At 55.1% G+C, this 57,067-nt stretch carries 54 protein-coding genes and 2 pseudogenes (2 of these 56 cut by a window edge); 32 read left to right on the forward strand and 24 right to left on the reverse strand.

All coding sequences use genetic code 11. The annotated features are described in order from the left end of the window. The 4 genes in view from AC2FID_RS00495 to AC2FID_RS00510 are tightly spaced (at most 57 nt apart) and all read right to left on the reverse strand, a layout consistent with a single transcriptional unit that may run on beyond the window. Positions 1-274, reverse strand: partial view of a carbohydrate ABC transporter permease gene (locus tag AC2FID_RS00495; RefSeq protein ID WP_496834913.1) — the beginning only. The gene continues 935 nt to the left of window position 1, outside the view; the window shows 274 of its 1,209 coding nt (coding positions 1-274); it begins with the start codon at positions 272-274; its stop codon lies off the left edge, out of view. Then, the gene (locus AC2FID_RS00500; protein WP_496834915.1) at positions 274-1,506 is read right to left on the reverse strand and encodes a carbohydrate ABC transporter permease; all 1,233 of its coding nucleotides are present in this window, start codon (positions 1,504-1,506) and stop codon (positions 274-276) included. Before AC2FID_RS00500 ends, AC2FID_RS00495 begins: the two co-directional genes overlap by 1 nt. Positions 1,507-1,563: 57 nt before the next feature. Beyond that, on the reverse strand, positions 1,564-2,919 hold the full coding sequence (locus AC2FID_RS00505; RefSeq protein ID WP_282168660.1) for an ABC transporter substrate-binding protein: 1,356 nt from the start codon (positions 2,917-2,919) through the stop codon (positions 1,564-1,566). Beyond that, positions 2,916-3,995: a LacI family DNA-binding transcriptional regulator gene (locus AC2FID_RS00510; protein WP_282168659.1), complete on the reverse strand. Its 1,080-nt coding sequence runs from the start codon at positions 3,993-3,995 to the stop codon at positions 2,916-2,918. The genes AC2FID_RS00505 and AC2FID_RS00510 overlap by 4 nt, the downstream gene beginning before the upstream one ends. 224 nt (positions 3,996-4,219) lie before the next feature. Between AC2FID_RS00510 and AC2FID_RS00515 the strand changes: the two genes are divergently transcribed. Further along, positions 4,220-4,480: a hypothetical protein gene (locus AC2FID_RS00515; RefSeq protein WP_282168658.1), complete on the forward strand. Its 261-nt coding sequence runs from the start codon at positions 4,220-4,222 to the stop codon at positions 4,478-4,480. A gap of 550 nt (positions 4,481-5,030) precedes the next feature. Here the strand turns inward: AC2FID_RS00515 and ureG are convergent. From ureG to AC2FID_RS00560, 9 genes are all read right to left on the reverse strand, one after another. Next, positions 5,031-5,660, reverse strand: coding sequence for an urease accessory protein UreG (ureG, locus tag AC2FID_RS00520; protein ID WP_496834917.1), 630 nt, complete (start codon positions 5,658-5,660; stop codon positions 5,031-5,033). After that, positions 5,657-6,322, reverse strand: a complete 666-nt coding sequence (locus tag AC2FID_RS00525; protein ID WP_496834919.1) for an urease accessory protein UreF — start codon at positions 6,320-6,322, stop codon at positions 5,657-5,659. The genes ureG and AC2FID_RS00525 overlap by 4 nt, the downstream gene beginning before the upstream one ends. Further along, the gene (gene ureE, locus AC2FID_RS00530; protein WP_496834921.1) at positions 6,294-6,746 is read right to left on the reverse strand and encodes an urease accessory protein UreE; all 453 of its coding nucleotides are present in this window, start codon (positions 6,744-6,746) and stop codon (positions 6,294-6,296) included. The genes AC2FID_RS00525 and ureE overlap by 29 nt, the downstream gene beginning before the upstream one ends. Positions 6,747-6,774: 28 nt before the next feature. Then, entirely contained in the window at positions 6,775-6,999 is a 225-nt protein-coding gene (locus AC2FID_RS00535; RefSeq protein ID WP_109312318.1) for a DUF1127 domain-containing protein, read from the reverse strand. A gap of 121 nt (positions 7,000-7,120) precedes the next feature. Continuing rightward, complete coding sequence (gene ureC, locus AC2FID_RS00540; RefSeq protein WP_282118844.1) at positions 7,121-8,881, reverse strand: urease subunit alpha; 1,761 nt, start codon at positions 8,879-8,881, stop codon at positions 7,121-7,123. Continuing rightward, on the reverse strand, positions 8,856-9,188 hold the full coding sequence (locus AC2FID_RS00545; protein WP_496758136.1) for an urease subunit beta: 333 nt from the start codon (positions 9,186-9,188) through the stop codon (positions 8,856-8,858). The genes ureC and AC2FID_RS00545 overlap by 26 nt, the downstream gene beginning before the upstream one ends. Beyond that, positions 9,185-9,346 carry a hypothetical protein gene (locus AC2FID_RS00550; RefSeq protein WP_496760643.1) on the reverse strand — a complete coding sequence of 54 codons (162 nt, stop codon included), beginning with the start codon at positions 9,344-9,346 and terminating at the stop codon, positions 9,185-9,187. Before AC2FID_RS00550 ends, AC2FID_RS00545 begins: the two co-directional genes overlap by 4 nt. An 18-nt stretch (positions 9,347-9,364) precedes the next feature. Beyond that, positions 9,365-9,667: an urease subunit gamma gene (locus tag AC2FID_RS00555; RefSeq protein WP_058276342.1), complete on the reverse strand. Its 303-nt coding sequence runs from the start codon at positions 9,665-9,667 to the stop codon at positions 9,365-9,367. 1 nt (position 9,668) lies between these two features. After that, positions 9,669-10,484 carry an urease accessory protein UreD gene (locus AC2FID_RS00560; RefSeq protein WP_496724933.1) on the reverse strand — a complete coding sequence of 272 codons (816 nt, stop codon included), beginning with the start codon at positions 10,482-10,484 and terminating at the stop codon, positions 9,669-9,671. Positions 10,485-10,879: 395 nt separating this feature from the next. Here AC2FID_RS00560 and urtA point away from each other — a divergent pair, with 395 nt between their 5' ends. Genes urtA through urtE form a run of 5 tightly spaced genes read left to right on the forward strand, consistent with a single transcriptional unit; the run spans position 10,880 to position 16,841 of the window. After that, positions 10,880-12,160: an urea ABC transporter substrate-binding protein gene (urtA, locus tag AC2FID_RS00565; RefSeq protein ID WP_496834925.1), complete on the forward strand. Its 1,281-nt coding sequence runs from the start codon at positions 10,880-10,882 to the stop codon at positions 12,158-12,160. 59 nt (positions 12,161-12,219) lie between these two features. Then, positions 12,220-14,172 (forward strand): urea ABC transporter permease subunit UrtB, encoded by a 1,953-nt coding sequence (gene urtB, locus AC2FID_RS00570; protein WP_282168652.1) that lies wholly within the window; start codon positions 12,220-12,222, stop codon positions 14,170-14,172. Between the two features lie 3 nt (positions 14,173-14,175). Continuing rightward, a complete protein-coding gene (urtC, locus tag AC2FID_RS00575) occupies positions 14,176-15,405 on the forward strand; it encodes an urea ABC transporter permease subunit UrtC (protein WP_496834927.1) in 1,230 nt (409 codons plus the stop codon). Beyond that, complete coding sequence (urtD, locus tag AC2FID_RS00580; RefSeq protein WP_496834929.1) at positions 15,402-16,142, forward strand: urea ABC transporter ATP-binding protein UrtD; 741 nt, start codon at positions 15,402-15,404, stop codon at positions 16,140-16,142. The genes urtC and urtD overlap by 4 nt, the downstream gene beginning before the upstream one ends. Before the next feature lie 3 nt (positions 16,143-16,145). Next, a complete protein-coding gene (gene urtE, locus AC2FID_RS00585) occupies positions 16,146-16,841 on the forward strand; it encodes an urea ABC transporter ATP-binding subunit UrtE (protein WP_496834931.1) in 696 nt (231 codons plus the stop codon). A gap of 426 nt (positions 16,842-17,267) precedes the next feature. On the opposite strand, the gene AC2FID_RS00590 is transcribed toward urtE, so the two are convergent. Next, positions 17,268-18,212: a hypothetical protein gene (locus tag AC2FID_RS00590; RefSeq protein WP_496834932.1), complete on the reverse strand. Its 945-nt coding sequence runs from the start codon at positions 18,210-18,212 to the stop codon at positions 17,268-17,270. Between the two features lie 530 nt (positions 18,213-18,742). Beyond that, complete coding sequence (locus AC2FID_RS00595) at positions 18,743-19,162, reverse strand: hypothetical protein (RefSeq protein ID WP_496834861.1); 420 nt, start codon at positions 19,160-19,162, stop codon at positions 18,743-18,745. A 276-nt stretch (positions 19,163-19,438) separates the two neighbouring features. Here AC2FID_RS00595 and htpX point away from each other — a divergent pair, with 276 nt between their 5' ends. Beyond that, positions 19,439-20,344, forward strand: coding sequence for a zinc metalloprotease HtpX (htpX, locus tag AC2FID_RS00600; RefSeq protein WP_496834933.1), 906 nt, complete (start codon positions 19,439-19,441; stop codon positions 20,342-20,344). Between the two features lie 561 nt (positions 20,345-20,905). Here htpX and AC2FID_RS00605 read toward each other — a convergent pair. After that, a complete protein-coding gene (locus tag AC2FID_RS00605; protein WP_496834935.1) occupies positions 20,906-21,508 on the reverse strand; it encodes a hypothetical protein in 603 nt (200 codons plus the stop codon). A 383-nt stretch (positions 21,509-21,891) separates the two neighbouring features. Between AC2FID_RS00605 and AC2FID_RS00610 the strand changes: the two genes are divergently transcribed. Beyond that, positions 21,892-23,583: an acetolactate synthase large subunit gene (locus tag AC2FID_RS00610; RefSeq protein ID WP_496834937.1), complete on the forward strand. Its 1,692-nt coding sequence runs from the start codon at positions 21,892-21,894 to the stop codon at positions 23,581-23,583. Positions 23,584-23,676: 93 nt separating this feature from the next. Here AC2FID_RS00610 and AC2FID_RS00615 read toward each other — a convergent pair whose 3' ends face one another. Next, the gene (locus AC2FID_RS00615; RefSeq protein WP_496834938.1) at positions 23,677-24,432 is read right to left on the reverse strand and encodes an N-acyl homoserine lactonase family protein; all 756 of its coding nucleotides are present in this window, start codon (positions 24,430-24,432) and stop codon (positions 23,677-23,679) included. 219 nt (positions 24,433-24,651) lie between these two features. Here AC2FID_RS00615 and AC2FID_RS00620 point away from each other — a divergent pair, with 219 nt between their 5' ends. From AC2FID_RS00620 to AC2FID_RS00645, 6 genes and pseudogenes are all read left to right on the forward strand, one after another. Next, positions 24,652-25,527 carry a 1-acyl-sn-glycerol-3-phosphate acyltransferase gene (locus AC2FID_RS00620; protein WP_496834940.1) on the forward strand — a complete coding sequence of 292 codons (876 nt, stop codon included), beginning with the start codon at positions 24,652-24,654 and terminating at the stop codon, positions 25,525-25,527. 125 nt (positions 25,528-25,652) lie between these two features. Beyond that, positions 25,653-25,793 (forward strand): annotated as a pseudogene (locus AC2FID_RS00625) (IS6 family transposase); the annotation flags it as partial. Positions 25,794-26,366: 573 nt separating this feature from the next. After that, positions 26,367-27,392: an ABC transporter substrate-binding protein gene (locus tag AC2FID_RS00630; RefSeq protein ID WP_282168645.1), complete on the forward strand. Its 1,026-nt coding sequence runs from the start codon at positions 26,367-26,369 to the stop codon at positions 27,390-27,392. Continuing rightward, positions 27,393-29,609: an ABC transporter permease gene (locus AC2FID_RS00635; protein WP_496694884.1), complete on the forward strand. Its 2,217-nt coding sequence runs from the start codon at positions 27,393-27,395 to the stop codon at positions 29,607-29,609. It abuts the gene before it with no gap. Further along, positions 29,606-30,679, forward strand: a complete 1,074-nt coding sequence (locus AC2FID_RS00640; protein WP_496694885.1) for an ABC transporter ATP-binding protein — start codon at positions 29,606-29,608, stop codon at positions 30,677-30,679. The genes AC2FID_RS00635 and AC2FID_RS00640 overlap by 4 nt, the downstream gene beginning before the upstream one ends. 1 nt (position 30,680) lies before the next feature. Then, positions 30,681-31,247 carry a histidine phosphatase family protein gene (locus AC2FID_RS00645; protein WP_496834941.1) on the forward strand — a complete coding sequence of 189 codons (567 nt, stop codon included), beginning with the start codon at positions 30,681-30,683 and terminating at the stop codon, positions 31,245-31,247. Positions 31,248-31,253: 6 nt separating this feature from the next. Here AC2FID_RS00645 and AC2FID_RS00650 read toward each other — a convergent pair whose 3' ends face one another. The 3 genes from AC2FID_RS00650 to AC2FID_RS00660 all read right to left on the reverse strand — a co-directional run bounded on the left by AC2FID_RS00650 (position 31,254) and on the right by AC2FID_RS00660 (position 34,212). Beyond that, positions 31,254-32,045 carry an inositol monophosphatase family protein gene (locus AC2FID_RS00650; RefSeq protein ID WP_282168641.1) on the reverse strand — a complete coding sequence of 264 codons (792 nt, stop codon included), beginning with the start codon at positions 32,043-32,045 and terminating at the stop codon, positions 31,254-31,256. Positions 32,046-32,942: 897 nt separating this feature from the next. Beyond that, positions 32,943-33,281, reverse strand: a complete 339-nt coding sequence (locus tag AC2FID_RS00655) for a DUF1330 domain-containing protein (protein ID WP_496753501.1) — start codon at positions 33,279-33,281, stop codon at positions 32,943-32,945. Positions 33,282-33,345: 64 nt separating this feature from the next. Continuing rightward, positions 33,346-34,212, reverse strand: coding sequence for an MBL fold metallo-hydrolase (locus AC2FID_RS00660; protein ID WP_496753503.1), 867 nt, complete (start codon positions 34,210-34,212; stop codon positions 33,346-33,348). A gap of 95 nt (positions 34,213-34,307) precedes the next feature. On the opposite strand from AC2FID_RS00660, the gene AC2FID_RS00665 reads away from it, so the two are divergent. From AC2FID_RS00665 to AC2FID_RS00745, 17 genes and pseudogenes are all read left to right on the forward strand, one after another. Then, the gene (locus AC2FID_RS00665; protein ID WP_496753505.1) at positions 34,308-34,931 is read left to right on the forward strand and encodes a TetR/AcrR family transcriptional regulator; all 624 of its coding nucleotides are present in this window, start codon (positions 34,308-34,310) and stop codon (positions 34,929-34,931) included. Positions 34,932-35,004: 73 nt separating this feature from the next. Next, positions 35,005-35,633, forward strand: a pseudogene (locus AC2FID_RS00670) (IS6 family transposase); the annotation flags it as partial. A 228-nt stretch (positions 35,634-35,861) separates the two neighbouring features. Then, a complete protein-coding gene (locus tag AC2FID_RS00675) occupies positions 35,862-37,208 on the forward strand; it encodes a substrate-binding protein (RefSeq protein ID WP_282168637.1) in 1,347 nt (448 codons plus the stop codon). Between the two features lie 113 nt (positions 37,209-37,321). Further along, positions 37,322-38,353: a branched-chain amino acid ABC transporter permease gene (locus tag AC2FID_RS00680; protein ID WP_496694897.1), complete on the forward strand. Its 1,032-nt coding sequence runs from the start codon at positions 37,322-37,324 to the stop codon at positions 38,351-38,353. Positions 38,354-38,356: 3 nt separating this feature from the next. Beyond that, entirely contained in the window at positions 38,357-39,562 is a 1,206-nt protein-coding gene (locus AC2FID_RS00685) for a branched-chain amino acid ABC transporter permease (protein WP_058274759.1), read from the forward strand. Positions 39,563-39,572: 10 nt separating this feature from the next. Next, entirely contained in the window at positions 39,573-40,328 is a 756-nt protein-coding gene (locus tag AC2FID_RS00690) for an ABC transporter ATP-binding protein (RefSeq protein ID WP_282118831.1), read from the forward strand. 9 nt (positions 40,329-40,337) lie between these two features. After that, positions 40,338-41,093: an ABC transporter ATP-binding protein gene (locus tag AC2FID_RS00695; RefSeq protein ID WP_058274761.1), complete on the forward strand. Its 756-nt coding sequence runs from the start codon at positions 40,338-40,340 to the stop codon at positions 41,091-41,093. A 109-nt stretch (positions 41,094-41,202) separates the two neighbouring features. Continuing rightward, positions 41,203-41,511 carry a Dabb family protein gene (locus AC2FID_RS00700; protein WP_472723428.1) on the forward strand — a complete coding sequence of 103 codons (309 nt, stop codon included), beginning with the start codon at positions 41,203-41,205 and terminating at the stop codon, positions 41,509-41,511. Between the two features lie 413 nt (positions 41,512-41,924). After that, the gene (locus tag AC2FID_RS00705; protein WP_496834944.1) at positions 41,925-44,123 is read left to right on the forward strand and encodes a hypothetical protein; all 2,199 of its coding nucleotides are present in this window, start codon (positions 41,925-41,927) and stop codon (positions 44,121-44,123) included. A gap of 75 nt (positions 44,124-44,198) precedes the next feature. Continuing rightward, on the forward strand, positions 44,199-44,519 hold the full coding sequence (locus AC2FID_RS00710) for a hypothetical protein (protein ID WP_496834946.1): 321 nt from the start codon (positions 44,199-44,201) through the stop codon (positions 44,517-44,519). Positions 44,520-44,533: 14 nt separating this feature from the next. Continuing rightward, positions 44,534-45,607 carry a hypothetical protein gene (locus AC2FID_RS00715; protein WP_496834947.1) on the forward strand — a complete coding sequence of 358 codons (1,074 nt, stop codon included), beginning with the start codon at positions 44,534-44,536 and terminating at the stop codon, positions 45,605-45,607. After that, positions 45,604-47,670, forward strand: coding sequence for a glycosyltransferase (locus tag AC2FID_RS00720; RefSeq protein ID WP_496753510.1), 2,067 nt, complete (start codon positions 45,604-45,606; stop codon positions 47,668-47,670). Before AC2FID_RS00715 ends, AC2FID_RS00720 begins: the two co-directional genes overlap by 4 nt. Beyond that, positions 47,667-48,101, forward strand: a complete 435-nt coding sequence (locus tag AC2FID_RS00725; RefSeq protein WP_496834950.1) for a hypothetical protein — start codon at positions 47,667-47,669, stop codon at positions 48,099-48,101. The genes AC2FID_RS00720 and AC2FID_RS00725 overlap by 4 nt, the downstream gene beginning before the upstream one ends. Before the next feature lie 31 nt (positions 48,102-48,132). Beyond that, entirely contained in the window at positions 48,133-48,603 is a 471-nt protein-coding gene (locus AC2FID_RS00730) for a putative molybdenum carrier protein (RefSeq protein WP_160116496.1), read from the forward strand. A gap of 96 nt (positions 48,604-48,699) precedes the next feature. After that, on the forward strand, positions 48,700-49,377 hold the full coding sequence (locus tag AC2FID_RS00735) for a response regulator (RefSeq protein ID WP_282150869.1): 678 nt from the start codon (positions 48,700-48,702) through the stop codon (positions 49,375-49,377). Between the two features lie 51 nt (positions 49,378-49,428). Further along, positions 49,429-50,598, forward strand: coding sequence for an FIST N-terminal domain-containing protein (locus tag AC2FID_RS00740; protein WP_496834952.1), 1,170 nt, complete (start codon positions 49,429-49,431; stop codon positions 50,596-50,598). Positions 50,599-50,601: 3 nt separating this feature from the next. Next, entirely contained in the window at positions 50,602-52,806 is a 2,205-nt protein-coding gene (locus AC2FID_RS00745; protein WP_496834954.1) for a PAS-domain containing protein, read from the forward strand. 4 nt (positions 52,807-52,810) lie between these two features. On the opposite strand, the gene AC2FID_RS00750 is transcribed toward AC2FID_RS00745, so the two are convergent. The 4 genes from AC2FID_RS00750 to AC2FID_RS00765 are packed head-to-tail and all read right to left on the reverse strand — an operon-like array spanning position 52,811 to position 56,776. After that, positions 52,811-53,590 carry an SDR family NAD(P)-dependent oxidoreductase gene (locus tag AC2FID_RS00750; protein WP_496694914.1) on the reverse strand — a complete coding sequence of 260 codons (780 nt, stop codon included), beginning with the start codon at positions 53,588-53,590 and terminating at the stop codon, positions 52,811-52,813. Continuing rightward, on the reverse strand, positions 53,587-54,525 hold the full coding sequence (locus AC2FID_RS00755; protein ID WP_496834956.1) for an SDR family oxidoreductase: 939 nt from the start codon (positions 54,523-54,525) through the stop codon (positions 53,587-53,589). The genes AC2FID_RS00750 and AC2FID_RS00755 overlap by 4 nt, the downstream gene beginning before the upstream one ends. Further along, the gene (locus AC2FID_RS00760) at positions 54,510-55,424 is read right to left on the reverse strand and encodes a bile acid:sodium symporter family protein (RefSeq protein ID WP_496694916.1); all 915 of its coding nucleotides are present in this window, start codon (positions 55,422-55,424) and stop codon (positions 54,510-54,512) included. Before AC2FID_RS00760 ends, AC2FID_RS00755 begins: the two co-directional genes overlap by 16 nt. Continuing rightward, positions 55,421-56,776: a flavin-containing monooxygenase gene (locus AC2FID_RS00765; protein WP_496694918.1), complete on the reverse strand. Its 1,356-nt coding sequence runs from the start codon at positions 56,774-56,776 to the stop codon at positions 55,421-55,423. The genes AC2FID_RS00760 and AC2FID_RS00765 overlap by 4 nt, the downstream gene beginning before the upstream one ends. A gap of 68 nt (positions 56,777-56,844) precedes the next feature. Between AC2FID_RS00765 and AC2FID_RS00770 the strand changes: the two genes are divergently transcribed. Next, a protein-coding gene (locus AC2FID_RS00770; protein WP_282150876.1) for a TetR/AcrR family transcriptional regulator crosses the window boundary here: on the forward strand, positions 56,845-57,067 show its start. 446 nt of this gene lie beyond the right edge of the window; 223 of the gene's 669 nt are visible here — the first part of the coding sequence; it begins with the start codon at positions 56,845-56,847; its stop codon lies off the right edge, out of view.

Raw genomic sequence — 57,067 nt, forward strand, 5'->3', positions numbered from 1 at the left:
CCTGCTGGGATGTGTCCGAGCCGATCAGAACCGGACCAAACCCGGTCAGCCCGGACAGGCCCAGAAACGCCGATATGCCGAGGCGGGCCGAAGCATGCTGCGCAGGAAAGCGGACATAGATCAAACCGGCGACTGCACCCCAGATCAGGCAGAGCAGAACTTGTGGGCGAAAAGCGGCCCCGGTTGAAAACGACATGGTGATTGCCACCGTGGTTGCGATCACCACTAGCCAGATTGCGCCCAGTACCGGGGCAGTAAGATACCCTTTGCGCATCACAGACCCTCCTCACGGCTGATGAAGCGGAAGAAGACAAAGCTGAAGGCGATCAAGCACACCAGGATCACAACGGCCACCGCCGCACCGGCACCGATGTTCGAGATCGCAAAGGCCTGCTCATAGACATTCACGGTAAGCGTGCGGGTGCCCGCATTGCCGCCGGTCAGCAGAAAGATGTCGTCGAACTTATTGAACGTCCAAATGAAGCGAAGCAGGAACAGCACTGATAGAATGCCCAACAGTTGCGGGATGCTCAGCAGCCAGAACTTCTGGAACGGCGAAGCTCCGTCCATATCCGCCGCCTCATACATGCTGGAGTCGATGGACTGCATCCGGGCCAGGATGAACAGGAACGACAGCGGGAAGTAGCGCCAGATTTCGAACACGGTGACCATGATCAGCGCCAACGGGCGTTCACCGAAGAAATTGATTGGCTCGCTGCTCAGCCCCATCTGCACTAGCAAAGCGTTAGCGGAACCTGAGAAAGGGTCAAACAGCGTCACCCAAGTGAATGCGACGGCGATGACGGGGGCGACATAGGGGAACAGGTAGAGGCCACGGATGAAGCCTTGTCCCCTAAAGCTTTTGTTCAGCAATAAAGCGGCGAACAAGCCCATGACCAAAGCGCCAATCGTGCCGAAGACTGTGTAGAACAGCGTGACCCAGAGAACGCCCCAGAATTCCGAACCATCAAAGACACGTGCAAAGTTTTCCAGGCTGAACTCAAGGTTGGTCAGAACGTTTGGCCCGCTTCCTGTGAGGCGAGGCTCGGATTCTTCGACGAATTCCTCGAATGCTTGGAGATCTCCGTCGACCGTGACCGGGATGCGGATACGCTCACGCTGACCGCCGTCCAAGGTGCCAAAATCGCAAAACAAATCCCGCCCCTCAAGGACGCAGGGCTCGACGATTTCTCCGGCGGCGATGCCATCTGGCAGCACATCACTCAGGGTCACGCCTTCAACGGCGATTTCCTGGCTGGAGTTGCGCAGGCGGTATTCGATCCGCAGATCGTCACCAGAGCCGCGCAGGCTTTCACGGACAACCGGAGCAGGCGGGCGCAGGTCGGACAGGGTAAACGGTTTGAAGCTGATCCAGATGATCGCCAGCAAGGGCAGGATCACCACAAGCGACACGCTGATCACGGTCGGAGCCAGCAGCGCCCAAGCCAGACGCGCCTCGCGTTTGGCAAGAGCCCCGGTTCCGGTCGGTGGGGTGGCCGAAGACATGGAATACCTCGAAGGGTTGCGAGCAGCGGCGCGAACGCCGCTGCAGGTGCTGGTTGATTACTGAACTTTGGCCAGCTCTTCGTTCATAGCTGCAACTGCGGCAGCCGCGTCAATCTCATCGTCGATATACTGCCGGACCACGCGGTTGATGGCCTGAGAGTTGATCATCTTCGACGCCAGCGCCAATTGACCTTCAGCCACGCCCCAGCGCTGTGCAACGTCCAGACCGCCCACGATTTCGTCGATCATGGCTTGGTCATAAAGCTCACCCAGAGGGGCCTTGCGGTCAACGCCTACAGGCAGCTCGGCCCATGCTTCAGAAAAGGCTGTCGGATTGTCGGCGTTGCCGCGACGAACAGGGAATTTGCCCTCAGGCGCAATTGCCAGAGTTTGGGTGTACCCGTCATCCATCGCGAATTTCACGAATTCCATCGCGGCGTCCGTATCCGCATCGTTGGTAATGCCGAAATACCGCACATCGCCCCATGCTGCGCCATCCGGGTTGGACGGGCCAGAGAAGTTGGTCACGATTCCAGTCTTACTCGCCAATTCGCTTGAGGTCGGATCGTCGCTAATTGTTGGCGGAGCGCTGTCCCGCAAGCCGGCCAGTTCATCCAGAATGAAGGGCGACCAAATGATCATCGCGGCCTTGCCGTCGAAATACAGCTCTCGCGATTGCTTCCAGTACAGCTCACCCGGAGGCGACGCTTTTGAGATTGCTTTGTAGAAGTCCAGAACCTCGGTTGTCTTGGCCTCATCCAGTGGCTGGAAACCATCAGCGCCAACCGGCGAAACGCCATTGGCGAGGAACACATGTTCCAGCACCTGGCTCATGAAGTTCTCATCAACTTTGGTCGCGGCGACAAAGCCGTACATTTCCGGCGGGTTGTGCAGTTTTTCCAGCGCAGCCAATACGCTGTCAAATGAGTTGGGCGCATCCAGCCCGGCATCGTCAAACAGGTCTTTGCGATAGACAACCATTTGCGTCCAACCATCGACAGGTACTGAAGCTGTTTCGTCATTAAAAGCCGCCATACCCAATGCGCCGGGTGCAAATGTGTCGGCGCCCAGCTCTTCGATCACTTCTGTCGCAGCTTCGGTGTCAAGGATACCTGCTTCGGCCCAAGGCAGCGCGTATTGCAATGGATGATAGACCACATCAGGCAGATCCCCCGCTGCGAAAGCTGCGGTAGCTCGTGTGCCCAGATCGGTTTCGGTGACCGGAATTACCTCAACTGTGGTGCCGGTTTCCGCTTTAAACTGGTCCGCCATTTCCTGCTGCTTTGCGAGCCGTTCTGGTTGCTCCTCAGTTGTCCAGAAACGAATTGTATCTGCCTGTGCTGATACGGCTGCCAGCGCCAGCGCCAGCGATGTGCCAAGCATCAGTCGAGATGCCTTTGATGTAAGTTTCATGATCGGTCTCCTCCCCGATTTCCATTTGTGTATTGTGTAATTTTTCGCGCCAACTCTTCAGGTGTCAGGCGCGGTGGTCCATCAGAATTCCGTTCCAAAAGAACGGCTTCGCCCAGCTCACGCAGGCTTTCCGGTGCTTCTCCACGGGTTTGCCGTATGAGCATTTCAGCAAGGCGTTCGCCAGCCCGCTGTGAATCGACGCTGAATGTCGTAAGACCCGGGCTGACGTATTGGCTTTCGGGTATGCCGTCATACCCAAGGATCGAGACGTCCTTACCGATTTGCAGGCCAAACTCGGCGCAAACAGTGTATGACCCTAATGCGGCCAGATCAGTCGCAAAGACGATCCCGGTCGGTGGATTCTCCAGTTCCAGCAAAGCTCGGGCTTGGACTGCCCCTTCATCACGGGTGCGCGCGCCCTCGCGGATCAGTTCAGGATCGATAGGTAAGCCAGAGGCCTTCAGACCTTCGAGATAGCCATCGCGTCGAAGGTGGCTGTAGTTGAATTTCGGATCGCTGCCGACGAAGCCGATGCGACGATGGCCAAAACCACTCAAACGACTGACCGCGCTACGAATTGCCGTTTCACCCGAGATATCAAACCAAGATGTATCGTCGTAAGGGTCCGCTTGCCCGTATCCCGTTCGACCGTAGAGTATGAATGGAACATTCAATGCGCTTAGATACTTGATACGAGCGTCGTCGACTTCCGTTCTGGGCAGAATAAACCCATCGGCTTTGCGCTCTTCCACAAGGCGCCCCAGAACGTTGAGCATATCCTTTTCGGACTTGGCCGTTGAGATAGTCATAGTCCAATCGAATGCGCTGGCACCTTCACAAGCGCCCGCCAGAAAGTCCTGCAGAAACGGATTGTGCCGGTCCGGTTCCCCGCTGTTAATGACCATCGCAATTGCACGTACTTTCCCTGTGCGGATCGCCTGCGCGTGGCTGAGCGGGCGATAGCCCATCTTTCTTGCAGTAGATTCGACCCGTTTTCTGGTGGTCTCCGAGATGTCGGAATACCCGTTCAAAGCACGCGACACGGTGCTCTTTGAAAGACCGAGGTGATCAGCCAACTCGTCCAGCTTCACCCTTCGGGAGGAGGGATCGCGGCGGAGCGAAGATTCGCGCTTCGGTAGACTGGGATTCGTTCTCATTCCATTATTTGTTCGCTCCGAAACCGGTTTCGGCAATCAAAAAATCGAAAAACTCCTCTGATTACTCGTTTGACCGCGCTAAACCTCCGGTGCTCTGATGTTCACCTGTTCTCTGACAGTTCGATAATTTATGACTTGTTTGATTGGCAGGGGACGTCCACATCAACGGCCTCTTCGCGGAAATGATGAAGGATCTGGACGCCGATCATAGCGAGGACGTACTCGTGGTGATTGATCAGACCTATCTGCAGATGGACGCACGTCGTCCAACCCTATGGACTAAAGGGACAAAGAGGGCTGTTCGGCCGAACCAAAGGCAGCGCAAGCTCGAAGCAAAAGGCCATCTGCGACAGCCAGGGACAGCCGCTGAACGTCTTCGTGACCACCGGTCAGGTCAGGAATAACACCGGTTCGATGAAGTTCGTGTGCGGAATGTCGGCTTTCCGCCCTGCCGGTGGATGGCTTTGCGCTTGCGGCAGACTATTCGCCTATGCATCGAACGACAGGTTGGTGGCTGCTATCCTTTGTTTAGTCCAGCAGATTGCAGACATGGCGAATGACGGAAAGGTCCGCAAAACAGACATTGAGTTGAATTCTAGAAACGACTGCTCCGAACCCGCAACAAACGTCGCAATTTCGCGACTTGCGTGCCCTAAACGGAGAAATTTCTGCAAAGGCACGAACGACCAAGACGCAGCGCTGCAGCGATGCCGAACTTTCGCGCATCAGGCAGAAATATCTGATGGCGGAACCAGCGTAGCGCGTAACAAATCGGCCCCGAAGAATGGTATGGTTTCGGATAGTTGTTTAGCTTGGCTAGAGCATTTCGTATACGGACAGCCGATGAGTGAAGACAAAAACTGCCACCCAGACAAACGTTGAAATGAAAGACTGTACTTTCGGCCTCTCCAATCGAGTTTAGGTGCTGACAATTTGGCATCTCTATTCTGGAAGCTAAGTCACTTCTGAAATCATTACCCCCCCTTGCTTCACCAGGAGGTCAACAATTGCGCTAATCCCCTTTTTGTAACGAAGGGACGTGAACAAGAAAGGCCGCCCTTTGCGCATTATGGCTGCATCTCTTTCCATGACCTCCAATGAAGCGCCAACATGTGGCGCCAGGTCGGTTTTGTTTATGACCAGGATGTCGGATTTTGTTATTGCTGGTCCGCCTTTTCGCGGGATTTCCTCTCCAGCGGCGACGTCGATCACATAGATTGTAAGGTCTGCGAGTTCCGGGCTGAAAGTAGCCGACAGATTGTCGCCACCGCTTTCGATCAGAACGATATCAAGATCTGGATGGCGTTCCTGCATTTCAGCGACAGCGGCAAGGTTTATCGATGCATCCTCGCGGATTGCTGTATGTGGGCAACCGCCCGTTTCGACGCCGATAATCCGATCTTGGGGAAGGACCTGCATGCGCACCAGCGCTTCGGCATCCTCCTGCGTATAAATGTCATTGGTGATGACGCCCACTGAACAAGCATCGCGCAGGGCTTCAGACAAGGCAGCGGTCAATGTGGTCTTTCCGGCTCCAACCGGACCACCGATGCCAACGCGAAGAGGGCCGTTCATACTGCTCATGTTCGGAATATCCTTGAATACTGTATTTCGTGTCTCATCGACGCGATGTCCGTCAGGAACGCAGTCGAACTTAGTTCTTCTAAACCTGCCAATTGCGCCTTTTCGGCGATATGAGCACATTGCGGTGTCAAATTACGGATCAGTTTCTGAGCGTCGGTTTGCCCCAGCGGCACAAGACGCGTTGCACAAGCGACCAAGTTGCTTGCGAATGCTTGTAGATACATCTTCGTCGTCAGCAGTAGGGGGAGGTTTTGCAGACGCGCGGCGTGGCCCACCGACACTGGGTAGGAAAGCTGTTGGATGTCTAAATCCCAGACATCTCCTGTGACAGTTCCGAACGCCTGTCCCAGCAGTTCGGTTTCCATTTTCCTTTCGGATGACGCGCAGATAGCCCGTGCCTTGGCATCGATGCTAAAAAGTTCATCTTTGTCCCGCGCGTTGTATGCGGACACCACGAACAGAGCATCATTCCATCCAGATCCGTGTTCCTGCGCATCTGAAATCCAGGCTTCGGCGTCTTGGGAACTGGCGACCGCTCCTTCGTCAATTGCAGCTTCCAACCCATGAGAATAGGCAAAGCCCCCCACAGGGTATGCCGGAGACAACCACTGGGTCAGCGTCAGGACATCGGCGTCAGTGGGCGTGGCCATGTGTCCTGCCATGGCCATAGGCTCCGCCTTCGGGGTTGAACGGTTCGTGCACCTCGCGCACTGTGGCTCCGATTTTCAAAAGCATGTCTCGGATCACATGATCGACCTGGATCAGCAGACGGTCTTTTTCGATCTGGCAGGGCGTGTGGCGATTGCCGATATGCCACGCGATGCGTGTCAGGTCCGGAGCGGAAACCTCTAGCAGTGCTTCGGGTGCAGCCTGTATTTCCACTTCGCGACCGTCGTCCAGAACCAACGTGCCACCGTGGTTCAACGAGGTCGTTTGCGACAGATCGACGAGAATTTGTTCGCCACTTTCACAGGTCAGAACCTTGCGACGCAAAAACCGATCGTCATAAGTCAGCGACAGGCAATCTGCGGAGTCGCCGTGCATATGATCCGAGTAACGGCGTGCGGTGCAGAGCAGGGCGGTCATACCGTCGCCTCCTCTGGAGCAGAAATGGTCAGAGCCAGATTGAATCCGCAAACACCCGGTGCACGATCCGTTCGCGTGATAGGCCGCGTTTTTTCAACTCTTCGTCGCTGAGCGATTGCAGGAATTCGACTTGCCGAACGCGTGATTGAGCTTCGGCCACACTGATCAGAGCCCCGTAGACTGATGCTGCGATGGACGCGATCAGACCGGGCAGCGAAAAGCGTGCGTGAGATTGTGTTGCTGAGTGTGCCATTTGGACCCTCGTAAACGTTGGTCCTCCCTTGGGCATTAATATCTGTCATATCGGCCTCACTTTGAAGTGGGTGTTTGGTCATTTCTGGGTTGCGCGCGGTGCAATGCAGCGTAATTTTTAGTCAGAACATAAAGTATCGCTGTGCCATTGGCAGCACTTCGGCGGGTTGGCAGGTCAGCAATTCGCCATTTGCCCGGACTTCGTAGGTTTCTGGATCAACTTCGACATGAGGTGTCGCGTTGTTGAGCAGAAGATCCTGTTTGCCAATCTCTCGCGTGTTTTGGACAGCGACGGTCTGCTTTGCCAATCCAAGTGTATCACCGATCCCGTCCGCCAGCGCGGCTTGCGAAACAAAGGTGATGGCCGAGTTTTCAACGGATCGACCATAGGCACCGAACATTGGCCGACTATAAACCGGCTGCGGGGTAGGAATCGAAGCATTCGGATCACCCATCTGTGCACAAACGATGGTGCCGCCCAGCAAAACCATCTCAGGCTTCACTCCAAAAAAGGCAGGGTCCCATAGGACGAGGTCGGCGCGTTTTCCTTCCTCGATACTGCCAATCTCGTGACTGAGGCCATGGGCTACGGCAGGGTTAATCGTGTACTTGGCGATGTAACGGCGAACGCGCAGGTTGTCGTTGTCACCGGATTCCTCTGGCAGGCGGCCTCGCTGTTTCTTCATCTTGTCAGCCGTTTGCCACGTACGGATCAACACCTCGCCCACGCGGCCCATAGCCTGACTGTCGGACGCGATGATGCTGAACGCGCCCATGTCGTGCAGGATATCTTCAGCCGCGATGGTTTCACGCCGGATGCGGCTTTCAGCAAAGGCCACGTCCTCGGGGATGGATTTGTCCAGATGATGGCAGACCATCAGCATGTCGAGATGTTCCTCGACCGTGTTCACCGTAAAGGGCCGCGTCGGGTTGGTAGAGGAGGGTAGGACATGGTCCTCACCGCAGATTTTGATGATGTCGGGGGCGTGGCCGCCGCCCGCGCCTTCGGTATGGAAGGCGTGGATAGTACGACCCTTTATCGCGGCAACTGTATTTTCAACAAACCCGGATTCGTTGAGCGTGTCGGTGTGGATCATAACCTGAACGTCCATCGCATCAGCGACCGAAAGGCAGCAGTCGATGGCCGCAGGAGTCGTGCCCCAGTCCTCGTGCAGTTTCAGAGCACAAGCTCCGGCTCTGACCTGTTCCTCCAGAGCCGCGGGAAGCGAAGCATTTCCCTTGCCCGCAAAAGCAAGATTCATGGGAAAAGCATCTGCCGCCTGCAACATCCGGCCGATATGCCATGGGCCCGGTGTGCATGTGGTCGCCAGAGTGCCATGTGCCGGGCCAGTGCCGCCACCGAGCATGGTCGTCAGGCCAGAATGCAGCGCGTCGTCTATCTGTTGAGGGCAGATGAAGTGAATATGGCTGTCGAACCCGCCAGCCGTCAGGATGCGACCCTCGCCAGCGATGGCCTCTGTGCCGGGGCCGATGATGATGTCTACACCGGGCTGCGTATCCGGATTTCCGGCTTTGCCGATCTTGGCGATGCGCCCGTCCTTTAGGCCGACATCCGCCTTGTAAATACCCGAGTGATCCACGATCAGAGCATTGGTGATCACCGTGTCCACGGCCCCCTCGGCTCGCGTGGCCTGTGACTGCCCCATCCCATCGCGAATGACTTTGCCACCACCGAATTTAACCTCTTCACCATAGACATCTTCGCGGTGGCCGGTCTCGCTGAAACGCGCAGTCGTTGCGCGCTCCACGATCAGGTCTTTTTCTACTTCGATGATCAGATCGGTATCTGCCAATCGTACTTTGTCGCCGACCGTGGGGCCGAACATGGAGGCATAGTCACTCCGACTGATCTTGCCCGGCATCTTTCAAAGCCCCCATGATATGCATATTGAAACCGTAGATGTGCCGGCGCCCCTCAAATGGCACCAGCATAACTTCGCGAGTTTGCCCTGGCTCAAATCGCACCGCAGTGCCCGCCGGGATGTCCAGCCGCATACCCAAAGCTGCATACCGATCAAAATCCAGAGCCGGGTTTGCTTCGGAAAAATGGTAGTGGCTGCCGACCTGTATTGGTCGGTCGCCGGTATTGGCGACAATAACAAGACGGCTGCTGCGTCCTGCGTTCAGCGTCAGTGAGCCTTCGGCCGGAAAAATCTCACCCGGGATCATTTCGGCAGCTTCAAAATCACGGTAATGGCGATGATCGCAATCAAAGCCAACCCAACTGCGAGCGCGGCGTAATCACTGCCATGAGCGTGAACTTGGGTATCCGAATGGGCCATGGCCGGACCAGCCAGAATGAGAGCGGGAAACAGCATACGGTTCATGGAGAACTCCTTTAGAAATTAGCGAATGGGGTTGTGGACAGTCACAAGTTTTGTGCCATCCGGGAAAGTGGCTTCGACCTGTACCTCGTGGATCATCTCGGGCACGCCTTCCATGCATTGGTCACGGGAGATCACTTCAGCCCCGGCTTGCATCATGTCCGCGACCGAACGGCCATCGCGCGCGCCTTCGACCACGGCGTCGGTTATCAACGCAATGGCCTCGGGGTGGTTCAGCTTAACGCCGCGGGTCAGCCGTTTTCGAGCGACCTCGGCGGCCATGGCGACCAGCAACTTGTCTTTTTCTCGAGGGGTCAGGTTCATGTCAGAGCATCCAGCATCGGGGTAAAGTGTCTTTGTTCAGTCGGCGTAGAACTGGTATCAGCGTTCGCCGCAAAGCAAAGCTGTTGTCCGCCAGAATGCGAATGACCAATAGGTCTTTCCGGATCAGGGTTGCACCGGCGGTGTCCGGTAGCATTTCCCGGACAGGTTTTAGATGACCTTCGGCGGAACTCGACGCTAAGACGATTAGCGCCATCGCCCCTGCGCCGTTCGCAATATGCGGCTTGGACAAATGCGTATGCCAATCACCTGAGAACCTGATCGCCTCGAGAAACACTGGCGTGTCCTCGCGGCGAATCTCGATTCTATCGCGCAAGCGGATGCCGGTCAGCGTCTCGCCCATGGCAATGCGCCCAAAGACCAGCGGCTCGACCATCAGCATTTCAGCATCAAGCCCCATGTCGATCCTGAGGCGTCGGTCCAAAGCACTGCCGTTGTACAGGATGGTTTCCTGCGGCAGCCAGTTCAGCCGAGCGCCATCCTCAACCGTCAAATGGTTTGTAATCTGGCCCCATTCTTTGGGCTGGGCTTTGTAGGCGCGCTCGCAGGCTTGTGTCGTCAAAGTCAGCGCCGTGCATTTTGCTGCCTTGCAAGAAAATCGGAATGAATCGCCTCCGGTCACGCCGCCCGCCGTGTTCAGAAGAACCGCATCAAGATCAGGTGGGATCGTTCTGGGGAACAGGCATTTAAAGGACCCAGACTGGCGAAATCTGTCCAGCACAGTTCTGTTGCCCAATTGCTTGGTGCTTAAGCTGACAGTGCCTGCAGCACGTGGCGGTACCGCGCTGTGCGTGGGCAATATGGCTGCAACTTGTGTAATAGGGCACCTTTAGCGCGTCGTTTGGTGCCACCTGTTTCTCTATTGAAGTGTCGGAACACTAATCTGCAGTGTCGGAATCTGCTTATTTCCACATCGTGTGTCTAAATTTTAGACAGCAACGTCCGACTTAGATGAAAAAATATGCGCTTCTCGCCGATTTCCCAAATTGGGCTAAAGGTAAGTTGCCAACCTTGCTGCAATGCAGAAACCGTATGGGTGCCACCGCGGAGATGACCCGGGGGTGTGTGACGGCTGCGCGAATTGGACCTCGAACACAACCGCCACACGGAACGCAACAACAGTTGCGGGGATCAGGTAGAAGAAGAGTGTGCCTTTGCGCAAGCCCTCTCTCCCGGCCCCGCCAGGAGGATTACATGAAATCGCTCAAATCCACGCTCGCCGGATCGGTTGTATTTGCTGCCATAACCACCGCTGCCTTATCTGCCGAAGACACGATCAAGGTCGGAGTGCTGCATTCGCTGTCGGGTACGATGGCAATCTCGGAGACTACTCTGAAAGACACCATGCTGATGCTGATCGACCAGCAAAACGCTAAAGGTGGTCTTTTGGGCAAGCAGCTTGAGGCCGTTGTTGTGGATCCCGCATCGGATTGGCCGCTGTTCGCGGAAAAAGCGCGTGAGCTGCTGACCGTCCACGAGGTGGATGTGATCTTTGGCAACTGGACTTCGGTCAGCCGCAAATCAGTACTGCCTGTGATCGAAGAGCTGAATGGTTTGCTGTTCTATCCGGTTCAGTATGAGGGCGAAGAAAGCTCTAAAAATGTCTTTTACACCGGTGCGGCCCCGAACCAGCAGGCGATCCCAGCGACCGATTATTTCCTGGAGGAACTGGGGGTTGAGAAGTTCGCTCTGCTCGGGACGGACTATGTCTATCCCAGGACCACCAACAATATTTTGGAAAGCTACCTTAAGCAAAAGGGTATTTCGGACGCGGATATCTTCGTCAACTACACCCCCTTTGGCCATTCTGACTGGTCCAAGATCGTATCTGACGTCGTCGCACTGGGCGAAGATGGCAAAAAGGTTGGTGTGATCTCGACCATCAACGGAGACGCCAACATTGGTTTCTATAAAGAACTGGCCGCAGCTGGCGTTTCGGCAGATGACATTCCTGTCGTGGCCTTTTCGGTTGGTGAGGAAGAACTGTCCGGTCTGGATACCGCGAACCTCGTCGGCCATTTGGCGGCTTGGAATTATTTCCAGTCGGCGGATACTGATGTGAACGCCGAATTTGTCGAAACCTGGAAAGCGACCATGGGTGACGAACGGGTGACCAACGATCCTATGGAGGCGCATTTTATCGGCTTCAACATGTGGGTGAATGCCGCGACCGAAGCCGGCTCGACCGAAGTAGACGCTGTGCGCGCCGCCATGTACGGGCAGGAATTCCCGAACCTGACCGGAGGTACAGCTGTGATGTTGCCGAACCACCATCTGGCTAAGCCGGTTCTGATTGGTGAGATTCAGGAAGACGGTCAGTTCGACATCATCAGCGAAACGGACGTTGTGCCGGGCGATGCATGGACCGATTTCCTGCCTGAATCGGCAGTGCTGAAGTCGGATTGGAAAGATCTCGGCTGCGGTATGTACAACACCGAGACCGAGAGCTGCGTTCAGACTTTGTCGAACTACTAAATCGTACGCAAGGCGGGTGTGATCGCCCGCCTTGCCCAAAGACACGCGGGTTTCACCACATGTTAAGACTATTCCTTGCGGGCCTGGCAATTCTCTTCGCCTGCCTGAACGCCAACGCGCAAGAGGGTGGCCTGCAGCCGATCTTGCAGGATCATCAGGAGATCATTGTCAAAAGCTCGCGCAAGACGATCAAACCGGCGATTGATGCGCTTGCCGCCACTGGGCTGCCGCAAGCGCAGGTGATGCTTGAGACATGGGCCGCCAAAGACATGTGGATGCGCAAGTCTGACGGTCTGTTCTTTGCCGGAACAAAGGCCGAAGGGCGGTTGTACGAACTGACCGATTTCGACACGGGCGAAGTGGTCGGCACGTTTGAGAAATCCGACCTGAAGCAATTGAAACCCAACAGCGGTGTCCGCGCTATGATCGGGACAGCTCTGGTGCAGTTCCAGTTGACCGACCCGGATCGAAAGAAGCGCCTAGCCGCACTAAAATCCATTCAACGTGATCCCGAAGGCGCGCTGCTCGAACCTCTTCGTGCCTCGATCGAGGACGAGCCACATGGGGATTTGAAGGCCCAGAAGCAACGGCTCGAACGGCTGCTGACGATTGGATATGACGAAGACGTTGCGGCCCGCGTGGCTGCAATTGAAGAGATGTCGAACGATCTGGGTGTCGACGTCCGTGCGGCGCTGAACCCGTTACTCGTGACCTCACGAAAGACCGCTGCGGACCTGCCATCGGATGTTAACGTCGCCATCATTTTGGAACCCGGATCAGACGCTTTGTCGCGGGATGACGCATACCACCTGTTGGTCGCGAGTGACTTGGCAGCGCCCCCAGTGTCGCCTGACGACATTCGCGTGGCTTTGGCTGCGAACATCAACGGTGGCCGCGTAGGGGGTGTCCCGGTCGCGCAACTGAACAACAATACTGCGCGCACGCAAGCCTACAGCATTTTGGCTGAAGCCGGACTTGTTCCTGCGCTGGTAACTGAGGCCGATATCGACACGGCGCTGGGTGCACATGTGTTCTTTGAGACTTATGCCGAGCCGTCCGTCGAAGTAACCGCCGCTGCCGAAAAAGCGCTAAAGAAGATCGAACTGAAAGTTGGCCTAAACCAAACGCTCGACCTGACGTTGGATGCGGTCTCTTTGGCCTCGATTTATTTCCTAGCCGCAATTGGTTTGGCCATCACTTTCGGAGTGATGGGTGTAATCAACATGGCCCATGGCGAATTCATCATGATGGGAGCCTATACGGGCTATGTCGTTCAGCAGTACGTCCCCGACCATACGGTATCGATCATCGTTGCCATCCCAATGGCCTTTGCCGTCACGTTTGCCATGGGCGTCGCCATGGAGCGTCTGGTGATCCGCTGGCTTTATGCCCGCCCGTTGGAAACACTGCTGGCGACCTTTGGTATCTCGATTGCCCTGCAGCAACTGGCGAAGAACATCTTTGGTACACAGGCCCGCCCTCTGACTGCTCCGGGCTGGCTGGACGGTGCCTGGGTGATGAACGATGTGGTTTCGATCAGCTATATCCGCATTGCGATCTTCGTGCTGGCGCTGATTTTTCTGGGGCTGTTCCTTTACATCATGAAACGGACAAGGCTGGGGCTTGAGATGCGAGCGGTCACGCAGAACCCGCGCATGGCGGGGTCGATGGGGATCAATCCGGGGAGGGTGAATATGCTGACATTTGGTCTGGGTTCTGGCATTGCCGGGATTGCCGGGGTCGCAATTGGCCTGTTCGCAAAAGTCACGTCGGATCTGGGCAACGACTACATCGTGCAAAGTTTCATGACCGTAGTTGTCGGTGGTGTCGGCAACATCTGGGGCGCGCTGGCAGGCGCGGGGATGATCGGGTTCCTGCAAAAAGGGATCGAGTGGATGAACCCGTCGAACACGCTCGCGGCGCAAACCTACATGATCATCTTCATCATCATTTTTATCCAATTTCGACCACGAGGCATTATTGCCCTCAAAGGTCGCGCGGCGGGGGATTGAGCCATGGAACCTAGTTTTGTTGCTAAGAACCCATCTGTGTTGGTCTTTCTGGCCATCCTGTCGCTGTTCACGCTGGGTGTAACTGTCCTGTCCGAAGGGTTCGGGATCGGTGTGATCTCAACCAGTTTCGTCAAAACGCTGGGCAAGACCCTGTGCCTGTGTTTGATCGCTGTCGCGATGGATCTGGTTTGGGGTTTCACCGGCATTCTATCACTAGGCCATTTCGCTTTCTTCGGGCTCGGTGGCTATATGATCGGCATGTGGCTGATGTACGAACGCACTCGGCTGATCGTGGTCGAGTCATTGTCACAAGCCGACATCCCGCCAACGCCTGCCGAAGTTGTGGACGCCATCGGCACTCAGATTTTCGGCGTAGTCGGATCATCCGAATTCCCGCTGATTTGGGCATTTTCGCACAGCTTGACGCTGCAGTTGATACTGGTCGTTGTGGTGCCTGGCCTGCTGGCACTGATCTTTGGCTGGCTGGCCTTCCGCAGTCGAGTGACCGGTGTCTATCTGTCGATCCTGACGCAAGCAATGACGCTGGCTCTGGCTTTGTATCTGTTTCAGAACGACAGCGGGCTGCGCGGCAACAATGGCTTGTCCGGCCTGCAGAACCTGCCCGGTGTCACTGTCTCTCAAGACGTTGTTTCGCTCTGGTTCCTATGGGCTTCGGCTTTGGCGTTGGGACTGGGTTACATGCTGGCGGCATGGATCGTGTCGGGCAAGTTCGGCTCGGTCCTGCGCGGCATTCGAGACAACGAGGCGCGAGTTCGGTTCCTCGGCTATTCGGTCGAAGCCTACAAGTTGGCTGTCTTCACCCTGACGGCTTGCATCGCCGCAATCGCGGGTGCGCTATATTATCCGCAGGCTGGCATTATCAACCCCGAGGAGATGGCCCCCATCGCCTCAATCTATCTGGCCGTCTGGGTCGCTATCGGCGGGCGGGGCCGGCTGTATGGTGCGGTCATCGGCGCGGCTTTTGTCAGCCTGCTGAGCACGTGGTTCACGGGCGGGCAGGCCCCGGATATCCCGCTTGGCTTTTACACGATCAAATGGGTCGACTGGTGGCAAGTGCTGCTGGGTGTGTCCTTTGTGCTGGTCACGCTGTTTGCTCCACAAGGTATCGGAGGTTTGTTCGACTTGTATACCAACCAGCGTCATCCCGATCGGCATGGTGCCAATCTGGGACCCGATGAAAGCGCTTTGCGTGAGAAAGAGGCTAGCCTATGAGCACCTTGTTAGAGGTAAGTGGCGTATCGGTTACCTTCGACGGGTTCCGCGCCATCAACAACCTGTCCTTCCAGATTGGTGACGCAGAGCTACGTTCCGTGATTGGCCCGAATGGGGCCGGCAAAACTACGTTTATGGACATCATCACCGGCAAGACCCGACCAGATGAGGGGCGGGTCATATGGGGTGAAAAGTCCGTATCTTTGTTGGATATGACCGAGGCAAAAATCGCGCAGGCGGGAATCGGGCGCAAGTTTCAGAAGCCTACGGTTTTTGAGGATCAGTCCGTGCGCGATAATCTACTAATGGCGCTAAAGAAAAATCGTGGCTGGGTTGGTGTGCTGCTTTACCGTCCGTCCAAAAGTGATTTGCAGAAGGTCGAATACCTGGCCACCGAAATTGGGCTGTATCAGGAACTGAGCCGGAAGTCAGGTGAACTGAGCCACGGGCAAAAGCAATGGTTGGAAATTGGCATGCTGCTTGCGCAGGACCCACGTCTGCTGTTGGTTGACGAACCCGCCGCAGGCATGACCCCGCAAGAGCGCGAACACACCACAGACTTGCTAGTTCAAGCTGCAAAGACCCGCGCGGTTGTGGTTGTTGAACATGACATGGAATTTGTCAGGCGCCTGAACTGCAAAGTCACGGTTTTGCATGAAGGATCCGTGTTAGCCGAGGGCAGTCTTGATCACGTGACATCAAATCAGGACGTCATCGACGTCTATCTGGGGCGCTAGAAAATGTTGAAGCTGACCGGTCTGACTTTGCACTATGGGCACTCGCAAATCCTCAACGGGATTTCCATGGAAGCTTTACAGGGTGAAGTAACGTGCGTCATGGGGACCAACGGTGTCGGAAAAACCAGCCTGATGAAGGCAATCTCAGGGGCGCATCCCCGTTCCGGTGGCGAACTGGAGCTTGACGGAAAGCAAATGGGTATTTTGCCTGCTCATCAGATGGCCTGGAAAGGTGTGGCATATGTCCCCCAAGGTCGCGAAATTTTCCCATTGCTTACAGTTCGAGAAAATCTGGAAACAGGCTTCTCCTGTCTGCCTGCCAGCGAACATTTCATCCCGGATAATATATTTGATATGTTCCCGGTCCTCAAAAAAATGCAGAACCGGCGCGGGGGCGACCTTTCCGGCGGGCAGCAGCAACAGTTGGCCATCGCACGTGCACTGATCACAAGACCGCGCCTGCTGCTGCTGGATGAGCCAACCGAAGGTATTCAGCCGAACATAATCCAACAGATTGGAGAGGTGATCCGGCACCTCAGAAAGACGAGCGGAATGGCAATTGTCTTAGTCGAGCAGTATTTCGACTTCGCCTTTGACCTTGCTGACAGGTTTGTCGTGTTGCGACGCGGAGAAATCCTGGTCAAAGGCTCACGAGGTGACCTGACGCGTGATCAAGTGTTGCAGGCCGTAACAGTTTAGCACTGTTCCGTGTAGTTGGCTTCGAATTAGATTCATGAAGCCCAAATCACGTTCTGCACTGAAGCTGGGGACATGGTTTGATCCTCCCAATACGTTCAAAAAAGAAATGCTTAGTTTTGAGATGCTGTCGTTCGATGCCTCTTGTCTTGATGGGTGTGTACTTTCAGACAGATCAACTGGCTTCGTGTACTACTGAGGTTCAAATTGGGCATTGTCAGAGGAAACCGGCTTGAGGCGGGTAGGGTGGTTTCGTAGCTTCGTGGGACGACAAAAACCATTCCACTTCGATACTTCAAAACCAGCCCAGAGATCATTAGCCTACCCGCCCCCAAGAGGACGTTTGACAAATACGCGCATACGTTTTCGTTAAGACCGAAGCAAAAACGCGTGAGTGTAGCGCGCTTAGGTTCGCCTGCTAAGTTTAATCTACTTGCAGATCGGCAATTCCAGTGGCGGTTGATTGGGCAAGGATGCCCTCCAACTGTTTATGATCGGTTGGAGGCTGCTCTTGGGCCAAAACTTTGGTGCGCCGATTGCTTGTAGGCAAGCTGCGTTCCAATAAACTCCTGCTCGCGATAGTGATTTTCCTTTTTTTACCGCCTTGGCGACAGCGTTGATGTCTTTGGATTCTGGGTAGATATAGAGGGTCGTCGGGTTCCCTTCTACAAGCGCCAGGATTTCTTTAGAGGCGGACTGTGACCAGGTTGTACAACCATTGCTGCGACCACCCGTGTAGTTCACAAGCCTTCCGTAGGGGACAAAGCCGTCGTTGTCTGCATGTGTGCTTTGTGGGTTTTTGAACCTGCATTGCCATTTTAGGAAAACGGCGGGATGGCCCCCGATAGCGCGCTCCCGAGCATTGCTCGTTTCTCCTTGGCCATCAAACAAAAGGAACGTGCGGAAGAACGGCTGCGTTTTGCCGGATTGACTGTAGTAACCCTTGAATGACGTGCGGGTTTCAGCCGTCACATAGGCACCGCCGGCGGTTAGTTTCGATCCTTCTGCATTGCTGAAGTTCTTCGCGCATTGCCGACCATTCGAAAAATTGGCACGCTTGAGTTTTCGACCATTGCCGTAGCCGGACGAGACTGCTCGGAAGGACTTTTGCGACTCGCAGATGACGTAAAACCGCTTGCCGGGATTGCCGTTTCTTGTGGTACTTGGGCGGGTCGCATCTTTGGCAAGATAGCAGGGGTTCCTTACCTCGCCTCGACGTACTTTCTCTTTGTAAAGCGCTCGCGCCCTTTTCAAAACGATCGGGGCGATTTGCCCGTCACCCGTACCCACGTGCTTTTGTAACCACGCCGGGACATCTTGTGATATCGCTTCAACCCGGTCGGGCAGGGCGCCTGCCGCGATGGCAATTGTCATGGCGGAGAGTGCAAGACGGAGTGAATTCGGTAGCACCGGGAGGTCTCCTGCTAGAATGTCCTCGGGGCCAGTCTACCACAAATCCCATGCAATCGGATGCCAGCCAAGTGTACAAACAAAGCTTCCTGTTGCCTCAAATCCCGTTTTACGTTTCGAGGGGCTTGTCGTTCATCTTGAACAAAAGTGCTGCGACGTTGCATAGGTGTCTGGTCACTCGGAGGTCGAATTCCAAGTGAATGCCATGACTACTCGCCGAAAGTCTCTGTCGGTAACCGCAATGGCTGATCCGCACACTGCGCGGGGACAAACGGTTGCGCTGAATGATGGGGCAAGCAGTCTTCCGCAGTTGCACTCTCTTCAAATTCAACACGGAGACGAGGTCATTTTGCTCAAGCGCAACATGGCGCTGGCTTGGATAGGTTGGCCAATCTGAAGTTTTGTTCGAAAAGCATTGTGGCTCTGTTGCTATGGACGGCAATAGATCAGCAGGAAATCCCACCCGTAGTCGAAATTCCTTGTTGGGAACTCATTTAGTTGAGAAAATCTTCACCGAATTTACTTGCCACGTCGACCACACGGTTATCGTCAGTTTGAATGGAGTTCGCGGGATTGCCTCCTCCAAGTTCAGCCTTAGGGGAGGTCATCCAAAAAGCTCGTTGCCAGGGCGTCAAATCGGCCGGCAGCGCCTTTAACACAGTTTCCATCAAGGGAAGCGGAGTTCCGTCTTCTGCGAACTGAAAAGATGGGTACGCGTTGATGCCTTCATATGGGACAGAAAAAACCTTTCCGGTCCTCTTCCAGATCTCACCTATTCGCGTGATTTGCCAGGAACCTTTCTTCCACTGCGCATGAACAGATCTATTGTCCAGCAACGGATATTTCCGGGCAAACTCATCTTTGCGGATGTCATCGACCGCGCAAAACGGTTCTTCGAACTTGGTAAAATACATCTTCTAACCAACAACACTTGTTGAAACACACAAGTCCATACTGTCAGAAACCCAACTTCTTGAAAGTAAGATTGTTCACACATTGCAGCACGATCTTTAGTGAGGGTTAAGGTTCATATTGTTGAATATAAATGATTTATTTAAAATTCAGTTCGAGGGAAAATCACCATTTGCTCAGCGTAGTAGCCCCCATTGCCGCAGATCGGGGCGACAATCATTGCAACATGAACGTATTGATCACACATCATGTATGAGCCGCGTAGAGGTCTGCATCGAATGGGTTATACGAAGACTGCATTATTGATGGCCGCAATGACGGCCTTGTTCATGGGATTGGGATACCTTCTGGCCGGAGCGGGCGGCATGCTGTTCGCATTGGTGCTGGCAGCAGGCATGAACCTGTTTACCTGGTGGAACTCAGACAAAATGGTCCTTCGCATGCACAACGCAAGGCCAGTTTCATCTGGTGACCATGCAGGGTTGTTTCAAATGGTCGGGGATCTTGCAAAGAACGCGGGCATGCCAAAGCCCGCTGTGTATTTGATTGAAACACTCCAGCCCAATGCATTTGCTACTGGGCGCAATCCCAACAACGCTGCCGTTGCCGTCACTACGGGGTTGCTACAGACCCTCACAAGGGATGAACTGGCGGGCGTTGTCGCGCACGAACTTGCACATATCAAGAACCATGACACTGCGATTATGACCGTAACTGCCACGTTCGCGGGTGCAATTACGATGCTAGCAAACTTCGCACTGTTCTTTGGTGGAAGACGGGATAGTGCCGTTGGTCTAGTGGGGACCATTGCGCTGATGATCTTGGCGCCATTGGCTGCGGGTTTGGTCCAAATGGCCATTAGTCGGACAAGAGAATACGCCGCCGATCGCGTCGGCGCCGAGATTTGCGGTCAACCTCTGGCATTGGCGTCTGCCCTCGAACGTATTCAGCAAGGCGCTGCAAGCATCGACAACGATGCTGCCGAGCGAAATCCAGCGACCGCACATATGTTCATCATCAATCCACTTCATGTGCACTCACGTGACAAGCTGTTTTCAACTCACCCGTCGACGGCAAATCGGATAGCTGCGTTGCGAATGCTAGCCCAGCAGTCGAACTCAGCCGACGAAAGCAGCAATCCTCGAAGCACAAAACCATCATCCAGGACTGGCCCTTGGGGGTGAAGGTCGCATGCAGGAACTGTTTCTAATGGGGCTTGTCAGAAGAAGTCATCTTGAAGCGGACAGGGCTTTTTCTAGCCTTCGCCACAAACAAACGCTCTCCTTTGACGTAATTCAAAACCAGCCTCGAGATTAATCGTTTGATGGCACCCGGCGTTCTTTTTGATCTGAACGAACGTTCAGGCGTTGTTGTCTGGCTGGGAGGATTGACCTCAAGTGGGAACGCGACCCACCTCTGGCATCGTTTCGGCATGCACACGGTCTCGGATAAGCGCGAATATTCTGAGGTCCGGCAGGGTTGTTGATGTGAATGAAATAGCATCAGTGCTGCGCAGGCCCTGAAGCACTACGTCGACCAGAAGCAATTCCGGTTGCGTTCGGTCAAGGACTTGCTTTGCTGTTCTCAAATTGCAGGCATGCCAACAATTTCAACGCCTTCTGGGTGGGTCAACAGTTCTTGGACAGTCGCGCGAGCTTCGTCCGGCGCGACAAAAATCATATGAACTGAAACCATCGTTCCGAACTCCTGATTGTCGCTGTGAGCGAGGTTTTGGGTATGCGGTTTCATTGTGACCGATCGCAAAGCGGTTGGGCCGCTGATTGAAGTTCATAAGGTGGGAGAAGTGGTTTTGAGCGCCCGTGAATGAGCGTGCGCCCAATTAGCAAGGATACACTTCCCAAGGCCAATCCCAAGACGAGAGCATTGGCAAAGAAGACGCCGCCAAACAGGGATGCGGCGATGTTTCCGGGCTGCTGAACAGCCGTACCCGTCACGATTGCCAACCAGTCATACAGATAAAGCGCGAATAGAACAGACAGGCCCACAGGCGTAACGATGAGTGCCGTCCCAAGGCAAATCAAACCGCGACCGAGCAAGGCTCGTGGCGTCTGTCCTTTGAGCACGAAGGCAGCTATTGTCCCAAAAATGCCGAGAGCGAAGACTAAGTCCACTGGAAAGGCCAGGTCACCCGAGACAGAGCGTGCGGCGGCCGAGATGAGAGGCAACAGGATGAAAGTGACGAACCCTGCGGCAAGAAGTCCGGTGAATGTTTCAGGCAAAGTGCGCGAAATCAAAAAGTTACCGCGTTCTTGTTGATGGATAGGAACAAGCCCGGCCGGAGAAACCTGACCGAACTGTGCTGACAGTTTGTTTGGACGAGATGGCATCATGGCCCCGAGTTTTGTTGATGTTACGGCGGTTCAATTGGCCGCTTGTGCCCCTGAATTTGGTGAGCCAGCGTTTTGTTTCTTTTGGCACCTAGTCAAATTCTTGTGGAAGTTGGACAAGTTGAGTTGGAAGGATTGTTTAGAGCGTTTGGCTGAACGCGGGACGGACACGGTTGGCCTGCTCGCACCGCGACACTGTCAGCCATAGTGCCTGTTGAACCTCTGTCGCACGCGTGTTGTATTGGAATATGGCCGATGGGTATCGATAGATGCGCTGATTTCGAAACCCAATAGTTGCAAGCTACTGAAAACTGAGCGGCCCGTCCCTAACTTGGAAGGGTTATATTTCCACCTGCATGTCAGGTTAGACCGACGGATCCACCGTGATATCAGGAGAGCACACGTCTGCTTTTGACCAAACCGCTTCGTCCCTCACCAAAGCCTCGGATTTGCTGGTCGCAGCGCTCGAGGCGGAGGGCGTTGAGTATATTTTCGCCGTCCCAGGTGAGGAAAACCAGGATGTGCTGGAGTCTTTGAGAACGTCCAAGATTGAGCTTGTCCTGACCCGTCACGAACAGGGCGCAGCGTTCATGGCGGCAACATATGGGCGTTTGACAGGAAAAGCCGGCGTCTGCATGGCAACACTGGGTCCCGGTGCCACAAATTTTGCCACACCCGCCGCCTACGCGCATTTAGGTGGGATGCCGCTGGTTATGATCACGGGCCAAAAGCCGATCAAAAAATCGAAGCAGGGCCAGTTTCAGATCATTGATGTGGTGGGATTGTTCGACCCGATTTGCAAGATGTCCAAGCAGATTGTGCACGGCAACACCATCCCCTCGTTAATCCGCGAAGCGTTTCGCGTCGCGCAAGAGGAGCGTCCCGGCGCCGTTCTGTTGGAACTTCCCGAGGATATAGCGGCCGAAGATACCACCGAGCCGGCCCTGCAACCCCATCCGCGCTACTACGCTGTCGCTGGCGACACGGTTCTGAATGAGGCGGCCGAGATGATCCGCTCAGCTAAAATGCCTTTGCTTTTGTTGGGGGCGGGAGCCAATCGGAAACACGCCCGCAGTGCGCTCAGTCAGTTTGTGAATGACACGCAGATTCCATTCTTTGACACGCAGATGGGCAAAGGTGTGGTGGACGAGCGGTCCGATCTGTTTTTGGGAACGGCCGCGCTCTCCGACGGTGATTACCTACATTGCGCCATCGAGCGGGCCGATCTGATTATCAACGTGGGTCATGACGTGGTGGAAAAACCGCCCTTCTTCATGAAGGAAGGTGGAACCAAAGTGATCCATGTGAACTACAAGGCCGCGCAGGTTGACCAAGTCTATTTCCCGCAGGTCGAGGTTGTCGGCGATCTGGCTCAATCCATCGAGCGGCTGGGAAAGAAGCTTGATGGCCCCTTGGAGTTTGATCGCAGCTACTTTGAGCGGGTCAAACAGGAAACCGATATGCACATCTCGGCAGGAGCAGATGATCCGCGTTTTCCAGTGATCCCGCAGCGCTTTGTTGCCGATACGCGCAAAGTCATGCGTGACTGCGATATCATCGCATTGGACAATGGCATCTATAAAATATGGTACGCGCGAAATTATCAGGCCTACCAGCCTAATACAGTCCTGCTGGATAACGCACTGGCCACGATGGGAGCCGGCCTTCCCTCAGCCATGATGGCGGCCAAACTCTATCCTGACAGGCGCGTAATGGCGATATGTGGCGACGGCGGCTTTATGATGAACAGTCAGGAAGTTGAAACGGCCGTTCGCTTGGGCCTCAATCTGGTTGTGACCGTGCTGAACGACAGCTCGTACGGGATGATCCGCTGGAAACAGTCTCACGCTGGGTTTGAAGATTGGGGGCTGGAGTTCAAAAACCCTGATTTTGTGCAATATGCCAGAAGCTATGGTGCGACCGGCCACCGGGTAGAGCGAACTGAGGATCTTGTCCCCACCTTTGAACAAGCGTTTGCAGCGGGTGGCGTCCATCTGATCGATGTTCCTGTTGATTACAGCGAAAACCAACGCGTACTGATAGATGAACTGGCGGAAAAAGTCTGTCTAATCTGATCCTTTTTTCGAAGGTTGGTTAGAGCAACTTGGCTTGAGGTTGGCGGGGCGTTATGTGACCGCTCGTTTCTTTAAATTGTCGATTAGTGAAGCTCAGCTGTAAGTCTCTGGAGCTTTTCGTAGGCTGGGCCATTGTTTCGGGCAATGGCCGTAAATCACGAACGCGTTTTTCTCTGTGGCCAGTTTCATCAACCGTTCTGCGCTGGCATTTGCCGCGGCCTCGTCCCAAGCCCCCACGAACTTTTCGTCAAATTCCTCCACTCTTGAAATCGCGTCGCTGGTCAACATCACCGATCGTGATGGCAGTTCAACCAACAGTGCGATTTGCCCCGGCGAATGACCCGGCGCTTCCAACACCGTCAGCCCCGGACCAACGCGCACATCGCTTTCAACCAGTATATAATCGCACTCTGGCCAGTCTAATGGTTGCGCGTTACCCCAGTACAGCGGCTTGGCGAGTTTGCGTTCATTGGCGGACATCAGGATCGGCGCCTCTGGAAATGCATGCAACCCGCCCACGTGGTCAATGTGGGTATGCGTGCAAACATGAAGTGTGACATCTTCAGAGGTTAACCCCAGCTTTGCTAACTGTGCTGCAGGTAGATTGTCTGGTTTGCACTTAAGCACCTCGCCAAACTCATCCAATCGATCTTCTTCAGAAGCAGATTGGGCATTCTTGGCGTATTTTTCCGGGAGGCCAGTGTCGACAAGGATCGTTTCATTTTCATCCGTTTGGATAGCAAAACCCGAAATGCCGATAATGCGACCGTTGGAGTGAACCTTGAACAAACCGTAGTCCAACACGGCAAGGCTCATTGGACGACCTTTGATAAAACCTTCAGCTTGCACTCGGTCTCTCCTCCGTTGTCCGGCAAGAACTTGGCGCACGCCTCGAAAGTCAGTGCACATACGCAATTACGATACCAAATGGATGGCGGGGTGCCTCCTTGGATAGTCAATCTAGCCAACCCACAGTCTGTACCACAGAAAGATTCAAAAGTGTTCTCTTGGCCGTGTGCCGTTGTTGGTAATGCGTGCTAGCTTTGCGGTAACGACGGGGCAACGGTATTGACCAACGACAAGAAACACGATCCGCTGGATGAATTATTGCGCGCTCGACTGCGCATTCCGGTTGGCGCTGACCTGAGGCTAAGGGCGCTATGCCAGTTAATGAAGGGTGTTGACTGGATCAGTCGCACCACGACCGGCCAAGCGTTTTTTGCATTGAACGAAACCGAACGAATTCTGTTGGAACTGGATGAACGTACTGGGCACGACTTGGTACGAGCGGTGCTTGCGATGAATGGGGGAACTGTTGTCAAAGCCCACGGTCTTGAAAACATTCCAGCCAGCGGCCCCGTCATCATTGGATCGACACATCCAATCGGCACTTTCGATTTTTTGGCACATGCGGGAGCTCTGCTTGACCACCGTTCAGACTTGAAAGTCGTCGCCGGTCGCGAGGCCGAGCGGTTTCTTGGGCGCGATTTGATCGTCCCTGTGGACTTGGACCGACAGGACAAGGTGCTGACGGCGCGCCAAACTCGGGCCGGCATGTTGGCACATTTGGAACAGGAGGGTGCGCTTCTGGTTTTCGGCTCGGGCCGCGTGCCAACGTTGAAAGACGGACTTCTGATCGAGCCGCCGTGGCGAACCGGGGTTACTCGTGTTTCCGCAGAAAGCGGAGCGCCGATTGTTCCGGCCTCGGCGAACATGCGTAATTCGCGGCACTACTACCGAACTCGACGATTGGCGGCGCTACTCGGAGGGGGAAACGACGAGTTCGGACGCAGGGTGGCATCCTTAAGGTACGTGTCAGAGCTGATTGCCAAACTGGGTGGAACCTACAATGTGTATTACGGCCCAATACAGCCTGCGGGAACTGCGCCGGACCTTCTGAAAGAGCTATCAGAAGGATTGGTGCCTGGTCTTTACAAATCCTAGGGCACTACAGCAGGGCGAAAGAAAAGATCGGTCAGCACCATGGGTTGTGGGTGTCATTGAGAGTTAGGTCGCGTTAGCTTAAGGCTAAAACTGAACTGGTATGATATGCCTTGGTTCAGGTTTCGAAACCAATACAGAAATTCGCTTCCGTCCATTCCTCCATCTACAACAACTTCAACCAGGAAAGATCGCTTGCCAGCAGAGATACACTCAAGCTGACACGCACCGCCGCCTTCGCCGAGTGGCGCGAACTTAGTGCGGCGTAAAGGGCAGCTATACTGGCTTAGCTGAGACTGGTTCGAATTTGTCTGACATCACCCATTCGAGATCGAAATTGGGAAGTGTCCCTCTGGTCACGGTTGTCCCCTGATCTATATGTGCCGAGATCAGGAAAGGGTCGGCCGCTACTAAAAATGTCTCCGGAAGAATGGGCGGAGAGCGGAAGTTCGCAGCAGCCGCACGGGGACTCAGATTGCAGGCGAAAGCCAGACCTTAAATTCGCAATACGATGATTGTTCTACATTGGAGAGAAAGGTCGCTTCAGCAAAAGGCTATCTAAACAATGCGGCATCAAAATACACTCCCGATCTTCTTACTTGGTGCTGTAAACTGGCTTGGTGATCAAAAAGCTGGCGGCGCAAGAAAAATGGTACTCGTGGAATTTCCTTGCAGAACTAACAGTACGGTGTTGAGATTGTTTCTGTCATTGGGAGGCTGGTCGGATATTGATTTGGCCAACGCAATTAGATCCACTAGCGACTTTGAGCGACCGCCTCCAACGACGAATTGACGAGTATCGCGCTGGGAATTTCGGCACGACACATAGGGGAGGAAAGAAATTGAAAAATCTGACGACAACGCTGGCGGGATCGCTGATAGCATTTGCGGCTTCGGTAAGTACGGCCCAAGCTGAGAAGCTGACGTTTTACTGCTCGGCACAGGAAGATTGGTGTCAACTCATGGCGCGCAGTTTCGAGGATGCCACCGGCATAGACGTCAATATGACCCGCAAGTCGTCGGGCGAGACGTTTGCACAAATTCGTGCGGAAAGTTCTAACCCTAAAGGCGACGTATGGTGGGGCGGTACCGGTGATCCCCATTTGCAAGCTGCCGAAGAAGGCCTGACGATGGAATACGTGTCGCCGATGCGTGACCAGCTTCACGACTGGGCGATCTCGCAGGCTGAAAGTGCAGGTAACAAAACCATCGGAATTTATTCAGGCGCACTCGGCTACGGCTACAACTCCGACCTCTTGGCCGCGAACAGCCTGCCTGAGCCCGCATGTTGGAAAGACTTGCTGAAGCCCGAGTATAAAGGGCACGTGCAAATGGCGAACCCGAATTCTTCGGGCACCGCTTATACGACGCTTGCCTCGATGGTTCAGATATTTGGCGAAGACGACGGCTTTGAGTTCATGAAGGGCCTACATTCGAACATCAACCAATACACCAAGTCGGGTTCAGCCCCAATCAAGGCCGCCGGTCGGGGTGAGAACACCATCGGTATCGTCTTCATGCATGATGCGGTCAAGCAGGCCGTATCAGGTTTTCCGGTCAAGGTCGTGGCCCCATGCGAAGGCACAGGCTATGAGATCGGCTCGATGTCGATCATTGACGGCGCTCGAAATGAAGAAGAAGCTAAAAAGTTTTATGACTGGGCGCTCAGCCCCGAGGCCCAGAACCTTGCGCTTGAGGTTAACGCCTTCCAGGTTCCGTCCAACAAAAATGCGGAAACCTCTGAAAGCGCACCTGACATGAGCCAGATTAAGCTGATCGACTATGACTTCAAAAAGTATGGCTCGTCAGATGAACGCAAGCGTCTTTTGCAGAAATGGGACGAAGAGGTCTCTGTGCTGCCTCAGTAAGTGACTGAAACCACGTCAAAAACGAACCACCCGGTTCTAATCTTCTGGATTGCTGCCGGGTGGATTGGTTTCTGCCTGCTGCCATGGTTCATGGTAGAGGATGGCATTTGGTCATTCGTATGGCTGGTCGATGGATATCCGTTCGATGAAGATTATGCGCCCGCCGCTTTTCTGGTCGGACAAGGCGAAAAGCTGTGGCTTACGCCGCTTTTGGTCCCGCTTGCGTTGCCTTTGTTGGTACTCGGCAAACCGAAGTCCGATCCGCAATACGCGCGCATCCTGATTTTGGCTGGTGCCTTGGGTTTTGGCTGGCTGATTGCGCAAGGGTTCTCAATTGGCATTCGCGGGTTCAATTTCGACTGGATGAAGGCGCTGTTCGGAGAACCGAAGATCCGCCAGTTCGGCATGGGATACGGCGCGATGATCTGCGCCACAGCGTTCCTGTTCCTTTTAACTCAGGGTATTGCGGCGCGCGGCGCCATCAATGGCGACGTTTTCGTCGTCAGCGCTATTGGTGGCGTAATCACCATTGTTACAGTTTTCGTCTTCTTTCCAATTGCGAAGATGTTGTTTGCCGCCTTCGTTACTGAAGACGGTGCCTATTCAGTTTCGGTTTTTGCCTCGAAGTTCTTTGATGACCGACTTTGGGGCTTGGGTTGTTTTGCCGGTGCCAAATGCGGTGCCGCGTGGAACTCTCTGTTTCTTGCAATTCTTGTGGGTTTCATCACGACCGTGCTTGGCCTTTGTTTTGCGCTTGTCGTCACACGGTCGGGATTCCGCTTTAAACGCGGGATGCGCGCGTTGACGGTCTTGCCGATTATTACGCCGCCTTTCGTGATTGGTCTGGCACTGATCCTGTTGTTTGGGCTTTCCGGGTCGGTCACCAGATTTGTTGCCGAGATCTTTGGCGTGCAGCCGACGCGCTGGCTATATGGCATGCCCGGGGTGCTGATCGCTCAGACGCTGGCATTTACGCCAATCGCCTTTCTGGTCTTGATCGGGGTGGTAGAAGGGGTGTCACCATCGATGGAGGAGGCCGCCCAAACCCTTCGAGCCAATCGTTGGCAAACCTTCAAAACCGTGTCCCTGCCTCTGATGCGACCGGGCCTGGCTAATGCTTTTTTGCTGGGGTTCATCGAATCTATGGCCGATTTTGGCAACCCACTTGTCTTGGGCGGAAACTTCGATGTGCTTTCGACTGAGATATTTTTTGCCATCGTCGGTGCGCAGTACGATCAGGGCCGGGCTGCTGTTCTAGCCATGGTGCTCTTGTTCTTCACACTTTCTGCCTTCTATGCGCAGCGCGCGTGGTTGGGGAAAAAGAGCTATACCACCGTTTCCGGCAAAGGCGACGCGGGTGTACATCCCTTGATGCCAAGGGGCCTTGCCATACCGGTTCTGGGCATTGCAGTTGCCTGGGCGGTTTTCACTGCTGTGGTTTACGGGATGATCATCTACGGAAGTATTGTCGAACTGTGGGGCGTCGATAACTCGCTGACGTTCAAGCACTACGTCACTGCCTTTTCGGTCCGCTTCGAGGAAGAGGGTATTCGCTGGACCGGAGCCGCCTGGGACAGTTTCTGGACCACAATCACCATCGCCGGCATTGCCGCGCCTCTGACGGCCGCCGTGGGGTTGGTCACCGCCTATCTGCTAACGCGGCAAAGTTTTGCGGGAAAGAATGCGTTTGAGTTTGGCACGATGCTCTCTTTCGCTATTCCCGGCACCGTTATTGGCGTCAGCTATATTCTGGCATTTAATGTGCCCCCAATCGAGATCACCGGCACAGGCGTTATCTTGGTCGTCAGCTTTATCTTCCGCAATATGCCGGTTGGGGTTCGCGCGGGTATCGCGTCGATGTCGCAGTTGGACAAATCCCTCGACGAGTCCTCGCTAACGCTTGGTGCGAACTCGTGGCAGACATTCAGGCGAGTGATCCTCCCGCTTTTGCGGCCGGCAATCCTGGCTGCGCTGGTCTACAGCTTTGTCCGGGCAATGACGGCGATTTCGGCGGTGATATTCCTTGTTTCCGCCGAGTATGACATGGCCACCAGCTATATTATCGGTCGGGTCGAGAACAACGATTACGGTCTTGCAATCGCATACTCCACAACGCTGATCTTCGTGATGTTGGCGGCAGTCGGGATGTTACAAATCCTCGTAGGCCGTGTTCAGATTGGGCGACGTACACAACTCGGAGCAGAGAAAACGACATGACCGAAACGACTATAGCAAGTAAGGCCGCGCCTGTTCGTTTCGACGGTGTCTCGAAAGTGTTCGGCAAGGATGTGGTGGCCGTCGACAGCATCGATCTGCACGTCCAAGCGGGCAAACTGGTGACGCTTTTAGGCCCCTCAGGCTGCGGTAAAACGACGACGTTGCGCATGATCGCAGGTCTGGAAATGGCGACCTCGGGCCGAATTCTGATCGGCGACCGAGACGTGACCAAATTACCCGCTACCGACCGTGACGTGTCGATGGTATTCCAATCCTACGCGCTTTTTCCTCATATGAGCGTGCTAGAAAACGTCATGTATGGGTTGACCTTTTCCGGCTTCGACAAGCGCGAGTCCCGATCGCGCGCGCTGCATGGGTTAGACTTGGTTGGCCTGAAGGGCTTCGATAATCGTTTGCCAAGCGAACTTTCCGGTGGGCAGCAACAGCGCGTTGCCGTCGCTCGTGCATTGGTTTTGGAGCCACAGGTTTTGCTCTTTGACGAACCTCTCTCAAACCTCGATGCGAAACTGCGTCGCCAAGTGCGCGAAGATATCCGTGCCATTCAGCAAGATCTCGGTTTGACCGTCGTCTATGTGACACACGATCAGGAAGAAGCCCTTGCCGTTTCAGACGAGATTGTCGTCATGCGCAACGCTGCTATCGCTCAGATCGGAACACCGCGTAAACTCTATGATGCGCCGGTTGACCGGTTCGTGGCCGATTTCATTGGTGAGGCTAACCTGATCAATTGCACTATCCTTTCTGTTGAAGGCGGTTTAGCCACGATCGAAATCGAGGGCTATCAACATACGCTCCCCTCTCGTGGTCTAACGCCTGGACCAGCAACGCTGGCCGTGCGCCCGTCACGGATTTTGATTGGATCTGATACCGGCATCCCGGCCAAAGTTGCCAAGGCGACCTATGTTGGCGTGCGGATGGAGTACACTCTGGCCGGTGCCTTCGGGCAGGTATTTGCTGTGCAGGACGACGTGGACGAACCGCTGGAAATCGGTTCGGATGTCAAAATGTCTTTTGCCGGACGCGGTCCCGTTCTGTTGCCGGAAGGGTGATGTGGGTAAGCTTTTAGTCGTCTCTCACCCGGAGGTCGTCGTCGAACCTGAGACACCGATCACCGAATGGGGTTTGAGTGAAATTGGCCGCGCCCGAGCTGACACATTTGCACAAAGTATGACCATGTCGTGCGTGACAGACATATGGTCCAGCACCGAGCGAAAAGCGTCCGAGACAGCGGCTATCCTTGCAAAACCTTTGGGGCTGCTCGCGAAATCCGATCCTGGACTGGGAGAGAACGACCGAAGCACTACCGGATTCCTTCCTCCCTCGATATTCGAGTCCGCCGCTGACACCTTCTTCGGTGCACCCAATTCCAACTTCCGTGGCTGGGAAACAGCCCATGCCGCTCAATTGCGTATCGTTCGAACAGTCCTGTCAATCGTCAAAAACCACAACGGAAGAGACCTGGCCATTGTAACCCACGGCGCGGTCGGAACACTGCTTTGGTGCCATCTGGCAGCGAAAGAAATCGACCGGCGGTTTGATCAACCTGGGCAGGGCCACTTCTGGCGCGCGGATATTAAAACTCTTCAACCCGAATTCGGGTGGCGCCCGATTGCCTGAAAGACGTTAGTCGTTCCAAGCGTCGTCGCAGATCATTTTCAAGATCTCAAACACGGCCGGTGTACCTGCGATCACGCGACCACCGTCCCGGATCATCCCGTCGGCGTCTTGATCCTCGATCTCGCCACCTGCTTCGGCAATCATCAACTGACCGGCTAGGCAATCCCAGGCGTTCATGTGCTCTTCAATGTACCCCAATAGACGTCCCGCCGCGACATAGGCCAGCGAAAGCGCACCGCTTGCATTGCGATGATAGAGAGCGCCACGTTCGATAAGGGCCGCAATCACCGGAACGACGTTTGATGCTTCGACCCGGTTCGAATAGCCAATTGAGACGGTTCCACTTGCAAGTTCCACGCTTGAGGCAACCTGCATGGCGTGTCCATTCAAAGTGGCACCTTCGCCTCGGACCGCCACGTAAGTTTCACCAACGTTTGGCTCGAAAATCACACCGACCTGCGTCTGACTTTCCGAAACGCCCGCTAAGACAATCGTCCAGGCAGGAATGCCATTGACGAAGTTCGTTGTCCCATCAATCGGATCAATCACCCAGTCAAAACCGCTGGAGCCAGCTTTTTCGGCGTGTTCTTCGCCATAAATTCCATCATCGGGAAAAGAGTTCATAATCTTTTGACGAATGAAGGTTTCGACGTCGCGATCCGCCTCGCTGACCCAGTCCTGCGCGCCCTTTTGATCAATGACCAAGGTGTCTCTGGCAGCAAAATACTCTAGCGCAAGCGCACCCGCCTCTTCGGCTACCGCGACGGCGAAGTTTCTTCTTACAATGATGTTTTGCATTGATCGGCTCACTTCCTGCTGAATGCATCACCACATCTAAGGGAAGGGGTGTCGGAAAACAAAACAGTGTTTGTCAGGCTATAATCCACTTTCTTCGCGTCAAATGAGTTTCTGTCGAAAGAATACCCCTATTAAAGCACTCATTCACTTCCACGCAGTGGAGCCGCACGTTGCTCGTGACCAACGTCGGCTTTCTTTAGAAACGCTGCATTGCTGTGATTGCAGTTGTAGCGACGGGCCGCTTTGGGCCGTTCACACCTTAGCGAAGTGGGGCAGTCGAATAGATGCTACGATTGCTCCAGCGTCTGCATTGAGTCTCATTTTGATCGATGCCGCGCCACGCACCTATGTCTGAACTAAGGTTCCAAAAAGTATGAAGAGGCACATACCCCTCCACTTGAACCTTGGCGCTATTCCTCCGGGTCAAAGTGTACGTTCATTGGACCCTCCCATTGAATCAACAGAATTGTTGGTTCATCGGTAGGAAACGCGTCATTATGATACTATCTCCCAGGTTGATACCAATAGTGGCCGAGGGTTTGCAGCGGCACTTCAGCTTCACTTTCGCCTTTAATGTAGTGCTTAGCTGCACGGGATACGACAAGGCCGTGATATCCATGGGTATGCGAGTGCATGGCCCCCGGGAAACTTGGGGGAATTTCATAAAGACCGCCGACGGACCTTTCTGGGGATTGCCCCACAGGACGGCAAGCTCAAATGGAGCACCGACGGGCTGGAAGAATTCTGCCTCTTCCAAGGCAATTCTGTATCAGCTTTTTGCCGTTTCGGCGTTGACAGACAAAGCCACTGTGCTGACAAAAAAGGCCAGCCACGCCAGCAATCTTAGCGATTGAATTGAACATGTTTCTTGCTTTCATCAAGATGTGTCTGCGACTGTTACGAGGCGACTTCACCCCGCCATCCGTGCGAGAACCCGATAGTAAAATTGGCCGGCAGGATCGTCGTCCGAAGATCAATGATGGATTGGTATTCGTCGCTCTTCCAGAAAGCTTCGAGGTTTTCGCGGGATGGAAACCGTATCAAGGTAAGACCCGCGCCGTCTGGCCAGTCTCCTTCAAACTTGGATATGGAGGAGTCTCGCGCGCCTATGACGAGAAGTTCGCCTTTAAACTTATCCAGAACGTTATTGGCAGCTTTTGCATATTCGCCAAAATTTTTCATATCTCCTTCTTCTGTGAAACTGAACATCAGATAGGCTTCTTTTCCTGATGGCATGTCGGGATTCCTCTTAAGTTTCTTAGATTAACTTCTGTTACCGCCCTTCACAGGGCAAAGCCGTTTAGCCGCCATGAAAAACAGACAGGGCCATCCGGCGAACGTAGCTGGGGAAGGCCGTGTCATAGTTCTTCCAATCGGAATACTCGGGCATTTCGATTTCGTCGGGGATGGTAAAGAGCAGCTCAACAGGCGCTGACGGATTGCCGCTTGCAAAAGCTTCCTGAAAGCGGGCCTCTACCTTTGCTTGCAACTCAGTCAGAAACTCGGCGTTTTCCCTAAGTGCTTCGACGCTGTTGCCGTTTGAATGGCCGTTGATCGCATAGGCCGGTTTCCAACCCACCAGAGTATTCAAAACAACGCCTGAGCCCACGAAATTGGTGTCTTCCTTGAACTCATGCGGGGAAAGTTCCTGCGGCATGTACATGTCCACGGAAAACACGACATTGCTATCAGTGACACGTGCAACCGTGGTCGCAACACCATCTGCAACGGCGAGGTGATGGAGTTCTACGGTTTGATCGCCAAGATCCACCATAAGGGTATCGTCAAACGACGTTGTGACCATTGGCATAGGCATTAGCGGCGACAGCTTCAGAATATCGAGGCCGTTCTCCTGCATGATGATCGCGGCTCCGTTGAACACTTCGGTTCCCCCAATGTGGTCAAAGTGCTCGTGGCTAAGGGCGACATGCGTAACAGGCTTATCCGTGATCTTTGCAATCTCAGCGTTCAGTTCTTCAGCGCGTGGCGTGAAAGATGGGTCAGTTACGAGGACGCCGTTGTCCCCAATAACGACCAGGCTGGAGTAACCCATGGAAAAGAAGTGATAAACACCGTCCGCGACTTCTGTCATCGGGCTGGTCTGAGCATTGGCTGTTGTTCCCAGTGTGATCACTGCCGCGGTGGCACACAAAGTTGACAGTTTCATATTGGCACCTCAAAGCTAACATTGTTCGCTTTAGCTAACAACGTTAGCAAAGAAGTCAATAGGAGTCCTCAACACGCAGGAGAAGACGCCAAGCTATGGTGGGACGGCCAAAAGACATCGCACAGGAATACGAGGGGTTCACTACTCGCGACGCCATTCTCGCCGCAGCCGAGGCACTGGCGGGGGAAAAGGGGGCATCCGGTTTAAAAATAAGGGAAATTGCCCGACTTGTCGGTATTGAGCCTGCGTCTATCTACAAGCACTTCAGGGGGCTCGGAGCCTTATTGACGGCCCTCATCGGTGAGTCTCAGGCAGAAGAACAATTGTTGTTGGATCTGCCCGTAGAATTGGATGGAGAAGCCGCCATTCGGGAACTCAATAGGCGAACAACGCACTTTTTGGCGGCCAGAAAAGGAATCGTGAGTCTTTCACTGGACGACTTCGCGAAGGCTCACGATCCAACTCGCGATGCCTTTGATGAAAATGAAGCCATTATTGTTCACGGGCTGGATATCGAGGCCGAACTGATCAGCCGTCATCTCGGATTGGTTGCGCTGGGGCGCAAAAAGCTGGGGCAAATCGCAATTGCCCGCCGCTCGATGATCTTGGTTTTCCTGAGCGTTACATGGCTGAACGGAAAAGAAGTAGACGAAGACCGCGAGATCGAGATATCAGACATGGTTTCCGCGTTCATGCTCGGGTTGCAGTCACAATACTGAAGAGAAGCCCCGATTGGGTCTTGTCAAAAGAACTTGGGTTGAGGCGGGCAGGGTGCTCTCGTAGCCATCACGCATGATTAAGAAATCGCCATTCAAATACTTCAAAACCAGTTCAGAGGTCATTCGTCTTCCAGTGATGCTTTACATTCGGTTTCCGCTTTCGCTTCGAAACGTGGAAGACCTATTGCACGAACGAGGAATTGAGGTGAGCCACGAAACCGTCCGATATTGGTGGAACAGGTTTGGCCCGATGTTTGCTGCTGAGATCAGGCAGAAGCGAGTCCGGTAACTGCGTGCATTCTCGAAATGGAAGTGGCATGTGGATGAGGTTTTTATGAAAGTGAATCGCAAAAGACGTTACCTCTGGAGGGCCGTAGATCATGAGGGCGAAGTGCTGGAAGCAGTCGCTACTAAACGCCGAAACAAGAAGGCGGCATTGAAATTCCTCAAGAAATTTATGCAGCGCTACCGTAAAGCGGAAGAGATCTTCACGGATCGTTTCCTACAAGGCTACGCTCAGAGAAATGAACGCTCTTGAAAAACAACAGACGGGAAGGTGGCTCAACAACCGCGTCGAACCTCCCGTTTCGACGACGCGAACGCGCCATGCAACGTTTCAGGCGCACGCGAAGTTTGCAGAAATTCGCCTCCGTCGATTCCTCTGTCTACAACTATTTCAACCAGGAGAGATCTCTAACTAGCTGAGACTGGTTCAAATTTGTCTAACAGCACCATGCCGGGGCAAGGCTGGCTGTCACTTTCTTTACAAAATTTCCTATATTTCGTGAACAAATTTACAAAATTTTGTTTCAAAACTAGTAATTTATTGAGAAATTTTCAGTCCGATTTCCATTATTGGAATGCACAAAAGTGCGCTTTCGTCTGCTGGAAGAGGAGCCAAAGGACGAAAAATGGAAATGGGAGGAATACATGACTAAGAATAATGTCACGCGCCGCGGCGTGCTAAAGTCTGGTGCCGTTGCAGGAACCGGTCTGGCCCTGCCTACGATCTTTACGGCTTCGTCAGCCGCTGCCTTTACGAATGAGCCGACAGGGTCATCCGTCACTCTGGGCTTCAATGTTCCGCAAACCGGACCTTATGCCGACGAAGGCAATGACGAATTGCTGGCGCAACAGCTGGCGGTCGAACATCTGAACGGCGAAGGCGACGGTGGTTGCTTGAACACATTCTCGTCGAAGGCGCTTCAGGGGAACGGTATCCTCGGCAAGAAGGTCGGGTTCGTCACCGGCGACACCCAGACCAAATCGGACGCAGCCCGCGCATCGGCCAAATCGATGATCGAAAAAGACGGCGCAATCATGATCAATGGTGGTTCGTCCTCGGGCGTGGCCGTTGCGGTTCAGGGCCTGTGCCAAGAGGCGGGAGTCATTTTCATGGCTGGCCTGACACATGCAAACGACACCACGGGCAAGGACAAGAAGGCCAACGGTTTCCGTCACTTCTTCAATGCCTACATGTCGGGTGCCGCTTTGGCGCCGGTGCTGGCGGCTGAGATGGGTAAAGAACGTCGCGCCTATCACCTGACGGCCGACTACAACTGGGGCTGGACCCAGGAAGAGTCGATCGTTGCCTCGACCGAAGCCCTGGGCTGGGAGACGGTCAACACAGTTAAGACGCCACTGGCGTCGACCGACTTCTCGTCCTACATCGCACCGGTTCTGAACTCTGGCGCGGACGTGCTGGTTCTGAACCACTATGGCGGGAACATGGTGAACTCGCTGACCAACGCGATCCAGTTCGGTCTGCTCGACAAGGTTGCAAACGGCAAGGACTTCAAGATCGTCGTGCCGCTGTATTCCGAGCTGATGGCCGCTGGTGCGGGCGAGAACATCAAAGGTGTGCTCGGGTCGATGAACTGGAACTGGCAGCTGCAGGATGAGGGCACAAAGGCCTTCGTGAAGTCCTTTGGTGAGAAATACGGCAAGCCGCCGTCCAACTCCGCTCAGACCTGTTATGCACAAGTGCTGCTTTATGCGGATGCGTGTGAGCGTGCAGGCACCTTCAATCCCTGTGGTGTTGCCGAAGCTCTGGAAGACTTTGAGTTCGACGGGCTGGGCAATGGTCCCACCTGGTATCGCGGTGCCGATCACCAGTGCTTCAAGGACGTGCTGGTTGTACGTGGCAACGAGAACCCGACCAACGCGTATGACACGCTTGAAATCGTCGAGATCACGCCGCGTTCGCAGGTCGAGTACGATCCCGAGCACCCTATGTTCGCCGGTGGCGAACTGGGCAAGTGCAATCCGGGCGCGTAAGCCTTTTGGCAAAAGTCTGACCGTCGTTCTCGGCGGTCAGGCGACTTACGGCCAGGCCTGTGGGCCTGGTCCCAACCACTCAATCCACACTGACCAACCCTGAGGTGGGCCCAATGGACGCCATCCTACTGCAAATACTTAACGGTCTGGACAAGGGCTCGGCTTATGCGCTGATCGCGCTGGGTCTGACTCTGATCTTCGGGACGCTCGGCGTCGTGAACTTTGCCCACGGGGCTTTGTTCATGATTGGCGCGTTCTGCGCCGTTACTTTGCAAAAGCTGCTGAACCTGAGTTTCGTGACCCTGGATGAAACGCAAAAAGACTTTCTGGGTAATCCGCTGAAGGTCGAAACCCCTTTTATCGAGGCCTGGTTCGGCCCCGAAGTCGGCGCAACGATTATCGACTGGTCCGTTCCGCTGGCCATCCTGTTTGCGATCCCGATCATGCTGCTGGTTGGCTATGTGATGGAACGCGGGCTGATCAAACATTTCTACAAGCGCCCGCATGCAGACCAGATCCTGGTGACCTTTGGTCTTGCGATCGTTCTGCAGGAAATCGTCAAGTATTTCTTCGGCGCCAACCCGATCCAGACCCCTCCGCCCGATGTGCTGAGCGGATCTGTCGATCTGGGTACCATGGTTGGTTTTGATCCCAATGCCATCATCTACCCGATCTGGCGATTGGTCTATTTTGGCTTTGCCGTAGGCATTATAGGGGCAGTGTTTTCGTTCCTGCAGTTCACCACCTTCGGGATGGTTGTCCGTGCTGGGATGGCTGACCGGGAAACGGTGGGCCTGCTGGGTATCAATATTGACCGCCGGTTTACCATCATGTTTGGCATTGCTGCCGGTGTCGCTGGACTGGCCGGTGTGATGTACGGGCCGCTCAACCCGCCGAACTACCACATGGGAATGGACTTTCTGGTCCTTAGCTTCGTCGTGGTTGTTGTTGGCGGAATGGGGTCATTGCCAGGCGCCGTTCTGGCAGGCTTTTTGCTGGGCATTCTGGAAAGCTTTGCCTCGACCACCTGGGCCACCACAACGATCCCAGGCATCAATCAGATCATCATCTACCTTGTCGCCATCATCGTGCTGCTGACGCGTCCGCGCGGGCTGATGGGGCGCAAGGGCGTGATGGAGGAATAATCAATGTTGGGACTGAATAAAAAAGACACCAGCCTGCTGATCGTCGTCGCACTCCTGACTTTGCTGGCGCCTTTCATCCTGAACCCGTTTCCAGAGGGCAGCGCCATGGCGCAGTTCAACGCGGGTTACCCGGATTTGATGCAGAGGTTCGTGATTTTCGGGATCTTTGCCATCGGGTTCAACATTCTGTTTGGCCTGACCGGGTACTTGTCCTTCGGTCACGCGGCCTTTCTGGGCGTAGGATCATACTCGGCAGTTTGGATGTTCAAACTGCTCAGCTACAATGTCATTCCAGCCATCGCGCTGAGTGTCGTCGTCGCGGGCCTGTTCTCGCTACTTATCGGGTTCATCAGCCTGCGGCGGTCGGGGATCTATTTCTCGATCCTGACGCTGGCCTTTGCACAAATGAGCTTTGCGCTGGCCTACTCGGTACTGTCAAATCCCAAGTTTAACCTGACGAACGGGGAAACCGGCCTGCAGGTCTATGCGGACGATCCGCAGATCCTGCAGGGCGCTAACGCGCCGGATCTACCGCATCTATTCGGATTGCCAATGCGCGCGACGTACACGATGGATGTGGGGGCGTGGAGCTTTGACTTCAACGCGGGTTACTACTTGTGCGCAATCATAATGATGGCCGTGTTCTACCTGTCTATCCGTATCTTCCGGTCGCCTTTTGGCATGATGCTGCGGGCGGTAAAATCGAACCAGCAGCGGATGAACTATACGGGTCTGAACTCCAAGCCATATACGCTCGCGGCCTTTGTGATTTCTGGCATGTACGCCGGTCTGGCCGGTGGTCTGATGGCCGCAATGGACCCGCTGGCAGGTGCCGAGCGGATGCAATGGACCGCTTCGGGCGAGGTGGTTCTGATGACGATCCTCGGTGGTACGGGCACGTTGATCGGCCCGGTTCTGGGCGCAGGTTTCATCAAGTATTTCGAGAACATCTTCTCGAAGATCAACGACAACGTCCTGCATAGCTGGTTCGCATTCCTGCCCGACGGGCTGGAGGATGCCGTGGTGTTCGTGATCCACCCGTTCATCGGCAAAGGCTGGCACCTGACGCTGGGCATCCTGTTCATGCTGGTCGTCATCTATCTGCCGGGTGGTCTCGTTGAGGGTGGACAACGTTTGCTCAAGCGCTTCAAGCGTAAGAAAAAAGACACCGACGATGCGCCGTCGGGAAAAACAGAACCGGCGGAATAAGGGGCGAGAAATGGCAATTCTAAGAGTCAAAGACGTCAGCAAACGCTTCGGTGGCCTCAAGGCGCTGACAGATGTGAACCTCAATATCGAAGAGAACTCGGTTCATGCGATCATCGGCCCCAATGGCGCGGGAAAGTCGACGCTGCTGAACTGTCTGGTGGGCAAGCTGATGCCGGACACCGGGTCGGTGTTGTTCAACAACAATTCGGTTCTGGGACTCGAGCCGTTCCAGATCAACCAGATGGGCATCAGCCGCGTGTTCCAAACGCCTGAAATCTTTGGCGAGTTGACCGTGATGGAGAACATGCTGATCCCGATCTTCGCGATGCGGGATGGGGCATTCCGGATGCATGCCTATGAGACCATCGCTAGCGAACGTGAGGTCGTCGAACAAGCCGAAGTCATGCTTGAAGAGATGAACATGGCCGACAAACGCGAAATGCACGCGGCGTCGCTGTCCCGGGGCGACAAGCGGCGACTTGAGATTGGCATGTGCCTTAGTCAAAATCCGCGGCTGTTGTTGCTGGACGAACCTACGGCTGGCATGGCGCGGGCGGACACCAACAACACCATTGATTTGCTAAAACAGATCAAGGATGAGCGCGACATAACCATCGCCATTATCGAGCATGACATGCATGTGGTCTTCAGCCTTGCGGAACGCATCACAGTTCTGGCGCAAGGGACGCCGCTGGTCGAAGATACTCCAGAAAAAATCCGTGGACATCCCAAGGTTCGTGAAGCCTATCTGGGCGAGGCGGCGTAAGGAAAAGCTATGAACGAGAAACCCGACTTTTCGAAAAACGCCAACAGGGCAAGCACCGCTCCTGCGTTCCTGTCTGTATGGGACATGCATTCGTACTACGGAGAAAGTTATATTGTGCAGGGCGTCAGCTTTAATGTGCACGAAGGCGAGATTCTGGCCCTGCTAGGACGGAACGGCGCTGGCAAAACCTCGACACTCCGGTCGATTGCGCGGGTCGGCGATCCCGAAGTAAGGCACGGTGAAATCTGGCTGGACCACCAGCCACTACACAATATGACAAGCTACGAAGCGGCGTCTGTTGGCCTTGGCCTTGTACCGGAAGACAGACGAATTATCCCAGGGCTGACCGTTGAGGAAAACCTGCAGCTTGCCCAGATTGCACCGCCGGTCGGATGGTCCCTGGAGCGGTTGTATGAACTGTTCCCGCGTTTGGGCGAACGCAGGAAACAAGAGGGGATTACGTTGTCGGGTGGCGAACAACAAATGCTGTCAATCGCCAGAGCCCTTGCCCGGGATATCAAGGTCCTGCTTCTGGATGAGCCATACGAAGGTCTGGCCCCGGTCATTGTCGACGAGATTGAGAAAACACTGGCCCACGTTAAGCAACAGGGTATGACTACGATCATCGTCGAACAGAACGCCGTCCGAGCATTGGAGTTAGCCGATCGCGCGATCATTCTGGACACCGGCACTATCGTATTTGATGGGACGGCGAACGAGGTGCTTCAAGACACCGGCCTTCGCGAGGAGTATTTGGCGATCTAGGGCAGGCTCGAAGTCTTAGGAATATTCTGGTTGCAAACGCCTTAGTTATGGTGACGCTCGAATTCTTCGGACGCTTGCGCTCCTACACTCATGATCAAGGCAACTAACTATGATCCGCCATATAGTCCTGACAAAATTCCGGTCCGACGTGACCGAAGAAACCATCGGGAAGATTTACAAGGGCCTGTCGGACCTGACCGACGCCCTTCCGGGTGCAGGTGGGTTCACTGGTGGCCGCAGCGAAAGCCCTGAACAGATTGAACGCGGTTACAAGCATGGGTTTGTGATTGATTTCGATGATTGGGCCGCATTGGCCAGCTACCAAAGCAACGAGAGGCACAAAGCGCTGGGCGCGCAGTTGGTCGAAAACACCGTGGGCGGTATCGACGGAATTCTGGTCCTGGATTTAGAGGTCTGAGATAGTGAAACTGTTTCAGCCAAATTCCGAAGGGCTGATTGAAACTGTGTGCTGAACGGTGCAGCTTGGCGCCGCGCGCCCGTGTCCCTGTAAACGTTCGGCGGCAAGTTTTCGATCTGCGGAAACGACCCTGATCAGCTTGATCATCAATGATTTGACGAACCCCATTTTACTGAAATCGCTGAGCCGACGCAGATGGTGCCAGGGCACAGACTGGGCCCACAACGGCGCATCCTTCCCTTGCGAAAACGGCAATAGTTGTACGTCGAACACCGGATTACTTGTCTTCCACCGGTCAATTTTTTATAATGCTTCGTACATTTTTTTGAATTTTTTGATGTTCACGAGTGTAATTGGTTTGCCCGAGTTGCGACAGCGAAGAGCGTGTTCCGGCGGCCAGTTCGGGGGTATTGATGACAAAGGCCAGCGATCCAAAAGCTCGCCCTGAAGTTGCCAAAAAAGACGCTAACAAAGTGTCGGGTGTTTATGACTTTGTGCAATCTCCTGAATGGCAGGAGGTGCTTGATAACGCTCGCAAACAGCAAGAAAACGATGCCCCGGCAGGCAAAAGAAACGTTGGCGCTGCGCAACCGGCAGGGCCGGGCGGACAAAAACCGACGCAATCAACCGCTGGTTCGCAGCCGGCAAACGCGCAAAATACATCGGCGGGCCAGCCTAAAACCGCCGGTACGCCGACCCAGGCAACCAATTCACGCCAGCCCGGTGAGTCGGTTCAAAATGGCACTGCAGGGGGTTCCGGCAGCCAATCCGTCAACAATAACAGCCACGCGGCCGAAAACGTCCCACGCGATGAACGAGGCGAAGCAAGCGCCGCACTGCCCAATGGCGGGCCCGTGCCGGGCATGCATCCCGACAATATCCCAGAGGATCTGATCAACCCCGAGCCGAGCCTAAAACTGTCCGAGGATGAAGTTGCGGATCGTTTGCGCAAGAACCTTCTTGAAAGGATCGAAGACCAGAAACGTTCTCGTCGCAAGATGCGGTTGGGTATGATGGCGGCGGGGTGCGGCATCGGTGTGGTTGCGTCGTCTTCGGTTTTTCTGATCCTGTCTGGATTGAGCGCGTCCGGCCCAAACGAAAATGTGGGCCTGACGAGCCAGGAGGCCATGGCGACAAGCGCGATCACGCAACAAGACGCCGAACTGGCCCAGCTTCCGGCGACCTCTGATGTAACACGCGGCACGGAGGATCTGGCTGTAACCTCCACGACCGTATTCGATAAGTCATCTGAGTCGATTTCGTCTGACGATGACACAGGCGCGCCAGAAGACTTGGCGTCGCTGTCATTGCCCCTATTAGAGGCGTCCGGGCCGTTGGACGGCATCGAACCAGAGGTGTCACGCCTAGCCCCTAATGTCCGGTCTTTCGTGTCGACCCTTGTCCAGCCGCCGCTGCCGATAACCCCGCTAAGCTATCGACCTCGGGAAGAAGTGAACCTGGGTTTCGTCCGCTTTCAATCCACGCCCGAGATTTTCAGCACTTCTGTCGCTTTGCTTGAAACGACTGTGTCGGCGGCAGAACCCGAAGAGTTCCTGGAAGCCGCAACCGTCACGGCGACAGCAAGCATAACTGCAATGCGCTCACCCGTGATTCCGATCCAGCCTGGTGCATTGGAGCATGCGGCATCGCAGGTGCCAATGGATGTCCACCAGATTGCGCCTGAGCTCGCGCGTGGGTATCAGCCGGACGTGGGCACCCAGACAGGCGAAGCAACTGTTTCGGATTTTTCCCTGCCGGAGGCCCTGGCTTTGCTTGAAATCGAAGAACCGCCGGAAGCGCGCGTTCTGGTTGAGCCCGTCGCAACGTCGAACACGGTTGCATCGGACCTTGCCGTGCAGCAGGACGGCACAGGGATTTCTGCCGAGATCGCGCAACCGCTGCCATCAGAGCCTCAGCCGGAACCTGTAGAATTGGCGGCTCTGCCTGTTTCGCCGGAACTGTACGGCGCGCCGTCTCCGCTGATGATACCAGCCCCCTCGCAGACATCTTCCGCTTTGCAGGTACCTATCCTTGCGCAGAGACCAGACCCGCTGGAAACGCCAAACTCGCCGCAAGCACCACTTCCGTTGGATGCCGTGGTGTCATTGGCGCCCTTGCTGCAAGAAGCTTCAGCGCCATCAAAGCCTATCGAACGCACAACTTTGCCGGATGAGGCAATCACCTCATCAGAACCAGAGCCGGCACAAGCAAATTCTGTGGTGGCCTTCCGGATCTATGCGCCAACCAACGTGCCGCAGGGTGTTGTTGATTCTATGGTGACCAACCTGACGTCGACGGGGCACGAGCTGAACGGACAGGCCCGTGTGGGGTTTGGGATCACTCAGTCAAACGTTCGCTTCTATCACAAGCAGGACGAGGAAAGAGCGGCCGCACTCGCCAGGGATTCGGGCGCATTGCTGCGGGACTTCACAGGGGCCAACGTCAAAACCCCTAATGGGATCATTGAGTTATGGTTGGCAGGGGAAGGTTCGGGCGTCGCCGCGGTCAAGCGGACCACTACGCGATCCACGAGCAGTGCTCAATCCCCCAACCGCGTCAATCGCCTGAAAAGTCAGGTCTTGAGCAAACTAAAAAAAGCGACAACCCAATAACTGTGTTTTGAGCTATACTGAAAAGGACTGATTCAATTTTGTGTACTGTTAATTATTTCCGACGAGGTATCCACAATGACGGATAGACGACTTATCGGCATCGTAACTGCTCTGCTATTTTTGTCGACGACCCAAAACGCGCGTGCCGAGATTACGCTTGAGCACCTGCTGGTCATCGACCAAATGCTGTCCACCAATGACATTCAGGCACTGTATTCCTACCTCGACAAAAACCCCCAGCTATTGAGCGGCGATGATGAACTGTCGCTGGAGCTGCGGAGCTTTCACGAGGTCGCCTCGGTTGGAGATCTGGATTTCAGCTATGCCTCCAGCTCACCGGCCAGCGACGAGAACCGTTCGACTGAGAATGCATTCGCCGCGTCGCTGCAACACTGAGCCGGATGTCGGAAATGCTTGCCCTTGAGCGATCGAACACGCCTACGATCGCTTATGTCATCGAGCCGCGGTTTTCTGGCGGGACTTCTGCGGCTGTGGCCGCCGAATTGCCTGTGGCCGCCGAATTCGGGCAGGTGGTCGTCCACGCGATCACATCCAAAACATTTGGCACCAACCAGCAAGTCTCGCCGGTTTTACGGCGGGTGCTGGACGAATTGAATATTCCGATCATTTGGGACGCGCTGCGGATCAGCGCGGATTTCGTATTTTTGCACAACCCGTCTTTTCTGAAATTTCAGGACACGCTTGGCACAAGGATCATTGCGCGCGAGCTGTACGTGATAACGCATGAGAATTTTCTGCGCCCAGGCGGGGCAGAGGGGTTTGATGTTTCAAACTGTCTAGGCCAGATCGAAGCCTCAACAATTTCTCTCAGGAAAACACTCGCACCGATATCACCGTATAACCGAAACGGTGTCGTTGACTGGTTGGCAACGTCTCGCGTGGCGCGGCAATGGGACGTTTTGGGCTCTGACTGGTTCAACATTTGCGAGACCGAGATGAGCGCCCCGTGTGAAACGCCACAGGACCGCCGTGGGCGTCATTCACGACCCGGATTCGAGAAGTTCCCGGTTATTGCTGATTTGGACAGCTGCTTTCCAAGCCACTCTCAGTGCAATGTAATTCTTGGAGCCGATGCCTTGTTGAATGCCCGTGTTCTTCGCGCGCATTGGACCTTGCTTCCCTTTGACGCCATAACTGTGCAAGAGTTCTTTGGAATGATTGACTTTTTTGTATATTTCACGGCACCGACCTGGCAGGAAAGTTTTGGTCGCGTTGTGGCCGAGGCGGTTGCCGCAGGTAAGGTTGTTCTAACCAACCCCGATACTGGTGCCACGTTTGGAAATGCCGTCTTGACTTGCCAGCCATCTCAGGTGGACACAATCATTGCCGACCTGATCGCCCAACCGCAAAAATACCATGATCAGGTGGCCAGATCGCAATCGGCGCTGCAGAACTACTCTGCAGGTAAATTCAAGGCGATGCTGTCGGGGGTTTTGTCCGCCGACAGCGAGGTGAATAAATGATCTATGTCGAAGTCGGCACACGCTCATTGCGGTCGTTTGACACGCAGTTGATCTTTGCCGAGCAGCTTGCCGCACGTGGCTTCAATGTGTGCATTGATGCCGATTATCTGCCCGAGGATGCAGGGCGTGGCAGGATTTACGAGGCAGCCAAGTTCCTTGTCGACCCGGGCGAGAACAAGGCGCAGACCGTATTCGTGCTGGGTGCCGAAGAGATCGACGATTTTCTTCTTGCTTCGCTGCGGAACAAACAGCTCGACCCGAGTGTTCCGGTTGTTGCGACGGGCCGCTTTTTGACCCAGCAAAGCTATATCGCGGCCAAGGCACGGCTGGCCTATGCGCTTGGGCGCGAAGCCCACGTGATTGACCTGACAGATTTTCAACCACGTCCAGTGCTGCCATCGACCTCAAGCCCTTTGGTGGCGGATATTCGGCCCGTATCGCGGCGGTCCAAAAGGGTGGTGCCGAACGTGACCCTTGTGTTGGGTTCGATGGAGTTGGACAACCCCGAGACGCTGTCCTGCTTTTCCCGTATGAGCAGCCAGGGTGGCTATAACCTGAAACTCATCGTCAGCGGCGCGCAGAATGAGGCGATCAAGGCGTCGCCGTTTCACGATTTGCCGACCTATCTGTATACCGGACTGTCGCCGCTGACCTTGGCAAACTCGACGGATATTCTGGCGATGTTCGGTCACGGGATCGCTGGGGTTCGCATGGCCGCTTTTGCGGTCGAGCTGATTGCAGCCGGCGGCGTTGCAATCGACTGTACCGATGATGAGGTTCTGATGTCTTCGGGCGCACCTGCTTTGCTTGGGCCCAAGACTCCTTTCGCGTTGGATGGGTATCTAATCGGCAATGTGATCGGGAACGTGCCGCAAATTGTCGAACAGGCCTCGAAATCCCAGTGGTTGCATACAGTTGACATTTCGCGCCTGGAAACGGCTGCAGGTCTGACGGCGAAACAGCGTCAGACAGAACAGGACAAGCGCAAAACCCTGTTTTTCCCCACGAACGGCGTGGGGCTGGGCCATGCACAGCGGTGCAGCATCATTGCCCGTGAAATGCCGGACACCATGACAAAAATGTTCGCGGCCTTTCCCAGCTGCGTCCCGCTTGTTCGCCGTGAGGGTATAGACTGTATCCCTCTGGTTCAGCGCACCGATACAAAGACCAATTCAGATGGCAATGACGTGCTGACTTATCGGCGTCTTGGTGCCGTGCTTCAGGAAAACGACACGCTGGTTTTTGACGGCGGCTACGTGTTTGACTCCGTCTACCGGGTGATCCGTGAACGCAAGTTGTCGGCGGCTTGGATCCGGCGCGGGTTGTGGCCCGAAGGCCGGTCAAGGCAGACCATGCTGCGCCGCGAAAGCGTGTTTGACCGTGTCATCGTACCTTCCGAGGCATTTGACGAGTTGAACGACGCCTACAGCTATGGTGACCATGTGCATTATGTCGGGCCAATCGTGCGTCAGGTGGAACAATCCGCCGCGAAAAAAGAACAGCTCAGGACCCGGCTGGCGGAACGTTTCGGGCGCGACTTCAAACAGCTGGTTGTCAGCATGCTGGGCGGCGGCGTCGCATCGGACAGGTCTGCACAATTGCAGGCGATCTCGGGCATCCTTGAGGCGCGCGATGATTGCCTGCACCTTGTTGTAACATGGCCCGGAAGCACGGTTCAGCCTGCCACATTCGGTTGGAAAAACACCCGCGTGGTTCAGACACTGGAGGCGACCAAGCTTAGCCTCGCCGCAGACGTGGTCATATCTGCGGCCGGATACAACTCGGTCCTTGAGATGCTGTACCATCGCATCCCGGCGATATTTATTCCGCAGTCAGCCCCCTATCTGGACGATCAGGAACGGCGCGCCGCAGCTATGGCCGACCGAGACTTGTGCGCCGCCATCACCGAACGTGAATTCATGACGCTCGAGCGCACAGTGGCAGATTGGCTGGATCACGACGGAGCCGAATTTTACCGATCTGCATTGAATGGTTTTGAGCTGCCCAAAACGGGGGCAGTCAAGGCCGCCGAATTGCTAACCGAATTGGGGGCGCGGATATGACCAGTGATCTATGGTTCGAAATCCTCAGCAGAGCGTCGCCAAATCGACCCGAGCCGTTGGACGATCTGATCAATGAGGATCGTGACACCAAGCCGCTTGGCAAGGTTATCTTTCCGAATATGCGGCTGGCCCCCTCGCTCATGCTGTGGGAACGGGAGCCCGGCGGCCCGGTGCATATCGGCGTGCGGGTGCATGAACCACCAGAAACGCCATATCGTATCGCAAGGCTGTTGGCCGCCGCCGCGATGGAGCGGGAGGTTTTTCCCGTCATTCTCAGCCGAGTGGACTATTGCGGGCTTGAACGGTTCGGGTTTCGGGTCGAACGCGTTCCCGAAGAGGCTGCTGCAGCCCAGGCCGCCGAGGAAGAAATCAGAAAATACTGGGATCTGGCGATTATCATTGACGGGCATGAAATCGGTCTGTTGGGCTAGCAAGGCGCTGATTTAGGGTAAGGAGCGTCTTGTGAAAATCATAACCGGCGGACAAACAGGCGTTGATATGGCGGCTTTCCAGTTCGCTTTGGAAAACGACATTCCCTATGGCGGCTGGGTTCCGAAAGGCCGCTTGAATGAGGCGGGCCGCATTCCGGATCGCTTCTTTGGTTTGAATGAAACACAGTCCGCGGATGTCGCCGAACGCACTAAGCTGAACGTTTTGGCCTGTGACGCTTTGCTGGTGTTTGTGGATGGATCGACCAGTCCGGGAACGCAGTTGACGATCGATTTTGCGCAAGAGATCGGAAAGCCTTATCTGGTCGTTGATCTAGGGCAGGGGCTTGAGGCGTGTGCGCGCCAAGTAAAGCAATGGGTCATGGCGAGGCCTAATACGATATTGAACATCGCTGGCCCCAGAGAAAGTGAAGCCCCCCAGATCGGAGCCAAAGTGACAGCGATCTTACGTCAATCGATTTTGCCCCAAAGCCCCGAGGCATAGCCAAACTTTGGTTCCGGCTATACGACGTTTCGCCAGTAGGCGCGGCACCCGACGGTTGCTAGGGTTGGGACAACCAGATTGCGAAGGCCAAGTTTCATGTTTGCAAAAACCGCCGGACAGATTGATTTTGACAAGGTCCTGATCGTCGATGACCATCCACTGTTTTGTGATGCTTTGTCGATGACGCTGCAAAGTGTCACTCGTATCGGTGAAATCCACACCGCAGATCGATTGGAAAACGCGATTGCTCTGATTGCCGGTGGGTTGCGACCAGATGCGGTCATACTGGACCTCAACCTGCCGGATGTGGACGGGCTTGAAGGTTTGGTGCGTGTCAAAGCGGCCACCGATGCACCGGTCATCGTGGTGTCGTCGATTTCAGAGAACCGCGTGATCAGTCAGGTGATCCGTGCGGGTGCCTCAGGTTATGTCCCCAAGCACAGCCAGCGAGACGTATTTCGTACAGCTTTCGAGACAGTTCATTCCGGAGACGTCTTCGTGCCAGACGGTTTTGCACTGATTGATGACGATGCAGATACCGAACACAGCGACGCCGCAAATCGGCTTGCCACATTGACCAATCAGCAATCGCGCATTCTGCAGCTTATTTGTGAAGGCAAACTGAACAAGCAGATTGCGTTTGATCTGTCCATTGCCGAAACCACGGTCAAGGCGCATGTAACTGCAATCATGCGTAAACTCGGCGTGCAAAGTCGTACGCAGGCCGTGCTGCTGGCCAAGAAGGCTTCTCTTGCCAGCGTCTTGCAAGAATAAGCCCACGCGCCATATCATATGAAAACGTTGCGCTTCAGGGAGGAGGGCAGGATGAACCAAGCAGTCGGGTGGACGACAGTTGCTGCCCGTGCGCCAGGTATCGTCAAAACGGGCTTTGTACATCGCGATACGGATCAGGCGATTGAAAAACTCGCCGGATCGTTGGGCGATGATCTTTTGTCCTTGGTTATTCTGTTCGTGAGCTCCGGCGCGGATGCGGCGGCGGTTATTTCCGAGGCAGTCGATGCTTTTGCACCAACGCCTGTAATCGGATGCACCACAGCGGGCGAGCTTGCAGATTGCGGCTATGGCGAAGATCAGATTGTCGCCATCGGACTACCGTATTCGCATTTCGAGGTGCGCACTCTGTTGGTGCCCGAACTTGGGAATTTCTCGGCGCAGGACATCATTGACCAGATGATCCGCAACCGTAACGAAATGGCGGCGTCCGCACCGGATTGGAAACACGAGTTTTCCTTTTTGATGATCGACGGTCTGTCGACGAAAGAGGATGCGCTGACGTCGGAACTCGCTGTTGGACTGGGGCCGGTGCCCTTGTTCGGTGGGTCCGCAGGGGACGGAACCCATTTTGAGGCGACCTATGTGTTGATGGACGGTGAGGCCATGCAGAACGCGGCGATCCTGACGCAGGTTCGCACGCGCTGCCCGATAAAAGTGTTCAAGACGGATCACCTGGTACCAACGGCGCGGCGTATGGTTGTCACCAAGGCCGATCCGGCAAACCGTATCGTGCAGGAAATCAACGCCGAGCCAGCCGCGCGCGAATATGCCCGTCTACTTGGAAAAGACCCTGAACAGCTGACGACCTTTACCTTTGCGGCCCACCCGCTGGTTGTGCAGATTGGCGGCCAGCATCATGTGCGGGCCATTCAGCGCGTCGCGGGCAATGGTGACCTTGTGTTCTTTTCCGCGATTGATGAGGGGCTGGTGCTGACGCTGGCCGAACCTCGCGACATGGTTTCGCATCTCGAGGAAGAAATCGCTGCGCTGACACAGACCACCCGTCCGGACACGATCCTGGGCTGCGATTGCATCCTGCGCCGGCTGGAGGCACAGGAAAAGCAAAAGACGGGCGAGATTTCGCGACTGCTTGCTGAGAACCATGTCGTGGGGTTTTCGACCTATGGCGAGCAATTCAATTCGATCCATGTGAACCAGACGCTGACCGGCGTCGCGATTTACCCCCCGGAAGACGGGTAGGCGATGATTGAATCTCTGACCGACCCCAATGATCCGCTTGATCGGCAAAATGAAAAGCTGTTGAAAATCGTCGCGGCCCTGATGCGGCGGGTTGAAGAATCCACTGACGCCTCGGGCGCGGCTTACGCACAGTTTCAGCGGGCTGCCATGCTTGAACAGGAAGTGCGAGCGCGGACGGATGACCTTGAGCGGGCGTTGGACTTGCTCAACGACTCGAACGCGCGCCTCGCGCAGGCCAATCAGGAAACCGAAGCCGCCCGCGCAAACCTCGCCAATGCGATCGAGGCGGTGCAGGAAGGGTTTGCGCTGTTCAACCGGGATGAAGAAATGGTTCTGTGCAATAGCCGCTTTGGCCTGCATATGCCTGACATCCAAACCAAGCTGACACCGGGGCTGCGGTTCACCGATTATGTCGGGTTGGTCAGCCAGTCCAGGTTCCTGTCCCTACCTGGAGTAGTTTCCCCAAAAGACTGGGTGCAACGGCGCATGGCGCGCCATGCTGAAGATCACGTTGTCTTTAACATCCGCCTTAGCGGCAACCGCTGGATGCAGGTGTCGGAACATCGGACACCGGATGGCGGCACCGTCATCTTACAAACGGATGTGACAGACATTATGCGGGTCGAGCGGCAGGAAAGGGACCGTATCCTAGATGACCAGGCCCGGCTGATCCGCGCGACACTGGAACATATCGATCAGGGGGTTTGTATCTTTGACAGCAAGCTGCGTCTGGTCGGGTGGAACAACCGCGCCAGCGAACTTCTGGCCATTCCCAACGCGCAATTTCAGATGGGAGCACCGTTCCAGACGTTGTTTCACCGGTTGAGCGCGACCATCAGTTTTGAGGGCGGCGTGAGCGACGCTGACCTGCTGGCCTGGGTCAATCGCTCGACCGAGCGCCCGCCGTTGCAATTCCAGATGCACAGCGGTCGTGCCAAGATATTGTCAGTCTTCGCGCAGGAAATGCCGGATCGGGGTTTCGTGATTTCCTTCACCGATGTGACGGCTGAAAGAAAATCCGCACAAGCCCTGGTCGAGGCCAAGGAACTGTTGGAACAGCGCGTTGCATCGCGAACAATGGAGCTTGCTGACGCGCTGAACGAAGCAGAGCGTGCGAACGCATCAAAATCGCGCTTTGTCGCGGCCGCCAGCCACGACCTGTTGCAACCTCTGTCGGCTGCAAAACTCTACGTCTCGACATTGGGCAGTGGATTGGACAAGGCCGATGCGCGCGCAGTCGCGGTGAAAGCAGAGAGCGCCCTAAACAGTGTCGAACACATTCTTGAGGCGCTGCTGGATATTTCGAAACTGGATTCCGGACGGGCATCGGTTCACTTATCCTCGGTCCCGGTCGGTGAGCTTTTTTCCCAGATGGAGGACGCCTTTAGGCCTATGGCGCAAGCCAAGGGGCTTGGGTTGCGATTTGTCGGCACTGATACAGTTGTCAGAAGTGATGCCAGTTACCTGCGGCGTGTTCTGCAAAACCTGCTGTCAAATGCGATCCGTTACACGGAAATGGGCAGGGTTCTGGTCGGTGTAAGACGACTGGGGAAGACCGTTTCGATCCAGGTTTGGGATACAGGGATTGGGATCGCGCCAGACCAGAGAGACGTTGTTTTTCAAGAGTTTAAACGTATTCATTCAGACGCCAGTGCGGCCGAAGGGATGGGTTTGGGCCTTGCCATTGTGGAGCGCGCCTGTGGTTTGCTGAAACATCCGATAAATTTGCAGTCCGAACTGGGGCGCGGAACCGTTTTTTCAATCACGGTTCCATCAGCAGGCCAGGCACGCGATGCGCTGAATAGTGGTGAGCCGTCGATACAGTCGCGCTCGGACGTGCTGCACAGGACGGTTGCCTTGCTGATTGAAAACGATGACAACCTGCGCGGCGCGCTGTGCATGACGATGGAAAACTGGGGCGTTCAGGTATTGGAAGCGGCCAGCAAAGATGAGGCGGCAAACCTGTTGCACGAGATCGGGATTTTACCGGATGTCATTGTCGCCGATTTTCAACTGGACGGCGGCAAGACCGGGACCGAAGCCATTGCCGAACTGACGCGCGAATTCGGGCAACTGCCCGGTTGCATCATTTCTGCTGATCGTTCGACCGAATTGGCCGCTTCTTGCAAGACGGCAGGCTACCTTTTGCTGCACAAGCCGATTGATGCACGAAAGCTAAAATCCGTGTTAGAGGCTTCGGTCAGTTGACAGGTCAGGGCGTTCGTTGCCTACCTACCGTTCGCATCATCTGACGGAAATAGAGCTTTGGTGCCAGACGGTTTACCAGATTGGCGATCTGTGCGATCCGCCCGACTGGGATGTAGTCTTTACGTCGCCGGTAACCTTGCAAGATTACCTGCGCCGCCGCTTCCGGCTCCATGTAGTCGATACCATCCGAGGCAGAGCCGGGGCGAACGAACCCAGCGTCTGCGGCCTCCGGTCGCCCGATATTAGTCGCCACAAAGGATGGCGCGGCGATGGAAACGCGAACCCCGTGGGCGGATTCCTCGGCGCGAAGGGACTTAAAGAACCCCTCCATCGCGTGTTTGCTGGCTGCATAGGCGGTTCGATGGATGAGCGGTGCAAAACCCGCGACGGAAGAGATCGCAAGGTGCGTACCCTTGGCTTTCCTGACCGCGTCCAGAAAATCCTGAGCGCAAGAAACTGCAGCGAAATAGTTGATTTCGAACAAGTTTCGGTGCGAGCGCATATCGCTGTCCGAAAACGCGGAAATCTGCGAGACACCTGCATTGTAGATCACCAGATCTATGGAGTCCCTTGCCGCAATGATCCGGGTGCAGTTGTCTTTGCATTGATCAGCGTCGGTCAGATCACAGGCATAGGTGCTGACGTCATCCAGATTGGCAAGCGCGTCAAGTTCTTGCCCCGGTAAATCAATCAATGCGGTATGCCAACCGTCGGCCCTTAGCGCAGCGGACAATGCACGGCCCAGCCCTCCGGCTCCTCCTGTAATGACAGCGGTTGGTTTCATTGGGTAGCCTCCCACCAGCGATCGAACGCCTCGGCACTCGTGAATTTGGGGTGATAGCCGAATTCGCCTTTCAGCGCGGCGTTGTTCAACACAGGGCGATACAGAAGAAAACGCACTTGCTCTGGGCCATAACGCGACAGACGCAGCGGGCGGGCAATGGTCAGAGCGGCCCTGACCACCGCCGGAGATAGCCGACGCAACGGTTTGCTCATCTGTGATGCGATCTGTGAGATGGTCAGCGCGCCGTCGCCTGCAACATTGAAAACGCCGGCAGGCCCCTCCGTGGCCGCACGAACCAGGATATCGGCCAGATCTTCATCCCAGATGAACACAAACGGGCTGTCTGACCCTTTCAGCCCCAGCAGACGGGGTTTGTGAAACAGGGCCGTTATCTGATTTTCAACCTTTGGCCCCAGCACAGTCCCCACGCGCAGAACAACCTGTTCGAGGCCGGGCGTGGTTTGTCTGGCTTCGGCCAGCATTTCTTCGACCAGCCGCTTGTGCCAGGAATAGGCAAACTCCCGATTGCCTCGTATCGCATCCGTTTCGCGCAAGGGAACCGGGTTATCGGCATGATACCCATAAGCGGCCCCCGAAGAGGTAACCACCAGACGCTTGACCCCGGCGGCAATCGCCGCATTCAGCACATTTCGGGTACCTTCGACATCAACCTGATATTCATGGTCTCTGGTCGAGCTCGGACCGGGGGTCACGATGGACGCCAGATGAACAATGGTGTCCGGTTCTTCGGCCATAATGACGTTGAGAGGCGCGTTGCCGGTGACATCTATCCGTACGAACCGTGCATTTTTCGGCAAGTTGGCGGGTTCTTGAATATCGGTTGCGGTGATCGTGATGTCGGCACGACCGCCCAACCGATGCAACAGGGCAGTGCCCACCGCACCGGCGGCACCGGTGATCAGGATGTGGCGCATTCGAGCACCTCTCGTCTTGCGAAGAAGGCGGCCAGAGCCAACCCCGAGATTGCGTGCCAGATGCCCCAAAGTGCGGCGGCCACCGCCATTCCGCCAAGCCCTCCGAAAAAGGCGAAAATCAGGATGAGGCCAAGGCCCGAGTTCTGTATCCCAGTTTCGATTGTGACAGACCGGCGGTCGCGTTCCGACAGATTAGCGGCCGTCGCGGTCAGATACCCGCCCATAAAAGCCAGCGCGTTATGCAGGATGACGATTCCGATGATCGCGGTCGCAAAATGTCGGAAAATTCCCCAGTTCGCGGCGAGCGCCACCAGGATGAAAGTGATAAAGATCGCCATCGAGAGCCACTGCATCGGGCGGCGGATTTTATCGGCGACGGCTGTGAAGCGCGCATTGACCAGCATGCCAAGGATCAGGGGCAAGATAAGCATGAAGCCTACCGTAATGGCTACTGCGACTGGGTCGATTTCTGTCCTTTGCAGGATTTCTCGTGTTGGGGCGTAAAGATTCCCCCACAGCGCAACATTAGCGGGCGTGATGATGATCGCGCCGACGGTTGCGAAAGCTGTCATCGACACCGAAAGGGCCACGTTTCCGCCAGCACGGTGCGTCATGAAATTCGAGATGTTCCCTCCCGGGCAGGCCGCTACAAGGATCAGCCCCATCGCGACCGACGGTAGTGGATTGACCACCAGCAGCATCAGAAAGGTGAGTGCGGGTAGAACCAAAAACTGGGATGCCAGCCCAACAAGCAACGGTTTCGGTCCGCGCAGGATCCGGCGAAAGTCATCCATCCTAAGATCCAGCGCGATTGAGAACATCACGACGGCAAGGATGACGTTCAGCAGCTTTAGGTTGCCTGCATCGAAGTTCAGCGCGACATCGTCGATCCCGTTCATGACTGGGCCGCTTTCAACGCCGCGATCTGTCGGGTCACTTCACCGCGGTAGGTCGCTTTGTCGACGTAGTAAGCCATCCGGGGCAGGTCGATATAGTTCATGCCGCCGGTCGCACGTTCGAATTTTTGGGATTTGGTCGAGTGAATGGCCTTCGCGGCAGAGTTTCCGGATCTTAGTCCCGCGATGTAGCGCGCCACCATCTCGGCCTGTTCGTGCCGTCCTTGCCACCCAAGGCCTGACGCCTCGATCATTCCCAGAATGAACAGATCATCGCGGGTTGGGTGCATGCAGTTCAGGTACAGGTGCGGGGCGTCGCCCTGCCAGTTCAAGTGTGACTTATCGATGAACGGGTAGTGCAGTTTATATCCGGTCGCGGCCAGAACCATGTCATATTCAACACTGGTGCCATCACGGAAATGGACGGTCTTGCCGTCAAATCTTTCAATGTCAGGGCGCACCTTCAAATCGCCATGCCCGGCGTGGAACAGGATCAGCGAGTTGACGACGGGGTGGGACTCGTACAGGGCGTAATCTGGCTCGGGAAAGCCATATTTCTGCGGATCACCCACGAACCATTTCAGGATTGCACCGTCGACTTTTCGTTTCAGCCACATGGGCAGATTGATCTTCCCGCCCAGCGTGTCGGCCGGAACACCGAAGACGTATTTGGGTACAAAATAGTACCCCCGGCGCATCGAGATATCGCAGGACTGCCCGTGGTGAATGGCGTCAACCGCGATATCGCAGCCCGAGTTTCCGGCCCCGATGACCAGAACCCGCTTGCCTGTGAATTGCGTAGGATAACGGTAGTCCGAAGCGTGGATCAGCTCGCCTGAAAACTCTCCCTCAAACTTGGGTAGGTTGGGTTCGGACAATGTGCCGTTGGCGATCAGGATACCCGCAAAGATCTGGCAGTGCTCAGTGCCTGCCTTGTCACGCCATTTCACCTCCCATCCGCCTGCATCCAGCGGTGTGGTACTCAGGACCTCGGCACCAAAGTGATAGTGCTGGTACAGGTCAAATGCGTTTGCGAAGTCGTGGAAATACGTCTTGAGCTCGCGATGTGATGGATACTCCGCCGTTTCTTCCTGCATAGGGAAGTCGGTGAATTCGGTCATTTTCTTGGACGATATGAGGTGGGCGGTCTCGTACATCGTAGACCGAGGGGCGTCGATGTTCCACAGACCACCCACATCGTCAGCCAGTTCAAATCCTTGAAATGGCACTCCCTGCTCGACAAGTGTCTTGGCCATTGCCAGACCCATTGGCCCAGCTCCGATCAGAGCAAAACACTCTTCCGGGCGGGCCTTCACCGTGACCGGCTGGCCCGCTCCGACTTGCACCTGTTCCATTCGTTTCTCCTCCTGCGACACTATTTATCTTGAACGATCGTTCGAAATAAGGCAAATTAGTTTTTGAAATGGCACAACACGCTGTAAAAGAAAGAAAAAGGGCGCCCTCGCAGCGATCCATTGCGGCACGGGAGCGTATTCTTGACGCTGCGGAACTGGTCTTTGCCGAGCAGGGATTCGACGGTGCCTCGATTCGCGACATCGCTGAGCGGGCGCAGGTTCAGAAGGCCAACGTGAACTTTCACGGCGGTCCAAAGGATGAGCTTTTTGAACGCATCGTTGCGCGTCGCG

This window comes from Ruegeria sp. CDSC068, from assembly GCF_059610545.1.

What these genes read in the sequence shown, in the direction of transcription:
- AC2FID_RS00590 (WP_496834932.1), bottom strand. Translation starts at nt 18,212, where the DNA reads ATGACAATTGCCATCGCGGCAGGCGCCCTGCCCGACCGGGTTGAAGCG.
- AC2FID_RS00755 (WP_496834956.1), bottom strand. Translation starts at nt 54,525, where the DNA reads ATGCGCCACATCCTGATCACCGGTGCCGCCGGTGCGGTGGGCACTGCC.
- AC2FID_RS00595 (WP_496834861.1), bottom strand. Translation starts at nt 19,162, where the DNA reads ATGTATTTTACCAAGTTCGAAGAACCGTTTTGCGCGGTCGATGACATC.
- AC2FID_RS00760 (WP_496694916.1), bottom strand. Translation starts at nt 55,424, where the DNA reads ATGAACGGGATCGACGATGTCGCGCTGAACTTCGATGCAGGCAACCTA.
- urtC (WP_496834927.1), top strand. Translation starts at nt 14,176, where the DNA reads ATGGAACCTAGTTTTGTTGCTAAGAACCCATCTGTGTTGGTCTTTCTG.
- AC2FID_RS00545 (WP_496758136.1), bottom strand. Translation starts at nt 9,188, where the DNA reads ATGATCCCGGGTGAGATTTTTCCGGCCGAAGGCTCACTGACGCTGAAC.
- AC2FID_RS00700 (WP_472723428.1), top strand. Translation starts at nt 41,203, where the DNA reads ATGATCCGCCATATAGTCCTGACAAAATTCCGGTCCGACGTGACCGAA.
- AC2FID_RS00605 (WP_496834935.1), bottom strand. Translation starts at nt 21,508, where the DNA reads ATGCCATCTCGTCCAAACAAACTGTCAGCACAGTTCGGTCAGGTTTCT.
- AC2FID_RS00640 (WP_496694885.1), top strand. Translation starts at nt 29,606, where the DNA reads ATGACCGAAACGACTATAGCAAGTAAGGCCGCGCCTGTTCGTTTCGAC.
- ureE (WP_496834921.1), bottom strand. Translation starts at nt 6,746, where the DNA reads ATGACCGCCCTGCTCTGCACCGCACGCCGTTACTCGGATCATATGCAC.
- AC2FID_RS00715 (WP_496834947.1), top strand. Translation starts at nt 44,534, where the DNA reads ATGCTTGCCCTTGAGCGATCGAACACGCCTACGATCGCTTATGTCATC.
- AC2FID_RS00685 (WP_058274759.1), top strand. Translation starts at nt 38,357, where the DNA reads ATGTTGGGACTGAATAAAAAAGACACCAGCCTGCTGATCGTCGTCGCA.
- AC2FID_RS00655 (WP_496753501.1), bottom strand. Translation starts at nt 33,281, where the DNA reads ATGCCATCAGGAAAAGAAGCCTATCTGATGTTCAGTTTCACAGAAGAA.
- AC2FID_RS00525 (WP_496834919.1), bottom strand. Translation starts at nt 6,322, where the DNA reads ATGGCAGGACACATGGCCACGCCCACTGACGCCGATGTCCTGACGCTG.
- AC2FID_RS00505 (WP_282168660.1), bottom strand. Translation starts at nt 2,919, where the DNA reads ATGAAACTTACATCAAAGGCATCTCGACTGATGCTTGGCACATCGCTG.
- urtE (WP_496834931.1), top strand. Translation starts at nt 16,146, where the DNA reads ATGTTGAAGCTGACCGGTCTGACTTTGCACTATGGGCACTCGCAAATC.
- AC2FID_RS00705 (WP_496834944.1), top strand. Translation starts at nt 41,925, where the DNA reads ATGACAAAGGCCAGCGATCCAAAAGCTCGCCCTGAAGTTGCCAAAAAA.
- ureC (WP_282118844.1), bottom strand. Translation starts at nt 8,881, where the DNA reads ATGCCGGGCAAGATCAGTCGGAGTGACTATGCCTCCATGTTCGGCCCC.
- urtB (WP_282168652.1), top strand. Translation starts at nt 12,220, where the DNA reads ATGTTAAGACTATTCCTTGCGGGCCTGGCAATTCTCTTCGCCTGCCTG.
- urtA (WP_496834925.1), top strand. Translation starts at nt 10,880, where the DNA reads ATGAAATCGCTCAAATCCACGCTCGCCGGATCGGTTGTATTTGCTGCC.
- AC2FID_RS00555 (WP_058276342.1), bottom strand. Translation starts at nt 9,667, where the DNA reads ATGAACCTGACCCCTCGAGAAAAAGACAAGTTGCTGGTCGCCATGGCC.
- AC2FID_RS00675 (WP_282168637.1), top strand. Translation starts at nt 35,862, where the DNA reads ATGACTAAGAATAATGTCACGCGCCGCGGCGTGCTAAAGTCTGGTGCC.
- AC2FID_RS00500 (WP_496834915.1), bottom strand. Translation starts at nt 1,506, where the DNA reads ATGTCTTCGGCCACCCCACCGACCGGAACCGGGGCTCTTGCCAAACGC.
- AC2FID_RS00550 (WP_496760643.1), bottom strand. Translation starts at nt 9,346, where the DNA reads ATGAACCGTATGCTGTTTCCCGCTCTCATTCTGGCTGGTCCGGCCATG.
- AC2FID_RS00750 (WP_496694914.1), bottom strand. Translation starts at nt 53,590, where the DNA reads ATGAAACCAACCGCTGTCATTACAGGAGGAGCCGGAGGGCTGGGCCGT.
- htpX (WP_496834933.1), top strand. Translation starts at nt 19,439, where the DNA reads ATGGGTTATACGAAGACTGCATTATTGATGGCCGCAATGACGGCCTTG.
- AC2FID_RS00535 (WP_109312318.1), bottom strand. Translation starts at nt 6,999, where the DNA reads ATGGCACACTCAGCAACACAATCTCACGCACGCTTTTCGCTGCCCGGT.
- AC2FID_RS00690 (WP_282118831.1), top strand. Translation starts at nt 39,573, where the DNA reads ATGGCAATTCTAAGAGTCAAAGACGTCAGCAAACGCTTCGGTGGCCTC.
- AC2FID_RS00660 (WP_496753503.1), bottom strand. Translation starts at nt 34,212, where the DNA reads ATGAAACTGTCAACTTTGTGTGCCACCGCGGCAGTGATCACACTGGGA.
- AC2FID_RS00695 (WP_058274761.1), top strand. Translation starts at nt 40,338, where the DNA reads ATGAACGAGAAACCCGACTTTTCGAAAAACGCCAACAGGGCAAGCACC.
- urtD (WP_496834929.1), top strand. Translation starts at nt 15,402, where the DNA reads ATGAGCACCTTGTTAGAGGTAAGTGGCGTATCGGTTACCTTCGACGGG.
- AC2FID_RS00725 (WP_496834950.1), top strand. Translation starts at nt 47,667, where the DNA reads ATGACCAGTGATCTATGGTTCGAAATCCTCAGCAGAGCGTCGCCAAAT.
- AC2FID_RS00710 (WP_496834946.1), top strand. Translation starts at nt 44,199, where the DNA reads ATGACGGATAGACGACTTATCGGCATCGTAACTGCTCTGCTATTTTTG.
- AC2FID_RS00720 (WP_496753510.1), top strand. Translation starts at nt 45,604, where the DNA reads ATGATCTATGTCGAAGTCGGCACACGCTCATTGCGGTCGTTTGACACG.
- AC2FID_RS00740 (WP_496834952.1), top strand. Translation starts at nt 49,429, where the DNA reads ATGAACCAAGCAGTCGGGTGGACGACAGTTGCTGCCCGTGCGCCAGGT.
- ureG (WP_496834917.1), bottom strand. Translation starts at nt 5,660, where the DNA reads ATGAGCAGTATGAACGGCCCTCTTCGCGTTGGCATCGGTGGTCCGGTT.
- AC2FID_RS00765 (WP_496694918.1), bottom strand. Translation starts at nt 56,776, where the DNA reads ATGGAACAGGTGCAAGTCGGAGCGGGCCAGCCGGTCACGGTGAAGGCC.
- AC2FID_RS00745 (WP_496834954.1), top strand. Translation starts at nt 50,602, where the DNA reads ATGATTGAATCTCTGACCGACCCCAATGATCCGCTTGATCGGCAAAAT.
- AC2FID_RS00735 (WP_282150869.1), top strand. Translation starts at nt 48,700, where the DNA reads ATGTTTGCAAAAACCGCCGGACAGATTGATTTTGACAAGGTCCTGATC.
- AC2FID_RS00665 (WP_496753505.1), top strand. Translation starts at nt 34,308, where the DNA reads ATGGTGGGACGGCCAAAAGACATCGCACAGGAATACGAGGGGTTCACT.
- AC2FID_RS00680 (WP_496694897.1), top strand. Translation starts at nt 37,322, where the DNA reads ATGGACGCCATCCTACTGCAAATACTTAACGGTCTGGACAAGGGCTCG.
- AC2FID_RS00650 (WP_282168641.1), bottom strand. Translation starts at nt 32,045, where the DNA reads ATGCAAAACATCATTGTAAGAAGAAACTTCGCCGTCGCGGTAGCCGAA.